This window comes from Roseateles sp. GW835-FHT13E02, from assembly GCF_058794035.1.
In genome coordinates this window covers 88,185-142,781 of record NZ_JBXAGJ010000013.1, presented here as the reverse complement: position 1 = coordinate 142,781, position 54,597 = coordinate 88,185, and the positions used below count along the sequence as shown (strand labels likewise).

The 54,597-nt window shown below is 66.4% G+C and carries 53 protein-coding genes, 1 tRNA gene and 1 pseudogene (1 of these 55 cut by a window edge); 38 read left to right on the top strand and 17 right to left on the bottom strand.

The features are described 5' to 3' along the window. A protein-coding gene (locus tag AC1Q6P_RS14430) for a SlyX family protein (protein WP_102767014.1) crosses the window boundary here: on the bottom strand, positions 1–107 show its 5' portion. It extends 118 nt beyond the left edge of the window; 107 of the gene's 225 nt are visible here — the first part of the coding sequence; it begins with the start codon at positions 105–107; the stop codon falls past the left edge of the window. A 67-nt stretch (positions 108–174) separates the two neighbouring features. Here AC1Q6P_RS14430 and AC1Q6P_RS14425 point away from each other — a divergent pair, with 67 nt between their 5' ends. From AC1Q6P_RS14425 to AC1Q6P_RS14395, 7 genes are all read left to right on the top strand, one after another. Continuing rightward, positions 175–978: a sulfurtransferase gene (locus AC1Q6P_RS14425; RefSeq protein WP_492664563.1), complete on the top strand. Its 804-nt coding sequence runs from the start codon at positions 175–177 to the stop codon at positions 976–978. 6 nt (positions 979–984) lie between these two features. Beyond that, a complete protein-coding gene (locus tag AC1Q6P_RS14420; protein WP_492664564.1) occupies positions 985–1,992 on the top strand; it encodes an alpha/beta fold hydrolase in 1,008 nt (335 codons plus the stop codon). Between the two features lie 64 nt (positions 1,993–2,056). Continuing rightward, a complete protein-coding gene (locus AC1Q6P_RS14415; protein ID WP_102767016.1) occupies positions 2,057–2,851 on the top strand; it encodes an ABC transporter substrate-binding protein in 795 nt (264 codons plus the stop codon). A 26-nt stretch (positions 2,852–2,877) separates the two neighbouring features. After that, a complete protein-coding gene (locus tag AC1Q6P_RS14410; RefSeq protein WP_492664565.1) occupies positions 2,878–3,570 on the top strand; it encodes an ABC transporter permease in 693 nt (230 codons plus the stop codon). After that, a complete protein-coding gene (locus AC1Q6P_RS14405) occupies positions 3,567–4,253 on the top strand; it encodes an ABC transporter permease (protein ID WP_102767018.1) in 687 nt (228 codons plus the stop codon). Before AC1Q6P_RS14410 ends, AC1Q6P_RS14405 begins: the two co-directional genes overlap by 4 nt. 25 nt (positions 4,254–4,278) lie before the next feature. Continuing rightward, positions 4,279–5,406, top strand: coding sequence for a succinylglutamate desuccinylase/aspartoacylase family protein (locus AC1Q6P_RS14400; RefSeq protein WP_492664566.1), 1,128 nt, complete (start codon positions 4,279–4,281; stop codon positions 5,404–5,406). A 20-nt stretch (positions 5,407–5,426) separates the two neighbouring features. Then, complete coding sequence (locus tag AC1Q6P_RS14395; protein ID WP_492664567.1) at positions 5,427–6,215, top strand: ABC transporter ATP-binding protein; 789 nt, start codon at positions 5,427–5,429, stop codon at positions 6,213–6,215. Between the two features lie 15 nt (positions 6,216–6,230). Here AC1Q6P_RS14395 and AC1Q6P_RS14390 read toward each other — a convergent pair whose 3' ends face one another. Together AC1Q6P_RS14390 and AC1Q6P_RS14385 are read right to left on the bottom strand one after the other, a co-directional pair. Beyond that, positions 6,231–6,953 (bottom strand): DUF599 domain-containing protein, encoded by a 723-nt coding sequence (locus tag AC1Q6P_RS14390; protein ID WP_102767021.1) that lies wholly within the window; start codon positions 6,951–6,953, stop codon positions 6,231–6,233. 75 nt (positions 6,954–7,028) lie between these two features. Further along, positions 7,029–7,754, bottom strand: a complete 726-nt coding sequence (locus AC1Q6P_RS14385; RefSeq protein ID WP_102767022.1) for a pirin family protein — start codon at positions 7,752–7,754, stop codon at positions 7,029–7,031. A gap of 111 nt (positions 7,755–7,865) precedes the next feature. On the opposite strand from AC1Q6P_RS14385, the gene AC1Q6P_RS14380 reads away from it, so the two are divergent. The 6 genes and pseudogenes from AC1Q6P_RS14380 to AC1Q6P_RS14355 all read left to right on the top strand — a co-directional run bounded on the left by AC1Q6P_RS14380 (position 7,866) and on the right by AC1Q6P_RS14355 (position 12,816). Next, positions 7,866–8,834, top strand: a complete 969-nt coding sequence (locus AC1Q6P_RS14380) for a LysR substrate-binding domain-containing protein (RefSeq protein WP_102767023.1) — start codon at positions 7,866–7,868, stop codon at positions 8,832–8,834. Continuing rightward, positions 8,834–9,835 (top strand): tRNA glutamyl-Q(34) synthetase GluQRS, encoded by a 1,002-nt coding sequence (gluQRS, locus tag AC1Q6P_RS14375; protein WP_492664568.1) that lies wholly within the window; start codon positions 8,834–8,836, stop codon positions 9,833–9,835. The genes AC1Q6P_RS14380 and gluQRS overlap by 1 nt, the downstream gene beginning before the upstream one ends. 11 nt (positions 9,836–9,846) lie before the next feature. After that, positions 9,847–10,206: pseudogene (locus tag AC1Q6P_RS14370) on the top strand (FKBP-type peptidyl-prolyl cis-trans isomerase); the annotation flags it as partial. Positions 10,207–10,236: 30 nt separating this feature from the next. Next, positions 10,237–10,584, top strand: coding sequence for an FKBP-type peptidyl-prolyl cis-trans isomerase (locus AC1Q6P_RS14365; RefSeq protein WP_223696805.1), 348 nt, complete (start codon positions 10,237–10,239; stop codon positions 10,582–10,584). 125 nt (positions 10,585–10,709) lie between these two features. Continuing rightward, positions 10,710–11,468 carry an MgtC/SapB family protein gene (locus tag AC1Q6P_RS14360; RefSeq protein WP_492664569.1) on the top strand — a complete coding sequence of 253 codons (759 nt, stop codon included), beginning with the start codon at positions 10,710–10,712 and terminating at the stop codon, positions 11,466–11,468. Positions 11,469–11,496: 28 nt separating this feature from the next. Beyond that, the gene (locus AC1Q6P_RS14355) at positions 11,497–12,816 is read left to right on the top strand and encodes a M1 family aminopeptidase (protein ID WP_492664570.1); all 1,320 of its coding nucleotides are present in this window, start codon (positions 11,497–11,499) and stop codon (positions 12,814–12,816) included. Positions 12,817–12,831: 15 nt separating this feature from the next. Here the strand turns inward: AC1Q6P_RS14355 and AC1Q6P_RS14350 are convergent, their stop codons facing one another. The 3 genes from AC1Q6P_RS14350 to cysM form a co-directional block, all read right to left on the bottom strand. Continuing rightward, entirely contained in the window at positions 12,832–13,059 is a 228-nt protein-coding gene (locus AC1Q6P_RS14350) for a sulfurtransferase TusA family protein (RefSeq protein ID WP_102767028.1), read from the bottom strand. 89 nt (positions 13,060–13,148) lie between these two features. Next, entirely contained in the window at positions 13,149–13,685 is a 537-nt protein-coding gene (locus AC1Q6P_RS14345) for an NUDIX domain-containing protein (RefSeq protein ID WP_492664571.1), read from the bottom strand. Next, entirely contained in the window at positions 13,682–14,602 is a 921-nt protein-coding gene (gene cysM, locus AC1Q6P_RS14340; protein WP_102769487.1) for a cysteine synthase CysM, read from the bottom strand. The genes AC1Q6P_RS14345 and cysM overlap by 4 nt, the downstream gene beginning before the upstream one ends. Before the next feature lie 99 nt (positions 14,603–14,701). Between cysM and AC1Q6P_RS14335 the strand changes: the two genes are divergently transcribed. Next, positions 14,702–14,786: transfer RNA gene (locus tag AC1Q6P_RS14335), tRNA-Leu, on the top strand. 318 nt (positions 14,787–15,104) lie between these two features. Beyond that, positions 15,105–15,683 (top strand): rhomboid family intramembrane serine protease, encoded by a 579-nt coding sequence (locus AC1Q6P_RS14330; protein WP_171828000.1) that lies wholly within the window; start codon positions 15,105–15,107, stop codon positions 15,681–15,683. Positions 15,684–15,694: 11 nt separating this feature from the next. On the opposite strand, the gene AC1Q6P_RS14325 is transcribed toward AC1Q6P_RS14330, so the two are convergent. After that, entirely contained in the window at positions 15,695–16,642 is a 948-nt protein-coding gene (locus tag AC1Q6P_RS14325) for an SDR family oxidoreductase (protein ID WP_492664572.1), read from the bottom strand. A 122-nt stretch (positions 16,643–16,764) separates the two neighbouring features. Between AC1Q6P_RS14325 and AC1Q6P_RS14320 the strand changes: the two genes are divergently transcribed. From AC1Q6P_RS14320 to AC1Q6P_RS14290, 7 genes are all read left to right on the top strand, one after another. Continuing rightward, on the top strand, positions 16,765–17,799 hold the full coding sequence (locus tag AC1Q6P_RS14320; RefSeq protein WP_492664573.1) for a CDP-6-deoxy-delta-3,4-glucoseen reductase: 1,035 nt from the start codon (positions 16,765–16,767) through the stop codon (positions 17,797–17,799). Between the two features lie 35 nt (positions 17,800–17,834). Next, entirely contained in the window at positions 17,835–18,563 is a 729-nt protein-coding gene (locus tag AC1Q6P_RS14315) for a 2OG-Fe dioxygenase family protein (protein ID WP_492664574.1), read from the top strand. Between the two features lie 191 nt (positions 18,564–18,754). Next, the gene (locus AC1Q6P_RS14310) at positions 18,755–19,852 is read left to right on the top strand and encodes a Leu/Phe/Val dehydrogenase (protein WP_102767034.1); all 1,098 of its coding nucleotides are present in this window, start codon (positions 18,755–18,757) and stop codon (positions 19,850–19,852) included. A 196-nt stretch (positions 19,853–20,048) separates the two neighbouring features. After that, on the top strand, positions 20,049–20,294 hold the full coding sequence (locus tag AC1Q6P_RS14305; RefSeq protein ID WP_102767035.1) for an AbrB/MazE/SpoVT family DNA-binding domain-containing protein: 246 nt from the start codon (positions 20,049–20,051) through the stop codon (positions 20,292–20,294). 42 nt (positions 20,295–20,336) lie between these two features. Further along, positions 20,337–20,741 (top strand): type II toxin-antitoxin system VapC family toxin, encoded by a 405-nt coding sequence (locus tag AC1Q6P_RS14300; RefSeq protein ID WP_102767036.1) that lies wholly within the window; start codon positions 20,337–20,339, stop codon positions 20,739–20,741. A 45-nt stretch (positions 20,742–20,786) separates the two neighbouring features. Then, on the top strand, positions 20,787–23,390 hold the full coding sequence (gene acnB / locus AC1Q6P_RS14295) for a bifunctional aconitate hydratase 2/2-methylisocitrate dehydratase (protein WP_492664575.1): 2,604 nt from the start codon (positions 20,787–20,789) through the stop codon (positions 23,388–23,390). 167 nt (positions 23,391–23,557) lie between these two features. Continuing rightward, positions 23,558–24,694: a DUF5694 domain-containing protein gene (locus AC1Q6P_RS14290; RefSeq protein ID WP_492664576.1), complete on the top strand. Its 1,137-nt coding sequence runs from the start codon at positions 23,558–23,560 to the stop codon at positions 24,692–24,694. Between the two features lie 16 nt (positions 24,695–24,710). Here AC1Q6P_RS14290 and pdxR read toward each other — a convergent pair whose 3' ends face one another. Then, the gene (gene pdxR, locus AC1Q6P_RS14285) at positions 24,711–26,249 is read right to left on the bottom strand and encodes a MocR-like pyridoxine biosynthesis transcription factor PdxR (RefSeq protein WP_492664577.1); all 1,539 of its coding nucleotides are present in this window, start codon (positions 26,247–26,249) and stop codon (positions 24,711–24,713) included. A 144-nt stretch (positions 26,250–26,393) separates the two neighbouring features. On the opposite strand from pdxR, the gene AC1Q6P_RS14280 reads away from it, so the two are divergent. From AC1Q6P_RS14280 to AC1Q6P_RS14255, 6 genes are all read left to right on the top strand, one after another. After that, on the top strand, positions 26,394–27,065 hold the full coding sequence (locus tag AC1Q6P_RS14280) for a pyridoxamine 5'-phosphate oxidase family protein (RefSeq protein WP_492664647.1): 672 nt from the start codon (positions 26,394–26,396) through the stop codon (positions 27,063–27,065). A 76-nt stretch (positions 27,066–27,141) separates the two neighbouring features. Beyond that, positions 27,142–27,678 carry a GbsR/MarR family transcriptional regulator gene (locus tag AC1Q6P_RS14275; protein ID WP_263520420.1) on the top strand — a complete coding sequence of 179 codons (537 nt, stop codon included), beginning with the start codon at positions 27,142–27,144 and terminating at the stop codon, positions 27,676–27,678. An 83-nt stretch (positions 27,679–27,761) separates the two neighbouring features. Continuing rightward, positions 27,762–28,226, top strand: a complete 465-nt coding sequence (locus AC1Q6P_RS14270; protein ID WP_492664578.1) for a thiol-disulfide oxidoreductase DCC family protein — start codon at positions 27,762–27,764, stop codon at positions 28,224–28,226. 31 nt (positions 28,227–28,257) lie between these two features. Continuing rightward, on the top strand, positions 28,258–29,154 hold the full coding sequence (locus AC1Q6P_RS14265) for an NAD-dependent epimerase/dehydratase family protein (protein ID WP_492664579.1): 897 nt from the start codon (positions 28,258–28,260) through the stop codon (positions 29,152–29,154). Further along, positions 29,151–29,543, top strand: a complete 393-nt coding sequence (locus AC1Q6P_RS14260) for a DoxX-like family protein (RefSeq protein WP_492664580.1) — start codon at positions 29,151–29,153, stop codon at positions 29,541–29,543. Before AC1Q6P_RS14265 ends, AC1Q6P_RS14260 begins: the two co-directional genes overlap by 4 nt. Continuing rightward, positions 29,540–30,052 (top strand): DUF2269 family protein, encoded by a 513-nt coding sequence (locus AC1Q6P_RS14255; RefSeq protein WP_492664581.1) that lies wholly within the window; start codon positions 29,540–29,542, stop codon positions 30,050–30,052. Before AC1Q6P_RS14260 ends, AC1Q6P_RS14255 begins: the two co-directional genes overlap by 4 nt. Here AC1Q6P_RS14255 and AC1Q6P_RS14250 read toward each other — a convergent pair. Genes AC1Q6P_RS14250 through AC1Q6P_RS14240 form a run of 3 tightly spaced genes read right to left on the bottom strand, consistent with a single transcriptional unit; the run spans position 30,042 to position 33,795 of the window. Continuing rightward, entirely contained in the window at positions 30,042–31,382 is a 1,341-nt protein-coding gene (locus tag AC1Q6P_RS14250) for a dihydrolipoamide acetyltransferase family protein (RefSeq protein ID WP_492664582.1), read from the bottom strand. The genes AC1Q6P_RS14255 and AC1Q6P_RS14250 overlap by 11 nt on opposite strands. A gap of 2 nt (positions 31,383–31,384) precedes the next feature. Further along, on the bottom strand, positions 31,385–32,449 hold the full coding sequence (locus AC1Q6P_RS14245; RefSeq protein WP_223696807.1) for an alpha-ketoacid dehydrogenase subunit beta: 1,065 nt from the start codon (positions 32,447–32,449) through the stop codon (positions 31,385–31,387). 20 nt (positions 32,450–32,469) lie between these two features. Next, a complete protein-coding gene (locus AC1Q6P_RS14240) occupies positions 32,470–33,795 on the bottom strand; it encodes a 3-methyl-2-oxobutanoate dehydrogenase (2-methylpropanoyl-transferring) subunit alpha (RefSeq protein WP_492664583.1) in 1,326 nt (441 codons plus the stop codon). Positions 33,796–34,067: 272 nt separating this feature from the next. Here AC1Q6P_RS14240 and AC1Q6P_RS14235 point away from each other — a divergent pair, with 272 nt between their 5' ends. The 4 genes from AC1Q6P_RS14235 to AC1Q6P_RS14220 all read left to right on the top strand — a co-directional run bounded on the left by AC1Q6P_RS14235 (position 34,068) and on the right by AC1Q6P_RS14220 (position 39,735). Continuing rightward, entirely contained in the window at positions 34,068–36,020 is a 1,953-nt protein-coding gene (locus AC1Q6P_RS14235) for a bifunctional 2',3'-cyclic-nucleotide 2'-phosphodiesterase/3'-nucleotidase (RefSeq protein ID WP_492664584.1), read from the top strand. 115 nt (positions 36,021–36,135) lie between these two features. Continuing rightward, on the top strand, positions 36,136–36,714 hold the full coding sequence (locus AC1Q6P_RS14230) for a TetR/AcrR family transcriptional regulator (protein ID WP_492664585.1): 579 nt from the start codon (positions 36,136–36,138) through the stop codon (positions 36,712–36,714). A gap of 234 nt (positions 36,715–36,948) precedes the next feature. Beyond that, the gene (locus tag AC1Q6P_RS14225; protein WP_492664586.1) at positions 36,949–37,377 is read left to right on the top strand and encodes a cupin domain-containing protein; all 429 of its coding nucleotides are present in this window, start codon (positions 36,949–36,951) and stop codon (positions 37,375–37,377) included. Between the two features lie 366 nt (positions 37,378–37,743). Beyond that, the gene (locus AC1Q6P_RS14220; RefSeq protein ID WP_492664587.1) at positions 37,744–39,735 is read left to right on the top strand and encodes a sensor histidine kinase; all 1,992 of its coding nucleotides are present in this window, start codon (positions 37,744–37,746) and stop codon (positions 39,733–39,735) included. 62 nt (positions 39,736–39,797) lie between these two features. Here AC1Q6P_RS14220 and AC1Q6P_RS14215 read toward each other — a convergent pair whose 3' ends face one another. Beyond that, complete coding sequence (locus tag AC1Q6P_RS14215; RefSeq protein ID WP_492664588.1) at positions 39,798–40,106, bottom strand: hypothetical protein; 309 nt, start codon at positions 40,104–40,106, stop codon at positions 39,798–39,800. Between the two features lie 272 nt (positions 40,107–40,378). Here AC1Q6P_RS14215 and AC1Q6P_RS14210 point away from each other — a divergent pair, with 272 nt between their 5' ends. From AC1Q6P_RS14210 to AC1Q6P_RS14185, 6 genes are all read left to right on the top strand, one after another. Beyond that, positions 40,379–41,011, top strand: a complete 633-nt coding sequence (locus tag AC1Q6P_RS14210; protein WP_492664589.1) for a PEP-CTERM sorting domain-containing protein — start codon at positions 40,379–40,381, stop codon at positions 41,009–41,011. Between the two features lie 76 nt (positions 41,012–41,087). Next, positions 41,088–42,230 (top strand): diguanylate cyclase domain-containing protein, encoded by a 1,143-nt coding sequence (locus tag AC1Q6P_RS14205; RefSeq protein ID WP_492664590.1) that lies wholly within the window; start codon positions 41,088–41,090, stop codon positions 42,228–42,230. A gap of 73 nt (positions 42,231–42,303) precedes the next feature. Continuing rightward, a complete protein-coding gene (locus tag AC1Q6P_RS14200; RefSeq protein WP_492664591.1) occupies positions 42,304–42,534 on the top strand; it encodes a hypothetical protein in 231 nt (76 codons plus the stop codon). Positions 42,535–42,605: 71 nt separating this feature from the next. Then, a complete protein-coding gene (locus AC1Q6P_RS14195; RefSeq protein ID WP_492664592.1) occupies positions 42,606–45,482 on the top strand; it encodes an ATP-binding protein in 2,877 nt (958 codons plus the stop codon). 107 nt (positions 45,483–45,589) lie between these two features. Beyond that, positions 45,590–46,423 (top strand): hypothetical protein, encoded by an 834-nt coding sequence (locus AC1Q6P_RS14190; protein WP_492664593.1) that lies wholly within the window; start codon positions 45,590–45,592, stop codon positions 46,421–46,423. 29 nt (positions 46,424–46,452) lie between these two features. Beyond that, positions 46,453–46,647 (top strand): hypothetical protein, encoded by a 195-nt coding sequence (locus AC1Q6P_RS14185; protein WP_492664594.1) that lies wholly within the window; start codon positions 46,453–46,455, stop codon positions 46,645–46,647. 19 nt (positions 46,648–46,666) lie between these two features. Here AC1Q6P_RS14185 and AC1Q6P_RS14180 read toward each other — a convergent pair whose 3' ends face one another. From AC1Q6P_RS14180 to AC1Q6P_RS14160, 5 genes are all read right to left on the bottom strand, one after another. Next, positions 46,667–48,922: a CHASE2 domain-containing protein gene (locus tag AC1Q6P_RS14180; RefSeq protein WP_492664595.1), complete on the bottom strand. Its 2,256-nt coding sequence runs from the start codon at positions 48,920–48,922 to the stop codon at positions 46,667–46,669. Beyond that, positions 48,919–50,241: a FecR family protein gene (locus AC1Q6P_RS14175; RefSeq protein WP_492664596.1), complete on the bottom strand. Its 1,323-nt coding sequence runs from the start codon at positions 50,239–50,241 to the stop codon at positions 48,919–48,921. The genes AC1Q6P_RS14180 and AC1Q6P_RS14175 overlap by 4 nt, the downstream gene beginning before the upstream one ends. Next, on the bottom strand, positions 50,238–50,942 hold the full coding sequence (locus AC1Q6P_RS14170; protein ID WP_492664597.1) for a response regulator transcription factor: 705 nt from the start codon (positions 50,940–50,942) through the stop codon (positions 50,238–50,240). The genes AC1Q6P_RS14175 and AC1Q6P_RS14170 overlap by 4 nt, the downstream gene beginning before the upstream one ends. A 35-nt stretch (positions 50,943–50,977) precedes the next feature. Further along, complete coding sequence (locus AC1Q6P_RS14165; RefSeq protein ID WP_492664598.1) at positions 50,978–52,633, bottom strand: ShlB/FhaC/HecB family hemolysin secretion/activation protein; 1,656 nt, start codon at positions 52,631–52,633, stop codon at positions 50,978–50,980. Beyond that, a partial coding sequence (locus AC1Q6P_RS14160; RefSeq protein ID WP_492703227.1) for an MBG domain-containing protein occupies positions 52,630–54,597 on the bottom strand: 1,968 nt, incomplete at its 5' end. The genes AC1Q6P_RS14160 and AC1Q6P_RS14165, both read right to left, overlap by 4 nt.

Sequence of the window (54,597 nt, the reverse complement as noted above, 5' to 3'; positions counted from 1 at the left end):
TGCCGCACGATCACCTGGTTGAGTTGCTCGACCAGGTCTTCGGTGAACGAAGCCTTGATCTCCAGATCGACCAGGCGGTTCTCGAAATTCTGCAAAGAGGTGTCCATGCCGTGATTGGAACACCGACACCTCGACTCTGAGGCCGCTTCGACCCCTGCCTACAATCTCACGACCATGTCGATCTCCAGCCACCCGCCCATCCTCAACATCTCGGCCTACAAGTTCGTGCCCCTGCCGGACTGCGCCGAGCTGCGCGAGCAACTGCTGGCCCATGCGCAAGACCTGGCCCTCAAGGGCACGGTGCTGCTGGCGGAAGAAGGCATCAATCTCTTTCTGGCCGGCCCGGGCGAAGCCGTTCACGCCTGGGTGAATGCCCTGCGCCAGGACGCGCGCTTTGCCGACCTGGCCCCCAAGGAAAGCTGGAGCGAAGCGGTGCCCTTCAAGAAGCTGCTGGTCAAGGTGAAGCCGGAGATCATCCGCATGAACCACCCGACTATCCGCCCGGATCAGCAAGCGCGTGCGCCGGCCCTGCCCGCCGCCACCCTGGCCCGCTGGCTGGACCAGGGCCATGACGACGAAGGCCGGCCGGTGGTGCCCCTGGACACGCGCAATGCTTTCGAGGTGGATTACGGCACCTTCGAGGGCGCGATCGACTGGCGCATCAGCAAGTTCAGCGAGTTCCCCGAGGCCGTGCAGGCGCACCGCGAGGAGCTGATGGGCAAGACCGTGGTCAGCTTTTGCACCGGCGGCATCCGCTGCGAGAAGGCCGCCATCTATCTGCAGCAGCAAGACCTGGACGGCCCGGTCTATCAGCTCGAAGGCGGCATCCTCAAGTACTTTGAGGAAACCGGCGGCCCGCATTACCAGGGCAGCTGCTTTGTCTTCGACCAGCGCGAGGCCCTGGGCGCCGCGCTGGAGCCGGCCACCGAGATCCAGCGCCCGGCCAGCGAGGCCCACCGCGCACCGGCCAGCCGCTGAAAAGGCATGAGCCTGCGAACACCTGGCCCGGCCGAGCTGGCACCGACCCCAAGCGCTGCACAGCGCCTGGCGGCCTGGGGCCTGCGCGTGTTCGGCGCCCTGCTGTTCATCGCCGCCCTGCTCTTTGGCGCCAGCAAGGCGCCTGACCGCAGCCTGGAAAGCCTGGTGCCGCAATGGGCGCCACCACCCTCGGATTTCATCGAGCTGGGCGGCCAGCCCATCCACCTCCGCGACCAGGGCCCGGCCGCCGACCCGACACCCATCCTGCTGCTGCATGGCACCAGCAGCAGCCTGCACACCTGGGAGGGCTGGGTGAAGGCGCTCAGCCGCGAGCGCCGCGTCATCAGCGTGGACCTGCCTGGCTTCGGCCTCAGCGGCCCCAGCCCCAGCGGCGACTACCGCGACGCGGCCTATCAGAAGTTCCTCGCGGCCCTGCTCGACCACCTGAAGCTCGAGCGCGTCATCCTCGGCGGCAATTCCCTGGGCGGGCAGATCGCCTGGCAGTTCGCGGCCGCACAGCCGCAACGGGTGGCTGCCCTGATCCTGGTGGATGCCGCCGGCTACCCCTTGGCACCGCGCGATGTGCCGCTGGCCTGGCGGGTCAGCGCCCTGCCCCTGATCGGGCCGCTGAGCGACCACCTGCTGCCGCGCAAGCTGGTCGAGTTCAGCCTGCGCCAGGTCTACGGCCAGCCCGAGCGGGTCAACGCTCCGCTGGTGGACCGTTACTTTGAGCTGACGCTGCGGGCCGGCAATCGCACCGCCCTGCGCCAGCGCCTGGCCCAGTGGGGCGGTGGCGAGCAAGCCGGCCTGATCCCGAAGCTGCGCCTGCCCACCTTGATTCTGTGGGGCGAACGCGACCGCCTGCTGCCCCCCAGCGACGGCCAAGCCTTCGCCCGCGACATCGCCGGCAGCCGCCTGGTGCTGCTGCCGGGCCTGGGCCATGTGCCCCAGGAAGAAGACCCCGCCGCCTCGCTAAAGCCGGTGCTCGAGTTCTTGCATACGCTCAAACCCTAGGTAGCAAGCGATGCGAAGCAATGCAAGATCAACCCTTCCCTTTTTGAACCCTCTAGGAGAGGCCATGCAAAAACGCCAACTGATTGCCCTGAGCACCTTCATCGCCCTGGCTTGTGGCTCGTTCGCCGCCCAAGCCCAAGCCCCGGACTGGAAAAAGATCCGCATCGGTGTGGAAGGCGCCTACCCCCCCTTCTCTGAAGTGGGTGCCGACGGCAAGCTCAAAGGCTTCGAGATCGACCTGGCCCTGGCCTACTGCGCCGAAATCAAGGCCGAGTGCACCCTGGTGCAGCAAGACTTCGACGGCCTGATCCCGGCCCTGCAAGCGCGCAAGGTCGACGCCATCATCGCCTCGGTCTCCATCACCGACGAGCGCAAGAAGACCATTGCCTTCTCCAACGCCTACTACAACACCCCGGCCCGCTTCGCCGCCAAGGCCGACGCCAAGCTGGACGTCTCGCCCGCCGGCCTCAAGGGCAAGAAGATCGGTGTGCAGCGCGCCACCATCCATGAAAAGTTCGTGGACGCCACCTTCAAGCAAAGCCAGATCGTGCGCTACGCCTCGCAAGACCAGGCCTTCCTGGACCTGAAGTCGGGCCGCATCGACCTGACCCTGGCCGACCTGGTCGCCATCGACCAAGGTTTCCTGGCCAAGCCCGAAGGCAAGGGTTTCGCCTTCGTTGGCCCCAGCTATGACGATGTAAAGTACTTCGGCGTGGGCTCGGGCGTGGGCATGCGCAAGGCCGATGCCGCCACCCTGGGCAAGAAGTTCAACGACGCGATTGCCGCCGTGGCCGCCAACGGCACCTTCAAGAAGCTCAACGACAAGTACTTCTCGTACGACATCGCCCCCAAGAAGTAAGCCCGAAGTAAAAGGCGACGTTTTCGATGTTCCTGCATGGCTTTCTGAACAGCCTGCTGGAGGGAGCCGGGGTCACGCTGAGCGTGGCCCTGGCCTCTTTGGCGATGGCCATGGCCCTGGGTTTGCTGGGCGCCATCGCCAAGCTCTCCAAATTCCGCTTCGCACGCGGTCTGGCCTACCTCTACACCACGCTGATCCGCGGCGTTCCCGATCTGGTGCTGATGCTGCTGATCTTCTATGGCGGCCAGGTGGCCGTGAACGAGATCGCCCTCAGGCTGGGCCATGAGGAGTACATCGACATCAACCCCTATGTCGCCGGGGTGCTGACCATCGGCTTCATCTTCGGCGCCTACCTGACCGAGGCCTTCCGCGGCGCCTTCCTGGCCGTGCCGCCGGGGCAGCGCGAGGCCGGCCTGGCCTACGGCCTGAGCGGCTGGCAGATCGCCTGGCGCATCACCCTGCCGCAGATGTTTCGCCATGCCCTGCCCGGCCTGTCCAACAACTGGCTGGTGCTGATCAAGAGCACTGCCATCGTCTCGGTGATCGGCCTGTCCGACCTGATGACGCGCGGCCAGCAAGCGGCCGGCTCGACCCGCGAGCCCTTTGTCTTTTACCTGGCCGTGGCCCTGATCTACCTGAGTTTCACCAGCGTGTCGGAGCTGATCTTCAACTGGCTGGAAAAGCGCTTCTCCATCGGTGTGCGCAAGGGGACGCTGTGAACCTGGAAGCGATTCAAGAAAACCTGCCGCTCTACTTCAGCGGAGCCCTGGCCACCTTCGAGCTGCTGGTGATTTCACTGCTGCTGGGCCTGCTGATCGCCGTGCCCCTGGGTGTGCTGCGCAGCTTGCAGAACAGCTGGATCTCGCGCGTGATCTGGCTCTACACCTATGTGTTCCGCGGCACGCCCATGCTGGTGCAGCTGTTTTTGATCTATTACGGCCTGGCCCAGTTCGAGGCGGTGCGCGAGAGCTTTGCCTGGCCCTGGCTGAGCTCGGCCTGGTTCTGCGCCTGCCTGAGCTTTGTGCTCAACACCGGCGCCTACACCACCGAGATCATCGCCGGCAGCATCCGTGCCCTGCCCGCCGGTGAGATCGAAGCAGCCAAGTCGCTGGGCATGAGCCGCTGGGTGATGTTCCGCCGCATCGTCCTGCCCTCGGCCCTGCGCCGCTCACTGCCGGCCTACAGCAATGAGGCGATCTTCATGCTGCACGGCACCTCGCTGGCCAGCATCGTCACCATCATGGACCTGACCGGCGCGGCGCGCCAGGTCAACTCGACCTACTACATCCCTTTCGAGGCTTTCATCACCGCCGCGGTCTTCTACTTCCTGATGACCCTGAGCCTGGTGGCCTTGTTCCACAAGGCCGAGGCGCGCTGGCTCAAGCCCTTGATGCCGCGCTGACCCCCGAACCCGACGACGCCTTCCCATGCAGATCCAGACCCATCCCCTGATTTCCCCGGCCCCGGGCACGCAGCGCGAGCTGATCTCCATCCACTACGGCCAGCCGGCCGGCGAGCGCATCGGCCAGAAGGCCTACATCCAGGCCTCGCTCCATGCCGATGAGCTGCCCGGCATGCTGGTCGCCCACCACCTGCGCAAGAAGCTCGATGTGCTGCAGGCCGCCGGCCGCATCACCGGCGAGGTGATCCTGGTGCCCATGGCCAACCCCATCGGCCTGTCGCAGCAGATGCTGTACATGCACATGGGTCGCTTCGAGACCACCACGGGCGAGAACTTCAACCGCCACTACCCCGACCAGATCGAAGCCACGGCCCAGGCGGCGGAAAGCCAGCTGAGCCAGGACGCCGACCACAACACCCGCGTGCTGCGCCGCGAACTGAAAAAAGCCGTGGCCGCCGCGCCGGTGGACACCGAGTTGCAGTCCCTGCGCCGCACCCTGATGAGCCTGAGCTGCGACGCCGACATCGTGCTCGACCTGCACTGCGACGCCCAGGCCGTGATGCACCTCTACACCGAGACGCCTTGCTGGCCCGAGTGCGAGGTGCTGGCCCGTTTCATACGCTCGCGCGTGACCCTGCTGGCCCAGGAGAGCGGCGATTCACCCTTCGACGAGGCCTGCTCGCAGACCTGGTGGAAATGGGCGAAGCGCTTCGAGGGCCAATTCCCGATCAAGCAAGCCTGCCTGTCGGTCACCGTCGAGCTGCGTGGCGCGGCCGACGTCGAGCACGCCCTGGCCGAGGCCGATGCGCAGAACATCATCGATTTCCTGATCTACCGCGGCCTGATCAGCGGCGATAAGCCCGCCCTGCCCGAGGCCGTGGGCGACGCCCGCCCGCTGGCCGGCAGCATGCCGATCAAGGCCCCGGTGGCGGGCGTCCTGACCTTTATGCGCGAGCCTGGCGAAACCGTGGCCGCTGGAGATGTGCTGGCCCATGTGATCGACCCGATCAGCAATGCCGTGACCGAGCTCAAGAGCCCGGTGGACGGCCTGTTCTTCGCACGCGATTTCGTGCGCTTCGCGCCTGCCGGCATGCGCGTGGCCAAGGTGGCCGGCCTGCAGGCCCTGCGCACCGGCAAGCTGCTGGGCGCCTGAGAACCAAGAAACTCCCCGAGATGTCCACCGTGCCCGATACCCAGACCGCCAGCCTCATCGTCGACAACCTGCACAAGCGCTACGGCGAACGTGAGGTGCTGAAAGGCGTGTCCCTGTCCGCCAAAAAGGGCGATGTGATCACCCTGATCGGCTCCTCCGGTTCCGGCAAGAGCACCTTTCTGCGCTGCCTGAACCTGCTGGAGCAGCCCTACGAGGGCCGCCTGTCCCTGCGCGGCGAAGAGCTCAAACTGGTGCGCGACCGCGACGGCAGCCTCAAGGCGGCCGATGCCAAGCAGCTGCAGCTCTGGCGCGCGCGCCTGGCCATGGTGTTCCAGAACTTCAACCTCTGGGCCCATCGCACGGTGCTGGAGAACGTGATCGAAGCGCCGGTCCATGTGTTGGGCGTGCCCAAGGCCGAGGCCATCGCCAAGGCCGAGGCCTTGCTGGCCCGCGTGGGCGTCTCGCACCGCAAGGATGTCTACCCGGCCCAGCTCTCGGGCGGCGAGCAACAACGCGTGGCCATCGCCCGCGCCCTGGCGGTCGAGCCCGAGGTGATGCTGTTCGACGAGCCGACCTCGGCCCTCGACCCCGAGCTGGTCGGCGAGGTGCTCAAGGTCATGCGCGATCTGGCCGCCGAAGGCCGCACCATGATCGTGGTCACTCACGAGATGGGTTTTGCGCGCGAGGTGTCCAACTACACCTTGTTCCTGCACCAGGGCAAGGTCGAGGAAGAAGGCAAGCCGCGCGAGGTGCTGAGCAAGCCCAACAGCCAACGCCTGCAGCAGTTCCTCAGCGGCGGTTTGAAGTAAGACAGCCCGGGGCGCTCAGGCGCCCGAGGCTTCATCGCGCAGCACCTCCAGCACGTCCGAGTGGAACTCGCGCTGGTAGAGCACATAGATCACGCCCACCGTCGCGCCCATCAGGGCCAGAGGTGAGAAGAACCAGGCGATGGCCGCGAAGCTCAGGTAGTAGGCGCGCAGGCCGTCGTTGAAGGTCTCGGCCGCCAGGCCCATGACCCGTCCGGCGCGCTGGGCGAAGGCCTCGCGCGACAGCCCACCTTTTTCGAACTGCTCGGCCTCGGGCGCCGCACCCACCAGCAGGGCGCCAAAGGTGTACTGGCGCATGCTCCAGGTGAAGCGGAAAAAGGCGTAGACGAAGATGGCCGTCAGCAGCACCAGCTTCATCTCGAACACCAGGTCCGAGGTGCGGGCCGCAAACGGCAGCTCGCGCACCAGCTCGGTGGCCTTGTCGCCCGCACCCAGCACGGCCAGCAGGCCGCCGATGATCAGGATGGTGGTCGAGGCAAAGAAGGACGGGCTGGTGGACAGGTTCTGCACCACCACCCCGTCGATCACCCGCACCTCGCGGTAGGTGACCTGCATCATCCAGCGCGTGCGCTCGCGGTTGGTGGCGGCCAGCAGCGAGCCATGGAACTGCGACTGGCGCTTGGCAAACACGGCATAGCCGATCCAGCCGGCAAAGAACACGAACAGCGCCAACCAATCGATCAGCGGCAGCAGGGACAGGGCGGAAAACAAGGTCTTCATGGCCTCGACTGTAGAGGCATTGGCGGGCGCGCATCGCCAAAAAAACGCATGAGCACGCGCGCCGCCAACGCTAGGTCAGGGCGCCAGATCGAAGACCAGCACCTCGGCGTCCTGCCCTTGCGCCAGGCGCACGGCATCTTCACCGCGCAGCTGCAGCGCATCACCGCCCTGCAGGCTCTGGCCATTGACGTTCAAGCTGCCGCGGATTAGGTGCACATAGGCGATGCGCCCCGGCTGCAGCGGCAGCTCGGCCTGCTCAGGCCCATCAAACAAGCCGGCATAGAGTTGGGCATTGGCGTGGATGAAAACCGCATCCGCACCGGCCTCGCCCGAGGCCACCAGGCGCAGGCGGCCGCGCTTCTCCTCGGTCGCGAAATGCCGCTGCTCGTAGCTGGGCGCCACACCGCGCTGGTTGGGCTCGATCCAGATCTGCAGAAAATGCGTGCTCTGGCCCTCGGCATGGTTGAACTCGCTGTGGCGCACGCCGCTGCCGGCGCTCATGCGCTGCACATCGCCGGGGCGGATCACGCCGTCGTGGCCGCTACCACCAGGGGCGCCATTGCCCATGCTGTCCTGGTGGGCCAGCTCGCCCGAGAGCACATAACTGATGATTTCCATGTCGCGATGGCCATGGGTGCCGAAGCCGGTGCCGGCGGCGATGCGGTCTTCGTTGATCACGCGCAGATCGCCAAAACCCATGCGGCTGGGGTCGTAGTAATCGGCGAAAGAAAAGCTGTGAAACGACTTCAGCCAGCCATGGTCGGCAAAGCCGCGTTCAGACGATTTGATCAGTTCAAGCATGTCTTTCTCCTGTTGGGGCGCGCCATCGGCGCGGCATGGACACACTGTAGAAGCCTTGCTCCTGCGCTGGGCGCTGGGCACTTGAAGCCATCATTCAAATAAGATGAAGGCATGCCCAACCCCCTCGACAAACGCCGCGCCCTGACCCCCGAAGCCCTGGCCATGATGGACACCATCGCCCGCACCGGCAGCTTTGCCGCCGCAGCCCGAGAGATGGGGCGTGTGCCCTCGGCCCTGACCTACAGCGTGCGCCAGCTCGAAGAAGCACTCGATGTGCTGCTCTTCGACCGCCGCAGCCGCCAGGCCGAGTTGACCGCCGCCGGCCAGGAGCTGCTGTTCGAAGGCCGGCGCCTCCTGCAGGAGATGGACGCCGTGGCCAACCGCGTGCGCCGCATCGCCACCGGCTGGGAAAGCGAGCTGACGATTGCCATCGACGACGCCATCGCCCGCCGCGCCATCTTTGACCTGATGGAGGCCTTCTACCAGCTGCGCGACGAAGCCGGCCAGGCCCCGCCAACCCGGCTCAAGCTGCGCGTGGAGGTGATGGTGGGCACCTGGGAGGCGCTGATGTCGGGCCAGGCCGATCTGGCCATCGGCACCTCGACCCAGCCGCCCAGCGCCGGCTTCAAATGCGAGCTGCTCGGCGATATGGAGATGATCCTCTGCGTCGCACCGCACCACGCGCTGGCCAGCGCGCCGACGCCGCTGAGCGCCGCGCAGATCGCCCAGCACCGCATCATCGCCGTGGCCGACACGGCCCGCAGCCTGGCCCCGCGCACCGTGGGCGTGCTGCCGGGCCAGGAGGTGCTGACCATGCCCTCGATGGCGGCCAAGCTGGAGGCGCTGATGCGCGGCCTCGGCTGCGGCTCACTGCCCACGCCCATGGTGCGCCGTCAGATCGAGGCCGGCCGCCTGGTGCACAAACCAAGCGATCAGGAGCCGCGCGTCGTGCCCATGCACTACGCCTGGCGTGACAACGGCCAGCCGCCGGCCCGCGCCCTGGCCTGGTGGCTGAGCCAGCTGCAAAGCAGCGCCACCCGCCGCGCCCTGCTGGAGCAGCATGAGGGGCTGTTGCTCTGATGCCGAGCACCAAGGTATCCGGCGGCTATGTCGGCCGCTTCGCCCCCTCACCCACCGGCCCGCTGCATGCCGGCTCCCTGGTCGCGGCCCTGGCCAGCTGGCTCGATGCCCGGGCCCAGGGCGGCCGCTGGCTGCTGCGCATCGAAGATGTGGACGGCCCGCGCTGCCCGCCTGGCGCCGACCGCTTCATCCTCGATCAGCTGGCCCGTTGCGGCCTGCACCCCGACGAGCCGCCCGTGTGGCAATCGCAGCGCAGCGCGCTCTACCAGGCGGCGCTCTCGCGCCTGCAGGCCCAAGGCTGGGCTTACGGCTGCGCCTGCTCACGCAAGGAGATTGCCGCGGCCCAGCTGGCCCGCGGCGCCACGCTTGAGCGCCACGGCGAGCTGGTCTACCCCGGCAGCTGCCGCGCCGGCACCCAGGGCCGCCCCCCACGCGCCTGGCGCCTGCGCAGCACGACCGGCCTGCAGAACGAGGCCTCGCTGCAGATCGACTGGCAGGACCGCCGCCTGGGCGCACAGACGCAAGACCTGACCCTGGCCGTGGGCGACTTCGTGCTGCGCCGCGCCGATGGGCTCTGGGCCTACCAGCTGGCCGTGGTGGTGGACGATGCCGAGCAAGGCATCAGCGATGTGGTGCGCGGCGAAGACCTGGCCGACAACACACCGCGCCAGATCCGCCTGCAGCAGCTGCTCGGCCTGCCCACGCCGCGCTATCTGCACACGCCCCTGGTGCTGGGCGCCCATGGCGAAAAGCTGTCCAAACAGAATGGCGCGGCCGCCCTGGTGCTGGACACGCCGGCTGATGCATTGCGGGCTTTGCGTCAAGCCGGCGCGGCCCTGGGCCTGCCGGCCGAGCTGGCCGGCGCTTCGGTCAGCGAGTTCCTGGCCAGCGCCGTGCAGGGCTGGCGCGCTTTTGATGGCATGATGCCCGCCTCTTCGTCGCCATCCCCTCTTGCACCGGCACTCCCGCTTGCGCAGCCGGGCGACGAATCCGCTTTTTGAAGGACCCATTCATGAACACCACCCCCAGCGGCCTGCAGTTTGAAGACACCGTGGTCGGCGAAGGCGCCGTGGCCAAGTCCGGCCACGATGTCACCGTCCACTACACCGGCTGGCTCTACAGCAAGGACGCCGACGGCAACTGGGTCAAGGGCGCCAAGTTCGACTCCAGCAAGGACCGCCGCGATCCCTTCAAGTTCGAGCTCGACGGCGGCATGGTGATCCGCGGCTGGGACGAAGGCGTGCAAGGCATGAAGATCGGCGGCACCCGCGTGCTGGTGATCCCACCCGAGCTGGGCTACGGCGCGCGCGGCGCCGGCGGCGTGATCCCGCCCAATGCCACCCTGATGTTCGAGGTCGAGCTGCTGGCCCTGGCCGGCGGTGAAGAGGCGATCTCGCTCAACCTGACCGCCCTGCCCAGCGGTCTGCAATTCGAAGACACCGTGGTCGGCGACGGCGCCGAAGCCAAGGCCGGCCAGCGCGTCACCGTGCATTACACCGGCTGGCTGTACAAGAACGGCAACAAGGGCAAGAAGTTCGACTCCAGCAAGGACCGCGGCGACCCGTTCCGCTTCCACCTGGCCGGCGGCGAAGTGATCCGCGGCTGGGACGAAGGCGTGCAAGGCATGAAGATCGGCGGCACCCGCATGCTGGTGATCCCGGCCGAGCTGGGCTATGGCGCCCGCGGCGCCGGCGGCGTGATCCCGCCCAATGCCACCCTGCTGTTCCAGGTGGAATTGCTGGCTGTCTGAGCCGCACCACGGCGCATGGAAAAAGGTCCTTCGGGACCTTTTTTCTTGGCTGAGGCCCGCACGCGCGGGGCTAGCATCGCGCCAGGGAGCCTGGCCTTTTCAGAGACAAATCGCGGAGATTGCTGATGAGCTTGCTCGACCTCGACCACCTGCTGCGCTATTGGACCGCCACCCAGTGGCAGGCCAATGTGCTGATGCTGCTGCACCTGCTGGGCGCCATGATTCTGGGCCTGGTGTTGGGCTATGAGCGGGCCTACCACGGCCGCGCCGCCGGCATGCGCACCTATGCCCTGGTCTGCATGGCCTCGGCCGCCGTCATCATCCTGCTGGCCTATCCGCAGCAGTGGTTCGGCGGCTTGCAGGCCGGCGGCGTGCTGCCGCCCTCGGCCGACCCGACGCGCGTGATCCAGGGCGTGGTCACCGGCATCGGCTTCCTGTGCGCCGGCGTGATCATGAAGGAAGGCATGAACATCAGCGGCCTGACCACGGCCGCATCGCTGTGGGCGGCTTCCTCGATCGGCATCCTGGTGGGCATGGGCTTCTATTTCGCTGCCATCATGCTGACCCTGCTCTGCGCCAGCCTGATGATGTGGGGCGCCAAGCTGGAAAACACCCTGCCCTCGCATCCGGCGATTGCCGTGATGTTGCGCGGTGAGCCGGGGCGGCTGTTCCGCCAGGACGAGTTGGCGGCCTTTGCCGACCAGCTGGGCTTTCGCTTCGCGCCGGGTTCGCTGAGCATCGAATCCAGCAGCGGGCGAGAGGAATGGCGCTTCGTCTGCACGGCGCGCCGCAATTTCCGCGGCGAGACCCTGACCCGCTTCGCCAACCATGTGATGGAGATTCCCGGTGTCAGCGAATACCGGGTCACGCATGCGCGCAACTGAGCAGGGCCGCATATGGCGCCGGTGCGGGATGGCTTGCCTGCTTGCCCTGCTTGCAAGCGCCGGGCATGCGGACTGGCTGGGCCAGCACTACGCCCTGAGCTTGCGACCTGATTTCGCGCGTCAAACCCTGGAGGGCGAGGCGCAAATCGAGCTGACGCAGCAAAGCCCAGCCCAGGCGCAGAACAGCGTGCAGCTGCGCTCGCCCCGACTGGACATCACGGCCGCACGCCTCGCGGGTCAGGTCTTGCGCTTGAGGCGACTGGATGGGCCGGAAGACGGGTGGCAGATCGACCTGCCCGCCCATGCGGCCAAGCAGTCGCAGCTGAGCTTGAGCATCCGCTACCGCGCCCAAGCCGGCGAGGGGCTGGTGTTCGGCCCGGAGCATGTCTACACCGCCTTCCACAGCTGCCAGTGGCTGCCTTGTGCCGGGACAGACCTCAGCCGCGCGAGTATCCAGATCAACCTCGAGCTGCCCGGGGGCTACGACAGCCTGGCCAGTGGCCGCCGCATGCCCAGCTTGGGGCACGCGCAGCGTTGGCAGCAAGACCTGCCCTACCCGCTCTACACCCTGGGTTTTGCCGCTGGCCGGTTCAGCCGCGTGCAAATGGACTCAGGTGTCACGGGGCAACCCGAGCTGGCCTTTCTGGGTGTCAGCGATGACACAGAGACCTTGCGAGCCAAGTTCGCACCGAGCGCCGCCATGCTGGCCTTCTTCAGCGAGAAAGCGGGCGTCGCCCTGCCCCAGCCGGTGTACAGCCAGCTCTTGCTGCCGGGCGGCGTGGCACAGGAAGCCAGCAGCTATGCCTTGATTGGGCGTCGCATGCTGGACCCGATTCTGGAAACACCGCAAGAAGACTGGGTGATTGCGCACGAGATGGCCCACCAGTGGTGGGGCAATCTGCTCAGTTGCGCGGAGTGGCGTGATTTCTGGCTCAACGAAGGCATCACCACCTTCATGACCGCCGCCTGGAAGCGACACCGCTGGGGTGAGGCTGCCTACCAGCGCGAACTGGGCCTGATGCACAGAGGCGTGCAACGCGCGCGCGACGCCGGCTTCGACAGACCTCTGAGCTGGCCGGGTGACTACCCCAGCCTGAGCCTCAAACGCGCCATCCACTACAGCAAAGGTGCGCTCTTCATGGTCGCGCTGCTCGAACACATGGGAGAGCAGGAATTCTGGGCTGGTCTGCGCCACTACACACAAGTCCATGCGGGTCGCAGCGTGCGAGCGGCCGATTTCCAGCAGGCCATGCAGGCTCAAAGCCGACGCGACCTGGCGCCTTTGTTTCAGCACTGGGTGTACGAAAACGCGGCAGGCAGCGCGCCGCAGGGCAAGGTCGAGCGCTGAATCAACGGCGCTTGATCAGCGGCGCTTGAGCACGTGGATGTATTCCTCGCCCTGGCTGCTTTGCTGCACCAATTCGTTGCCGGTCTGCCGAGCAAAGGCCTGGAAGTCGCGCATGGAACCGGGGTCGGTGGCCACCACCTTGAGCAGCTGGCCGCTCTCCATCTCGGCCAGGGCTTTCTTGGCCTTGAGGATGGGCAGGGGGCAGTTCAGGCCGCGGGTGTCGATTTCTTTGTGGGCGTCCATGGAGATCCTCGTTTGCGCTGCATTTTAGGTGGCGAGTGCCCCGCGCAGGGCCCGATCAGCACCCGGGCTTGCCCCCTGTTGCCGCAGGTTCAATCCATCCACTGTGGCTCCAGCCCCTTGCTGCGCAGCCAGGTCGCCAGGGCCTGACCGGTACCGCCGTGCCAGCAGCGCAGGCGCTCGGGCGCGATCAGCTTGTATTCGGCCAGCTCGGGCGAGAGCCGGATCTCGCCGCGAGCCCGCACGTGGTAAGCCACGAGCAGCTGGTTCTTGCGCTGGAAGTCCCAAACGCCCAGCAGGTTCAGGCCCTCGACCTGCAGGCCGGTTTCCTCCAGCACCTCGCGGCTGACACCGGCCTCGGGTGATTCGCCCGCTTCCATAAAGCCGGTGATCAGGCCGAAAAAGCGCTCGGTCCAGGCGGCATTGCGGGCCAGCAAGACCTGACCCTCGCGGTCCACACATTCGACCACCGCAGCCAGCACCGGCGTCGGGTTGTTCCAGTGCGTGAAGCTGCAGGCACTGCAGCGCAAGCGCGTGGTCGGGCCGCTGTCTTCCGGCTCGCTGCGCATCTCCAGCCCGGCCGCACACAGCGGGCAGAAGCGAAAGGTCTGCGCAGCATCCTGGCTCATGCCGGGAACACGCCCGTGGAGAGATAGCGGTCGCCGCGATCGCAGACGATGAAAACGATGGTGGCGTTCTCCACCGTGCGCGCCAGCTGCAGCGCCACCCAGCAGGCGCCGGCCGCCGAGATGCCGGCGAACAGGCCTTCCTGGCTGGCCAGGCGGCGCGCCATGTCCTCGGCATCGGCCTGGCTGACCAGCATCAGCTCGTCCACCGCCTCGGGGCGGTAGATCTTGGGCAGGTAGGCCTCGGGCCATTTGCGGATGCCGGGGATGCGCGAGCCCTCGGAGGGCTGGGCGCCGATGATGCGCACCGCCGGGTTCTGCTCTTTCAGGTAGCGCGAGGTGCCGGTGATGGTGCCGGTCGTGCCCATGGCGCTGACGAAATGGGTGATCTGGCCTTCGGTGTCGCGCCAGATCTCCGGGCCCGTGGTTTCGTAGTGCACGCGCGGGTTGTCGCCGTTGGCGAACTGGTCGAGCACCCGGCCCTTGCCATCGCGCTGCATCTGCTCGGCCAGATCACGGGCGTATTCCATGCCGCCGGAACGCGGCGTCAGAATCAGCTCGGCACCAAAAGCCTTCATGGTCTGGGCCCGCTCGATGGACAGGTCCTCCGGCATGATCAGCACCATGCGATAGCCGCGAATGGCCGCAGCCATGGCCAGGGCAATGCCGGTGTTGCCCGAGGTGGCCTCGATCAAGGTGTCGCCGGGCTTGACCTCGCCGCGCTCTTCGGCGCGCCGGATCATGCTGATGGCGGGCCGATCCTTGACCGAGCCGGCCGGGTTGTTGCCCTCCAGCTTGCCGAGGATGACGTTGCCGCGCGCGGCCAGCTCCGGCGCCAGCAGGCGCTGCAGACGGACCAGGGGCGTGTTGCCGATCAGCTCTTCAAGGCTGGCGTAATGTTTGCGGTTGGGGCTGCTCATATCGAACATTCTCGCAGCCAAAGTTGAAGGACGTTTCGGAGGCCGAAATTTTCATGGCATAATGACGGGCTTCAGCAGCGACACTACCGTGCGATGCATGCCCAGGTGGCGAAATCGGTAGACGCAGGGGACTCAAAATCCCCCGCCGCAAGGTGTGCCGGTTCGAGTCCGGCCCTGGGCACCATTCAAGGTGATCCTCCATGCCCCGCAAGGTGCAGCCGCTGAAAAAACAAAAGGCACTCCGTGCCAGCCTGCATCAAGCCACCCTCGAGGTGGCTTTTTGCGTCTAGGCCCTTCATCAAGGCTCTTCACATCGACGTGACGGCCAGCCAGCGTGGTGCGAACTCCTGCGCACTTCCACCCCACTTGCACAGGCCGATGAACGTAACGCCGAGATCCCCGACTCCAGTGGCCCGCTGCAGTCATCGGCAGCGCTTACACTGAGCCGAAAGGCAGGGGCGGTGAACAGCCCTGCGCGCCCACCCACCAACTTCGCGAACTCATGCCCCCGATTCCTCCGGTGACCAAAGCCTTCATGCTGGCCTGCGTGGGCCTGTACTGCCTGTTCTATCTGGTTCCCGGCCTCAAGGAACCTTTCGAGCTCTGGCCCCTGATGACGGGCAACTTCCTGCCCTGGCAACCGCTGACCTACGCCTTTTTGCACGGCGGCGAGTTCCACCTGTTCTTCAATATGCTGGGTCTGTGGATGTTCGGCTCCGAGCTGGAGCGCGTCTGGGGCACCAAGCGCTACACCCAGATCCTGGTGGCCAGCACCATCAGCGCCGCTGCGGTGCAGCTGATCGTCACCTTCTTGCTCGGCTCCTTCGCGCCGACCGTGGGCGCCTCGGGCGCGCTGTTCGGCCTGCTGCTGTCCTTCGGCATGCTGTTCCCGGACCGCATCATCGTGCCCCTGTTCCCGCCGATTCCGATGAAGGCCAAGTACTTCGTCGCCATCTTCGGCACACTGGAGCTGATCCTGGGCCTGAACAACAACAGCGGCGTGGCCCACTTCGCCCACCTCGGCGGCATGCTGGGCGCCTACCTCCTGATCCGCTACTGGCGCACGGCGCGCCGTCGCTGACTGAATCAGCTTCAGGCCAGCAGGCCTTCTTCGGGCCGCGGATAGCGCAGCTTCAAGCCCAGCTCGGTTTTCAGGCGGCGGTTGCTCAAGCGCCGCGATTCGCTCATGAAGCTCAGCTGCATGAGCGACATCTGGTTTTGCGCCTCCTCGCGGCTGATGCGCGGCGGCCGGCTCAGGCCGCAGAGATCGGCGGCCAGGTCGAAGTAGTCGCCCATCAAGAGCTCGCTGTCGTCGCAGACATGAAGCACCCGCTGCGGCGCACCACGCCAGAGCGCGCGCAGGCAGGCACGTGCCAGATCGTCGGCATGGATGTGGTTGGTGTAGACATCGTCCTCGCGGCGCAGCACCGGCGAGCCCCGCTGCAGCCGTTCGCGCGGATGGCCGCCGACCCGGTTGCCGGCATAGATGCCCGGCACCCGCAGAATCGTCACCCGGCAGCCAAAGGTCGGGCCGAAGCCGCGCAGCAGGCGCTCGGCATCGACCCGCCGACGCGCCCGATCGCTGCGCGGCGCCACCGGGCGCGACTCATCGAAACGCGCCCCGCCGCAATCGCCGTACACCCCGGTCGTGCTGGCATAGACCAGATGAGCTGGCGTGGAACGACGCGCCAGCGCGCGCAAGAGGTTCAGCGTGCGCAGATCCCGCTCACCCTGACCCGGCGGCGGCGCCAGATGCAGCACGGCATCGGCCCAGCCGGCCAGGCCGGCCAGCGAAGCCACATCATCCAGATTGCCCAGCACCGGCTGGGCGCCGGCCGCACGCAGCTCGGCAAAGCGGCCCGGGCTGGAACTCAAGGCCCGCACCTGCCAACGCCCGGCCAGCAGGCCCAGCACCCGCATGCCGACATCGCCACAGCCCACGATCAAGAGCCGCGGCCGGCCCAGGCGGCGAGCAGGGCGCGCAGGGCGATCAGAGCAAGCAGACTGAGCAGAGGGACATGAAGCGGGGCTGAAGGGCATGGAATCCGGCTCAGGCAAAATGGCGGCACAGTGTACGGCCCGGCATTCCCGGGCCGAATTCGCTTTCTGGCCGCGCCGGCCACTCTCGATTGATCCTTCTGCCCTCGCCTTCAGCATCCAACATGAACTTCCAGGTCATCGTCCAGCCCAGCGGCCGCGTCTTTTCCGTGGAACGCGATGAAACCATGCTCAGCGCCGCCATCCGTGCCGGTGTCGGCCTGCCCTATGGCTGCAAGGATGGCGCTTGCGGCTCGTGCAAGAGCAAGCTACTGGAAGGCCGCGTGATCCACGGCGCCCACCAGCCCAAGACCCTGACGCCCGAGGAAGAAGCCGCGGGCATGGTGCTGACCTGCTGCGCCACGCCGCAAACCGACTGCACGCTGGAAGCACGCGCCGTGCCGGGCGCCGGCCAGTTCCCCGTGCTCAAGCTGCCCAGCCGCGTGATGAGCCTGAGCAAGCCCAGCAGCTATGTGGCCGTGATCCGCCTGCAGCTGCCGGCCACGCAGAACTTCCAGTTCCACGCCGGCCAGTATGTCGAGTTCATCCTGCGCGACGGCGCGCGCCGCAGCTACTCCATGGCCAACGCGCCTCACAACCTGGGCACGCCGGCCGCGGTGGAACTGCACATCCGCCACATGCCCGGCGGCAAGTTCACCGACCATGTCTTCAGCGAGATGAAGGAAAAAGACATCCTGCGTATGGAAGGCCCCTTCGGCAGCTTCTTCCTGCGCGAGGACAGCGACAAACCCATCGTGCTGCTGGCCAGCGGCACCGGCTTTGCGCCCATCAAGGCCATCATCGAGCGCATGCAGCACCTGGGCAGCACCCGCCCGGCCGTCTTGTACTGGGGCTGCCGCAGCAAGGCCGATCTCTATCTGCACGATTGGGCGCTGCAGGCCGCGGCCCAGATGCCCAACCTGACTTATGTGCCCGTGCTGTCCGAGCCCAAGGCCGAAGACGGATGGACCGGCCGCTGCGGCTTCGTCCACCAGGCGGTGCTGGCCGACCTGCCCGATCTGTCCGGCCATCAGGTGTACGCCTGCGGAGCGCCCATCATGGTGGACTCGGCACGCGCCGATTTCACGGCCAAGGCAGGCCTACCCGCTGAAGAGTTTTACGCCGACTCCTTCACCTCCGAAGCCGACAAGCAAGCTTGAAGTCCAACTCCCGCATCGATTGAGACCCCGCCGCGATGTTCACGCCCCCCTACGTTCCCGCCGCTGACTTCGAAGCGCAGCTGCGCAGCCAGGGGGCAGCCGTGCTCGCCCCCGCCAGTCTGCCGGACTGCCTGCAGCTCTCGGCCCAGGACCTGGCCGCGCTCAGCCCCTTCTGGAACGACCTGCCGCCCGACGCCTACCTGCGCGACGGCGGCCGCTACCGCTACCGCCGCCACGGCTGCTTCGTCGCGGAGGGTGATCGGCTGAGCCAGGCGCCGCACCGCGCGCATTGGCAGCCGCTGGACTACAACGCCTTGCATGGCGGCATCGAACGCTGGTTCGAGCCCATGGCCGAGGCAGCTGTGGCCCTGCCCGCCTGGCGCCAGCTGCTGCTGGGCCTGGCCGGCATCGCATCGCGGCTCAAGGGTGAGCAGACCTGGTACATCGAAGCGCACCAGTTCCGCATCGACACCACCGACGGCATCGGCCGCCCCACGCCCGAGGGCGCGCACCGCGACGGTGTCGATTTCGTGGCCGTATTCCTGATCGACCGGCAAGGCATCAAGGGCGGCGAGTCGCGCGTGTTTGAAGCCCATGGCCCGCAAGGCCAGCGTTTCACCATGAACGAGCCCTGGACCCTGCTGCTGCTGGACGACGAACGCGTGATCCACGAAACCACGCCCATCCAGCCCACGGCCGATCATGGCCACCGTGACACCTTGGTGCTGACCTTGCGCCGCGAGGGCTTCCAAGCTTCCGCTTGAGTCTGGCCGGCCAGAACACTCTCTCGACAAAGCGCGAAGTCTGAGCACTGCACCTCGGGATCGGCGAGGGGCAGAATCGCAGCAGCACGTACACTGTGCGGCTGCGTTCGCCACAAGCGAGCGCTTCTTTTTGGGGCCTGCTTGTCCGGTGGGCCCTGCGAACTTTGTCTGCATCACGAGTGCCTACCACCATGAACGATCTCGCCCGCGCGATTGCCGCTGCTCCGGCCGCATCCATCCCCTCTTCGCTGTTCGGCCTGCCCGATCAAAAGCCGCATGAGCGCGTGCTGCTGGCCGCAGACGCCGAAACCGGCCTGAAGGCCATCCTGGCCGTGCACAGCACCGCCCGCGGCCCGGCCTTCGGTGGCTGCCGTTTCTGGACCTATGACAACGAGCTGGCCGCGCTGAACGACGCGCTGCGCCTCTCGCAAGGCATGAGCCTGAAGAACGCCCTGGCCGACCTGCCCTTCGGCGGCGGTAAGGCCGTGATCATCAAGCCGGCCGGCGATTTCGACCGCCCCGCCCTGTTCGCTGCCTTCGGCCGCGCCGTGCAATCGCTGCAAGGCGCCTACATCACCGCCGAAGACGTGGGCACCACCACGGCTGACATGCTTGGCATGCAGGCCCACACGCAATTCGTCAGCGGCATCCCGCGCGCCGGTGCCTTCGGTGGCGACCCGAGCCCCAAGACCGCCTGGGGCGTGTTCGTCTCGATCGAAGCCGGCGTGCGCCTGCACCTGAAGCGCAGCTCGCTGGACGGCGTGCGCGTGGCCCTGCAAGGCCTGGGCGCTGTGGGCTGGCACCTGGCCGAGTTCCTGCACAAGGCCGGCGCCAAGCTGGTGGTGGCCGATGTGGACGCCGCCAAGGTGGCCCGCGCGCAAGAACAGCTGGGCGCCACCGCCGTGGGCATCCATGAGATCCTGTCGGCCGATGTCGACGTGCTGGCGCCTTGCGCCCTGGGCGCATCGCTGAACGCCAGCAGCATCCCCACCATCCGCGCCCAGCTGATCGCCGGCGCCGCCAACAACCAGCTGGCCACCGTGGAAGACGGCGACACCCTGCAACAGCGCGGCATCTGCTACCTGCCCGACTACCTGGTCAATGCCGGCGGCATCATCAGCGTGGCGCGCGAGTACCGCAATGAAGGCGAAGAGTCCGCCGTGATGGCCGAAGTCAGCCGCATCGGCGAGCGCGTCGCCGAGCTGCTGGAACGCGTCAAGGCCGAGGGCACGACCCCGGGCCGCGCGGCCGACGCCTGGGCCCGCTCCAAGCTGGTCAAGCCAGTCTGATTCAAGGTTCACCGCGCAAGAGGAAAGGCAGCTTCGGCTGCCTTTTTTTCGCCCCTGCCGGACCGCATCATGTGCGGGTATGGCCTTGATTTCTTGCCATACTCCATGCCGTCGCGGCCGGCGCTTTGCTTGCCGGCCGGCTCAGCAAGTACGTATAATCGATACATACTTTCAAACGCATACTGCGGAGCAGCCCATGGAAGCCACCGTCGCTGAGCGCGGGCAGATCACCCTGCCCAAGGCTGTGCGTGATGCACTGGGCCTGACCAAGGGCACCATCCTCAAGGTTGAGCTTGAAGGCGGCCGCATCATCCTGCGCAAAAACGTCGACGACGCCATCTCACGCGCCCGCGGCAAGTTCAAGCTCGACGGTTTTGCTTCGGTCGACGAAGCCATGCGCGCCGTGCGCGGCCGCGCCCCCGGCGACCCGCTCGATCAATAAGCCCCGCGATCTTCCCGCCGCCCAGCCAAGCGCCAGCACCCCATGATCGCAATCGACTCCTCCGTCCTCGTCGACCTGCTCAGCGACAGCGAGCGCGCCGACCTGGCCGAGGCTGCGCTGCGCGACGCCCTGTCCCTGGGCCCGGTGGTGGTCTGCGATGTGGTGGTGTCGGAAATCTGCTCCTCGCTGCAAGACGGCGACCAGGCCATGCAGGCCCTGGAAGACATGGGCATCAGCTTCCATGCCGTCGAGCAAAAAGCCGCCATCCGCGCCGGCGAGATGCAGCGCCGCTACCGCAGCCGCGGCGGCCTGCGCCAACGCACCGTTCCCGATTTCATCGTGGGCGCTCATGCCTTGCTGCAATGCAATGCCTTGATCACCCACGACGAGACCTTCTTCCGTGACTACTTCAAAGGCCTCAAGGTCATCACGCCCAAGGCCACCTGACGCGGTCGCACCCTCACACCCCTCGCAACACCTGGAGAGCTCATCATGCTGCAAGCCTATCGCCAACACACCGCCGAGCGCGCCGCGCTGGGCATCCCGCCCCTGCCCCTGGATGCCAAGCAGACGGCCGAGCTGATCGAGCTGATCAAGAACCCACCCGCCGGCGAAGGCGAGTTCCTGCTGGACCTGCTGACCCACCGCGTGCCCCCGGGCGTGGACGATGCCGCCAAGGTCAAGGCCAGCTTCCTGGCCGCCGTGGCGCACGGTGACCTGGCAGTCGACCTGATCTCCAAGACCAAGGCCACCGAGCTGCTGGGCACCATGGTCGGCGGCTACAACGTCAAGCCCCTGATCGACCTGCTGGACGACGCCAGCGTGGCCGCCACCGCCGCCGCCGCGCTGAAGAAGACGCTTTTGATGTTCGACTTCTTCCACGACGTGGCCGAAAAGGCCAAGGCCGGCAATGCCCAGGCCAAAGACGTGATCCAGAGCTGGGCCGAGGGCGAGTGGTTCACCAGCCGCCCCGAAGTCGAGAAGAAGATCACCGTCACCGTCTTCAAGGTGCCCGGCGAGACCAACACCGACGACCTGTCGCCCGCCCCCGACGCCTGGAGTCGCCCGGACATCCCGCTGCACTACCTGGCCATGCTGAAGAACACCCGCCCCGATGCGGCCTTCAAGCCCGAGGAAGACGGCAAGCGCGGCCCGATGCAATTCATCGAGGACCTGAAGAAGAAGGGCCATCTGGTCGCCTACGTGGGCGATGTGGTCGGCACCGGTTCCAGCCGCAAGTCCGCCACCAACAGCGTGATCTGGGCCACCGGCCAGGACATCCCCTTCGTGCCGAACAAGCGCTTCGGCGGCGTGACCCTGGGCGGCAAGATCGCCCCCATCTTCTTCAACACCCAGGAAGACTCGGGCTCCCTGCCGATTGAAGTGGACGTGTCCAAGCTGGAGATGGGCGATGTCATCGACATCCTCCCGTACGAAGGCAAGATCGTGAAGGACGGCGCCACCGTCGCCGAGTTCAAGCTCAAGAGCGATGTGCTGTTCGACGAAGTGCGCGCCGGCGGCCGCATCAACCTGATCATCGGCCGCTCGCTGACCGCCAAGGCGCGTGAGTTCCTGGGCCTGCCCGCCGCCACCCTGTTCCGCCTGCCGGCCGCACCGGCTGCCACGAACGCCGGCTTCACCCTGGCGCAGAAGATGGTGGGCCGCGCGGTCGGCCTGCCTGAAGGCCAGGGCGTGCGCCCCGGTACCTACTGCGAGCCCAAGATGACCACCGTCGGTTCGCAAGACACCACCGGCCCGATGACTCGTGACGAGCTGAAGGACCTGGCCTGCCTGGGCTTCAGCGCCGACCTGGTGATGCAATCGTTCTGCCACACCGCGGCCTATCCGAAGCCGGTGGACGTGAAGACCCACCGCGAGCTGCCCGCCTTCATCTCCAACCGCGGCGGCGTGGCCCTGCGTCCGGGTGACGGCGTGATCCACAGCTGGCTGAACCGCCTGCTGCTGCCCGACACCGTCGGCACCGGCGGCGACTCGCACACCCGCTTCCCCATCGGCATCTCCTTCCCGGCCGGCTCGGGCCTGGTGGCCTTCGGCGCCGCCACCGGCGTGATGCCGCTGGACATGCCCGAATCGGTGCTGGTGCGCTTCAAGGGCCAGATGCAACCCGGCATCACCCTGCGCGATCTGGTGCACGCCATCCCGCTGTACGCCATCAAGGCCGGTCTGCTGACCGTGGCCAAGGCCGGCAAGAAGAACGTGTTCTCGGGCCGCATCCTGGAAATCGAAGGCCTGCCCGATCTGAAGGTCGAACAAGCCTTTGAGCTGAGCGACGCCTCGGCCGAGCGCAGCGCCGCCGGTTGCACGGTCAAGCTGAACCCCGAGCCGATCAAGGAATACCTCACCAGCAATATCGTGCTGATGAAGAACATGATCAACGATGGCTATGCCGACGCCCGCACCCTGCAGCGCCGCATCGAGAAGGTCGAAGCCTGGCTGGCCAACCCCAACCTGCTGGAAGCCGACAAGGACGCCGAATATGCGGCCGTCATCGAGATCGATCTGGCCGACATCAAGGAACCCATCCTCTGCTGCCCCAACGATCCGGACGATGCCAAGACCCTGTCCGACGTGGCCGGCACCAAGATCGATGAAGCCTTCATCGGCTCCTGCATGACCAATATCGGCCACTTCCGCGCTGCGGCCAAGCTGCTGGGCGGCCAGCGCGACATCCCGGTCAAGCTGTGGGTCGCACCGCCGACCAAGATGGACCAGAGCGAGTTGATCAAGGAAGGCCATTACGCGGCCTTCGGCACCGCCGGTGCGCGCACCGAGATGCCGGGCTGCTCGCTGTGCATGGGCAACCAGGCGCAGGTGCGTGAAGGCGCGACCGTGGTCTCCACCTCGACCCGCAACTTCCCCAACCGCCTGGGCAAGAACACCAATGTGTTCCTGGCCTCGGCCGAGCTGGCGGCGATTGCCTCCAAGCTGGGCAAGATCCCGACGGTGGCCGAGTACCACGAAGCCATGGGCGTGGTGAACAAGGACGGCGCCTCGATCTACAAGTACATGAACTTCGACCAGATCGAGGAGTACGCAGACGCAGCCAAGGCCGTCAGCAGCACCAGCTGCGCCTAAGCCAGGGCACAGCCCTGCCATGAAAGGCCCGCTTCGGCGGGCCTTTTTTCATGTTGCGGTGCCGTTGGGACCACCGCTCGCGCACTCCGTCGGATGGTGCTGGCATGCCAGAGGACGAGTCCAAAGAATGGCTCCACGTTCACTGCCTGCCTTGCTGCAATCTGCCCATGCGACCCCCCACCCTTTCTGCCTGGACCTCGGGACTCTCGACGATCCTCCTAAGCACCATGCTCAGCGTCAGCCCGCCGCTGCAGGCTGGTACCCCGCTTGCCTTGCTCAAGGATCTGGATCAAGGCATGGCAGGGCCGCGATCGCAGGTTCTGGTGCTGGGCACCGTCCATCTGCAGGAGATGGGCCAGGACTTCAAACCCGGCTCGCTCGACAGCCTGCTGGAACGTCTGGCCGAGTTCAAGCCCGAGATCATCACCGTCGAGGACGAGTCGGGCGAAGCGTGCGATCTGGCTTTGCGCCACCCGGCCAAGTACGGCGAGGACTACTGCAAGCGCCCGGCCGAAGCGCAGGCGGCCACCGGCCTGGACATTCCGGCCGCACTGGCCGAAGTCGAACGCACACTCAAGAACTGGCCCGCCACGCCCAGCGCCGCGCAGCGACGCCGCCTCGCCGCTTTGTTCCTGGCCGCGAAAGAAAGCGCTTCGGCCGCGGCCCAATGGCTGCAGCTGCCACAAGCGCAACAGCATGCAGGAGAGGGCTTGAACGAAGCCCTGGTCGGGCAATTGCAGCGCCTCGTCCAGCGGCCCAATGAGTCGATACAGATCGCCGCGCGGCTGGCGGCACGCCTGGGCCTGCAGCGCGTCCACCCCACCGACGATCACACCGGCGACAGGCTCAAGCTCGACGACACGAAAGCCTTTGTGACCGAGCTGGAAGCCGCCTGGAAATCAGAGGGCGACCTTTTGAAGCGCGAGGAGGAGCGCAGCCTGGCGCCACTCAAACGCGGCAACGACCTGTTGCCGCTCTACCGTTTCATCAACCGCCCCGAGTACCTGCGCGCACTGGCGCGCGCGAATATCGTCGGCCCCATGACTGCCGCTTCACCGCGACGCTATCCACAGATGTGGGTGGGGGGCTGGGAAGTACGCAATCTGCGCATGGTCGCCAACATCCGCGAGACCTTTCGCGAGCGGCCCGGCGCCAGAGTGCTGAGCATCGTCGGCGCCTCGCACAAGCCATGGTTTGAGCAATGGCTGAGCCAGATGCAAGGCCTGGACCTCGTCGACGCCATACAAACGCTCGATCAACAAGCGCCACGCCCGCTGGCCACCAGCACGCCGCTTCCGCCTTGAGCTCGCTCTGCGCAGTTCAGCGCAGTTCAGTGCGAATCACGGCGGCGAGACGCGCCGCCTTGCCGACCATCTGCTCCGCTGGCACCTGGGCATAACCGAGCATCAAGCCGGACCAGGCACTGCTGCGCCGGCCGCACAGGTGCTGACTCAAAGCCGGCGCGACGATGCCGGCGCGCAGTGCCGCCGCGCTGATGGCCTGGTCGTCCAGGGCCAAAGCGGGATCGAAACACAGCGCCAGATGCATGCCGGCCGAAGCACCCTGCACGGTCGCCAGGTCTGAGAGCTGATGCTGCAAGACAGCAATCAGAGCGTCGCGCCGCTGCTGGTAGAGGCGGCGCATGCGCCGCAGATGCAGGCCGAAGTGGCCTTCGCGCAGAAACTCGGCCAGGGCCAATTGCTCGGCAGCCCGACCGCGCGGCGCCGAACGGGCCAGGAGCTCATGCAGCGACCTGACCAGGGCCGAGGGCACCACCATGAAGCCGATGCGCAAGCCCGGAAACAAAGTCTTGCTGAAGGTACCGAGGTAAAGCACGGGCGCATCGCTGAGTGAAACCTCCGGGGCGCCGACCTCAGGACTCAATCCCTGCAGGGCCGCCAAAGGCGGGCCGTCATAGCGGAACTCACTGTCGTAGTCATCTTCGATGATGAGGGCACCGCATCGACGCGCTTGATCCAGCAAGGCCAGACGCCGCTCCAGGCTCATCACCGCACCGCAAGGGTATTGGTGCGAGGGCGTGACATAAATGAGCTTGGGGCGATGCTGCCGCCAATCCTGAGGTCGGGGCGCCAACCCTTGGGCATCGACCCCGATGCCGATGGCGTGCAGCTGGGCGGCGCGGAACGCGGTGAGCGCGCCGCCATAGCCAGGACTTTCGATCCATACCTTGTCGCCGGCATCGGCAAAGGCGCGCGCACACAGGTCCAGGCTGGCCTGCGTGCCATCGGTGATGAAGACCTGTTCGGCGCTGCAACGCACCGCCCGCGAGGCACGCAGATGCGCGGCAATCGCTTCGCGCAAGGCCAGTTCGCCGGCCGGCGGTCCGTAGTTGAGCTGGCTGCCGGCCAGCGAACGCCAAGCCCGCATCATCAGGCGCCGCCACAGATCAAGCGGAAACGCATCCAGCGCCGGCACACCAGGTGCAAAGGCCGCGGCCAGGTCCGCAGCGACAGGCAAGCAAGCCAGGCCCGCGCTGCGCCGGGACAAAGCAGCGCGCTCAGGCACCGACGGAGAAATTTCTCGCGCGGCCATCGCCCCAGACCCCGCGGCCCTGCTCACCCCCGCCAGCACCGAAGCCGGCCGCGCATTCACCACCGTGCCGCGCCGGCCGGCGCTGATCCAACCCTCGCTGGCCAGTTGCTCGTAGGCATAAATCACCGTGTTGCGCGCCCAGCCGAGCTCGGCCGCCAAGGCGCGGCTGGCCAGCAAGCGGCTGCCGGGCGGCAGGCTGCCGCTGCGAATTGCGTGGCGCAAGGCCTCGTGCAGCAGGCGCTGGCGCGACCAGCCGGGCTGGCCTTGCTCGGCCGCAAAGCGGTTGATCAGGAGCGCGTGATCCATGGCAGATCTGTGGTTCCAAAGAATTGATAACTTGTGGATCTTCTCCTGGAACCACTGCATCACTACATTGCGCACTGAAATTTCTGCGCGCGCCGGCTTTCCCTCATCCTTAAAACCTCATTTCTTGAAGCATCCATGAACCCCATTCCTGCCAGCCCCGCCACCGCCCCCAGCGAGCGCACGCGCGTGCGCCGCGTGGCCGAGAACGCCCGCTACGAGCGCGAGACTGTGCACGCCATCGTTGACGCCGCTTACCTCTGTCACATCGCCTTCGCCGATGAACGCGGCAGCCATTGCATCCCTATGGCCTGCTGGCGCGAGGACGATCACCTCTACATCCACGGCTCCAACGGCGGCCGCATGGTCAGGACCCTGCTGCGCCCCGAGACGCAAGCCTGCGTCACCCTCACCCTGCTGGATGGCCTGGTGCTGGCCCGCTCGGCCTTCAACCATTCGATGAACTACCGCGCCTGCATGATCTACGGTCAGTTCGAAGCGGTTCGCGATGAGGCCCAGAAGCGGGCGAGCCTGGACCACTTCATGCACAAGATCGCCCCCGGCCGCGAGCACGAGGCCCGGCGCGGCAATGACAAGGAATTCGCCGCCACCACCGTGCTGCGCATCCCACTGGATGAAGCCGCCTGCAAGGTCCGCAGCGGCCCGCCGCAGGACGACGAGGAGGACTTGCATCTGCCCGTGTGGACCGGCGTGCTGCCCTTGCGCCTGGTGCAAGCGGCGCCCCAGGCAGCGGCGGACAACCGGGAGCCGGCACCCACCTACGTGAGGCAATGGGGAGAGAAGTCTGTGGCGTCCTGACCGCCGAACTGCAGGGCGTTCATTCAGTACGAGTTTCTGACTTGACAGAAATTACAGACAAACTAGACTCCGCTTCATGGAACTCAGCGAAGTCGCACGCAAATTTGTCGTCCACTGGGGCGAGATGGGCAATGCCTGGGGCGTGAACCGCACCGTGGCCCAGATCCACGCCCTGCTCTTCTTTCACGGCCGGCCGCTGCATGCGGAAGAGATTGCCGACACCCTGACGGTGGCGCGCTCCAATGTCAGCACCAGCTTGAAAGAGTTGCAGAACTGGAACCTGATCCGGGTGGCCCATGTGCTGGGCGACCGACGCGATTACTTCGAGACCTCGGTCGACGTCTGGGAGTTGTTCCGCACCATTGTGCGCGAGCGCAAGGAGCGGGAATTCGATCCGACCGTTCGCGTGCTGGGATCCTTGGTCGCTGACCCTGGCTTTGCCAGTGAAAGCGCCGACACCCAGGACCGCGTGCGCGAAGCCCTGCGCTTCATGGACACCCTCGGTGCCTGGTCTGAGGAAATGCTCAGGCTCTCGCCTACCACCCTGGAGAAGGTCTTGAAGCTCGGCGCCAGCGTGCAGAAGTTTGTGCGCGGCTCGGACGGCAAGGACTGAAGCGCAAGGCAGCGCCTGTCGTCAAAGTCAGGCGCCTTTTTTTGGCATTTAATTTCTGTCATTACTGAAATATCGGACTAATCATGAATATCACCCTCATGCATCCCGGCGCCTTCCCCCTGACCCTGTTCTACGAATCGGCCTGCCCCTTGTGCGACAGCGAGATGCGCAATCTGATGCTTCGCAATCGCGAAGGCCTGCTGCGCTTTGTGGACGTCTCGGCCCCTGACTTCGCTGGCCCGCCGCCGGGCTGCAGCCGCGAAGACCTGCTGAGACTGATGCATGGCCTGCGGGCCGATGGCCAGGTGATCCGCAGCGTCGAGGTCTTCCGCCTGGCTTACGCGGCGGTGGGCCTGCCCGGTGTCAGCCGCGCCCTGTCTTTGCCCGTGCTGCGGCCGCTGGCCGAGACGCTCTATCCCTGGATTGCCCGCCACCGCCACCATGTGCCGGCCTGGATCAGCGGTCTGGTCTTCGGCCGCGCCCTGCGGCGCGCCGCCGAACACGCCGCCCGCCAGCCGCGCTGCACAGCCGAGCGCTGCGCGCGCTGAGAAGCTGACGACAACTGCATCGCGCATCAACATGAACATCCTGCTCTGCGGCGCCCAAGGCTTCATCGGCCGCCATGTGTTGGAACGGTTGCTCAGCCAGGGTCACTCGGTTCGGGCCACAAGCCGAACAGCGCGCCCCCGCTCTGACAGGCCGGGTGTGGAATGGATCCAGGCCGATTTCAGCCGCGAGCTCGCGGCCCAGGACTGGCTTCCACGGCTGCAAGGTGTCGACGCCGTGATCAACGCGGTGGGCGTCCTGCGCGACCGACCAGGGCAGCCCATGGACGCCATCCATCACCGGGGCCCGGTGGCTTTATTCGAGGCCTGCGCCGCAGCGGGCGTGCGCCGTGTGCTGCAGATCTCGGCCTTGGGCATTGCCGAGAGCGACACGCAGTACGCGCGCAGCAAGCAGGCTGCGGAAACGAAGTTGCTGGCGCTGCAGCAAGCCGGGCGCCTGGACGCCACAGTCTTGCAGCCCAGCATTGTCTTCGGCCCGGGCGGCGCCAGCAGCGAGTTGTTCCTGAATCTGGCGCGGCTGCCCTTGCTGATCCTGCCCGGCGCGGCCCTGAACACCCGCGTCCAACCAGTGGCCGTGCAAGACCTGGCCGAAGCCTGCCTGCGCCTGCTGCCACGGACTGGACCGCCGCAGCTCGCCGTGGTGGGGCCCCAAGCCTTGCGCCTCAGCGATTTCATCGCCAGCCTGCGCCTGCAACAAGGCCGGCCGCCGGCTCGAGTGCTACGCCTGCCCGATGCGCTGAGCCGGCTCAGTGCCCGCATCGGCGACCAGCTGCCCTTCCAACCCTGGGGTCGAGAAACGCTGGCTCTGCTGCAGCAAGACAACACGGCCGACCCGGCGCCGTTGCGCCAACTGCTGGATCGAGACGCACGCTCACCGAACGAGTTCTTGAGCACCTGGGAGCACGCATGAGCTACACACTCCATCCCGCCGGACGGCGCGCCGCGCGCCTCAGTCTGATCGGCCTCTGGCTCTGGACCGGCGTGGTCAGCCTCTGGGAGCTGCATGGCCAATCGGCGGCCCTGCTGCACGCAGCCGGCCTGGATGCAGCGCTGGCCCAAACCCTGATCCTCAGCGGCGCCGGCCTGGACCTGCTGATCGGTGCGGCGCTGTGGCGCTGGCATGCGCCGCGGCTCTATTTGGCGGCAGGCCTGGCCATGCTGGTGATGACCGTGCTGGGCAGCCTGCTGCTGCCCTCGCTCTGGCTCCACCCCTTGGGCCCGCTGAGCAAAAACCTGCCCATTGCCGCCCTGCTCTATCTGCTCTTTCTCGACGCCCGCGAGGGCGGCAGCTCATCATGAACACCTATCTGCTCATCAAGACCGTGCATGTGGTCTCCAGCGTGCTGCTGGCAGGCACCGGCTTTGGCTCGGCCTTCTATCTCTTCTTTGCCAACCGCAGTGGCTCGCTGGCCGCGCAAGTGGTCGTCTGCCGCCTGGTCAAGCGGGCCGACCTTTGGTTCACCACGCCGGCGGTGATCGTCCAGCCGCTCAGCGGTCTGTGGCTGGCGCAACAGGCCGGCTGGCCGGTGCTGGGCACGCCCTGGCTGACCCTGGGGCTGGCGCTCTACCTGTTTGCCGGTGCCTGCTGGCTGCCGGTGGTCTGGCTGCAGCTGCGCATGTCCGACATGGCCGAGGCAGCGCTGAAGAGCGAACAAGCCCTACCCGCACGCTACTGGCGTTATGCCCGCTGGTGGGAGGGGCTGGGCTACGCCGCCTTCGTGGCCATGCCCATCATCTTCTACCTGATGGTGGCCAAGCCCGACTTGCCTGCGGACCTGGCCAACCTACTCCTGCCGCTCAGTCAATGAAAAGCAAGGCGGGCGATTCCATCAGGCCACGCAGGGCCTGGATGAACTCAGCGGCGTCCTGACCGTCGACCACGCGGTGGTCGAAGGAGGAGGACAGGTTCATCATCTGCCGCGCCACCACCTGGCCGTTGCGGATCATGGGACGCTCGACGATGCGGTTGACGCCGACGATGGCGACCTCGGGGCTGTTGATCACCGGGGTGGTGACGATGCCGCCGAGGGCGCCCAGGCTGGAGATGGTGATGGTGGAGCCGCTGAGCTCGTCACGGGTGGCGCGGCCGCTGCGGGCGGCCTCGGCCAAACGCCGAATCTCGGCGGCACAGCTCCACAAATCATGGCTCTCGGCATGGCGCAGCACCGGCACCATCAGCCCGGCCGGCGTTTGCGCGGCCACGCCCAGATGCACCGCGTCGAAGCGATTGATCACGCCCGCCTCGTCGTCCAGGCGCGCATTGATCTGCGGGAAATCCGGCAGCGTGCGCACGATGGCCCGGGCCAGCAGGGGCAACAAGGTCAGCTTGCCGCGGCTGGCGCCGTACTGGGTATTGAGCTTGAGGCGCAGCGCTTCCAGCTCGGTGACATCGACCTCTTCGACATAGCTGAAATGCGGGATGCGGCGTTTCGCGTCCTGCATCTTCTCGGCGATCTTGCGGCGCAGGCCGACGATGCGGATGGCTTCGACGCCGTCGCCGCGCGAACCAGAGCGAGGCAGGCGCGGCGCGCTGGCCGGAGATGCGGTGGCCGGCACCGCTGCAACAACAGCAGGCGCAGGCGGACGCAGCTGGCTGCCATGGCTGGCGACAAACGCATCCAGGTCGGCCTGCATGATGCGGCCACCGAGACCGGTGCCGCGCACCTGGGCCAGATCCACGCCCAGCTCCCAGGCGCGGCGGCGCAGCGAGGGCGAGGCGATGGGCTTGTCGGCCAGGCTCAGGCCCAGGTCCTGCGGGGCATGGGCGGCCACGGTGGGTGGCGCGACGGGAGTTGGCGCGGGTGCCGGGGCTGGCACGGGAGCCGGCGCCGCCGCGACAGAAACGGGTGCCGGTGCAGCAACAGGAGCCGCAGGTGCGGAAACACCGGCCTCGCCCTCCACCTCGATGCGGATCAGGGCCGAGCCCACACGCATCAACTCACCCACCTCGCCGCCCAGCGCCAGCACACGGCCTTTCACCGGCGAGGGAATCTCCACCGTGGCTTTGTCGGTCATCACGTCGGCCAGAATCTGGTCTTCGCTGACCTGATCACCGGCCTGCACGCGCCAGGCCACCACTTCCACTTCGACGATGCCTTCGCCGATATCGGGCATCTTGATCACATGTTCGCTACTCATCTTCATTTCTCCATGGCGCGCTGCAGGGCCGCAGCGACGCGGGCCGGGCCCGGAAAGTAATCCCATTCCTGGGCATGCGGATAGGGCGTGTCCCAGCCGCTGACGCGCTCCACCGGCACCTCGAGGTGGTAGAAGCAATGCTCTTGCACCAGGGCCACCAGCTCGGCACCAAAGCCGCTGGTGCGTGTGGCCTCATGCAGGACCACGCAGCGGCCGGTCTTCTTGACCGAGGCGATGATGGTGTCCAGATCCAGCGGCCAGATGCAGCGCAGGTCGATGATCTCGGCATCGATGCCGGTCTCGCGCGCCGCCGCTTCGGCCACCCAGACCATGGTGCCGTAGGTCAGCACCGTGATGTCGGCCCCGGGGCGGAACACCGCGGCCTGGTCCAGCGGCAGGCTGTAGTGGCCTTGCGGCACCAGGCCCAGCGGGTGGGCCGACCAAGGGGTCGAGGGCCGATCATGGTGGCCATCGAAGGGGCCGTTGTAGAGGCGCTTGGGCTCCAGAAAGATCACCGGGTCATCGCACTCGATGGCGGCGATCAGCAAGCCCTTGGCGTCATACGGGTTGGACGGCATGACGGTGCGCAGGCCGCAGACATGGGTGAACAGCGCCTCGGGGCTCTGGCTGTGCGTCTGGCCGCCGTAGATGCCGCCGCCGCAGGGCATGCGGATGGTCAGCGGCGCGGTGAAGTCACCAGCCGAGCGGTAGCGCAGGCGCGCCGCTTCCGAGACGATCTGGTCCGAGGCCGGGTAGAAGTAGTCGGCGAACTGGATCTCGGCCACGGGGCGCAGGCCATAAGCCCCCATGCCCACCGCCACGCCGACGATGCCGCCTTCAGAGATCGGCGCATCAAAGACTCGCTGCTTGCCGTACTTGGCCTGCAGGCCGTCGGTGCAGCGGAACACGCCGCCAAAATAGCCCACGTCCTGGCCGAAGATGACCACATCGGGGTCGCGCTCCAGCATCACGTCCATGGCCGAGCGCAGGGCCTGGATCATGGTCATGGGCAGGCGGGCCTGGCTGGCCTCGGCGGATTCGGCTGCCAGCGCCAGCTGCGCTTCCATCTGTGCTTCCGGTTTGCCGCTCATGGCCGACCTCCGTAGTGGCGCGCCTGCGTCAGTTGATCTTTCAAATGCGCGGGCATGTCTTTGTAGACATCGGTGAACATGGACTCGATGCTGGGGATGTGGCCATCGGCCAGGGTGCCGTAACGCTCGGCCTCTTTCTGCGCGGCAATGACCTCGGCCTCAAGTTCCTTCTGCAAGGCTTCGTGCTGTGCCTCGCTCCAGAGGCCGCGGTCGACCAGATGGCGCTTCAGGCGCGCGATCGGGTCGCCCAGGGGGAAGCGCTGCCATTCGTCGGCGGGGCGGTATTTGCTCGGGTCGTCCGAGGTCGAGTGCGGGCCGGCGCGGTAGGTGACCCATTCGATCAGGGTCGGGCCCAGATTGCGCCGCGCACGCTCGGCTGCCCACTGCGAAACCGCATAGACCGCCAGGAAGTCATTGCCGTCCACCCGCAGCGAGGCGATGCCGCAACCGCTGCCGCGCGCGGCAAAGGTCGTGCCCTCGCCGCCGGCAATGGCCTGGAAGGTCGAAATCGCCCACTGGTTGTTGACCACATTGAGGATCACCGGCGCGCGGTAGACATGGGCGAAGGTCAGCGCGGTGTGGAAATCAGACTCGGCCGTGGCGCCATCGCCGATCCAGCCCGAGGCGATCTTGGTGTCGCCCTTGATGGCCGAAGCCATGCCCCAACCCACGGCCTGGATGAACTGCGTGGCCAGATTGCCGCTGATGGTGAAGAAGCCGGCCTTCTTGATCGAATACATCACCGGCAGCTGGCGGCCCTTGAGCGGGTCGCGCTCGTTGGACAGGAGCTGGCAGATCAGCTCCACCATAGGCACATCGTCGCGCCCCAGCAGCAGGCTTTGCTGGCGGTAGGTGGGGAAGCACATATCGCCATCACGCAGCGCCATGGCGTGCGCGCTGCCGATGGCCTCTTCGCCCAGGCTTTGCATGTAGAAGCTGAGTTTTTTCTGGCGCTGGGCGATCAGCATGCGGCTGTCGAACACCCGGGTCTTGAGCATGGTGCGCAGGCCGCGCCGCAGTTGCTCGGGGCTCAGCTCGGGCGCCCAGGGGCCGCGGGCCACGCTGTCTTCGTCGAGCACGCGGATCAGGCTGTAGGCCAAGTCTGCCGTGTCCACCGCCGCCACATCGAGCTCGGGCTTGCGCACGGCGCCGGCCGGCGAGAGGTGGAGGTAGGAGAAATCGGTGTGGCAACCGGGGCGACCGGTGGGCTCGGGCACATGCAGGCGCAGGCCCTCGTAGGCGGGGGTTGGCGCAGCAACAACTGCTGCGTCAGACGCGGGCGGCAGCGGATCCAGCTGGCCCGGCGGGGGGATAGGACTCATACGGCACTCCTGCGCGGATCACGCGCCAAGGCTTTGTTGTCGACAGGGTCAGGCGCTCTGGCCCTGCCAAGGGTGGCGGCAGGTCTCAAGCTCCTCTCAAGAGCCGCACCGTTCAGGCAGCAGCTCCGGGCTCCAGCGTAGCGGATTGCCGGGTCGGCCCCGGGCAGTTAACCCTAGAACTAACCCTGGATCGCGGTCCGGAGGGGCTAGCATGCGCCCTGCCCTCTCGCCGTCTTGCCCTCCAGCCCTCCCGCAGCCTCCCCCTCTTGCCCATGCGCCGCATCGCCTCCCTCGCCCTGTCCTCCTTCTTTGCCCTCGGCCTGGCCTGGAGTGGCCCTCTGCAAGCCGCGCCAGCCACGCCATCCAAGCCAGCCACGCTCAAGCTGCGCTTGCTGCAGACCAGCGATCTGCACATGAATCTGCTGAACTATGACTACTACCAGGACCGCGAGACCGACGACTACGGCCTGGCCAAGACCATCACCCTGATTCAGCGCGCCCGGGCCGAAGCGCCCAACCACCTGCTGTTTGACAACGGCGATCTGCTGCAGGGCAACCCGCTCGGCGATCTGGTGGCCCGCATCCAGCCCCTGCGCGCGGGCGACACCCACCCGGCCTACAAGGTGCTGAACCTGCTGGGCGTGGACGCCGCCAATGTCGGCAACCACGAGTTCAACTACGGCCTGCCCTTCTTGCGCCAGGCCCTGGCCGGCGCCAGCTTCCCCTACGTCAGCGCCAATGTCATGGAGCGCAGTGCGCAAGGCCGTTTGCAACATGCCTTCACGCCCTATGTGCTGCTGCAGCGCCAGTTCAAGGACGAGGCCGGCCGGATGCAGACGCTGAAGATCGGCGTGATCGGCTTTGTGCCGCCGCAGATCATGCAATGGGATCGCAGGCATCTGCAGGGCCGGGTCGAGGCGCGCGACATCGTCGAGACCGCCCGCGCCCTGGTGCCGCGCATGCGCGCCCAAGGCGCCGATCTGGTGGTCGCCCTGGCCCACTCGGGCTTCGAGAAAACCGAGCAAGGGCATCTGGCCGAGAACACCGTGGCCGAGCTGGCGCGCGTGCCCGGCATCGACGCCCTGCTCTTCGGCCATGCCCATGCCGAGTTCCCCAGCGCACAGTTCGCTGGCTACCCCGGCGTCGATATGGTCCAGGGCCGCATCCACGGCGTGCCGGCCGCCATGCCCGGCCGCTGGGGCGACCACCTGGCCGTGGTGGACCTGGAACTGCAACGCCAGGGCCGCCGCTGGATGGTGCGGCACAGCCGGGCCGAGCTGCGGCCCATCATGGACCGCGCCAGCCGCCGCGCCCTGGTGAAGGCCGATCCCATGGTGGCCCATGTGATTGCCCGCGAACATGCCGACACGCTGCAGGCCCTGCGTGCGCCGGTGGCCCACAGCGAGGTCGCCATCCACAGCTACTTCTCGCAGGTGCAGCCCAGCCTGGCCGTGGACCTGGTGGCCCGCGCCCAGCTGGCCTATCTGGAGCGTGCGGTGCAGGGCACGGCGCTGGAAGGCCTGCCCCTGCTCTCGGCGGCAGCGCCCTTCAAAGCCGGCGGCCGCCAGGGCTGGAACTTTTACACCGACATCCCGCCCGGCCCGCTCGCCGCCAAGCATGTGGCCGACCTCTACCTCTATCCCAACCAGATCAAGGTGCTCAAGCTCACCGGCGCCGAGCTGCGCGAATGGCTGGAGATGTCGGCCGGCCAGTTCCGCCGCATCGACCCGGCTGGCCCGGCCGAGCAGGAGTTGCTGGACGACGACTTCCGCGCCCACAACTTCGACATGATCGCGGGCCTGAGCTATGAGATCGATGTGAGCCAGCCGGCTCGATACACCACCGAAGGACGGCGAACCCCGGCGCAGGGGCACCGGATCGTTCAGCTGCGTTACCAGGACCAAGCCGTGGATGCACGAACCGAATTCCTGGTGGTGACCAACAGCTACCGCGCCAACGGTGGAGGCAATTTCCCTGGCCTTGGACCCGCCCGCATCGTCGTCGACGCACCGGACGAGAACCGCCAGAGCGTCGCTCAGTACTTGGCAAGCACCGCGGAATTCAAGCCCAGCCGCAGCAGCGATTGGCGCATCCGGCCGGTGCCGGGGGTGAAGCTGCGCTTTGTCTCGGGTGCCGGTGGCATCGCGCACCTGGCGCAAACACCGTCCATCAAACTGATTGAGACCCGCCCCGACGGATCGGCTCTGTATGAGCTGGTGGAATGAGTCACCTGCGAGCCGCCGAGCCTGTGAGCAGCCCTGCTCGCGGTTTCACTCAGGCGAGCTCAGATCCACACCCGCTTGCACATCTATCTAGTGATAGATACAATCTTCGACCATCATGCCCCCGCCAACAAGCGATCGCCGTTCAGAGATCCTGGAGCACTCCAAGGCGCTGCTGCGCACACGAGGCTTCAATGCCTTCAGCCACCGCGACCTGGCCACGCTGGTGGGCGTGAAGTCTTCGTCGGTTCACTACTACTTTCCCTCGAAAGAGGACATCGGCCTGGCACTGGTGGTCGCCTACCGGCAGGAGATACTGAGCTTGCTGGCGTCGCTGGAACACCTCCCGGTGCCGGAGCGGCTGGAGCAGTTCGCTTCCGTATTCGCCAGCGCCGCTTCCAGCGGTGATCAATGGTGTGTGGCGGGCATGTTGGCCAGCGACTACGCCACCCTGGGCGAAGACTTGCAGGCCGAATTGCGGCGCTTCTTTGATGCGGTCGAAGCTTGGTTGGCCACGCAGGCCCAGCTGATCAGACCCGGTTTGAGCGCGCCGGCTGCCCTGCAGTTGGGCAAGGCCAGCATGGCTTTGCTTGAAGGTTCTTTGCTGCTGGCGCGCTGCCAGCAGGAGCCGCAACGCGTGAGCCATGCGGCCGAAGCGCTCAAGGCCTTGATGGGTGTGAGCCCTTTCCGCGGCTGAGCCCGATGGAGCTCAGCCTTTATTTGCCTATTCAATCTATCTATCGATAGATACCCATACAAAAGAAAGGACCGATTGCCCCCCTCACTCCAAACACAAAGCCCGCCCCGTCGCGATCAGGCCCAAACGCCGGCCACGGGCGCCCAGCCAATACCCAGTTCACATCCAAACAGGCAGCCCGCTCGGGCGCCGATTTCAACCCGTTCCAACTTCAATCAAGCAAGAGCCACCCTCATGATCAAGAAACTCATCTCGACGACCGCCTTCGCCGCCCTTTCCAGCCTCGCACAAGCCGGCGATGGCCATGTGTTCAAGCTGGACCAGGTGCAATGGCAACCCGCAGGGCTGAAGGGCGCAGAAATGGCCGTGCTCTGGGGCAAAGAGTCCGAAGGCACAGCCGTCTGGGCGTTCCGCTTGCAGCCCGGAGTCGCAATCCCTGCGCACACGCATTCCAAGGCCTACTGGGGCTTTGCTGTTCAAGGCAAGTGGGCCCATATCGATGCTGAAGGCAAGACAGAGGTGACCGGCCAGGATGCCTATGTGCGGATTCGAGGCGGTGACCTGCATGCCGACCGCTGCCTGGGCCCCGAGGTCTGCATCAACGTGATTCGCTTTGACGGCGAGCGAGACATCTTTTTTCCAGCGGCGAAAGAGCAGCATTGAGCGCAATGGCGAAAGCGAAGCCAGCTAGGGAGGAATCGGATTGGGGTGCCAGAAGCCCCTCAAAAGGAACGGACCTTGAGGGCGAACACAACAACTCGGTTACGGGGCTGACAAAGCCCGCGCGGCGGCCCCACAATCCACTCCAACCTGTCTCCGCCTGACGGACGAGAGGCCTCCAGCCTGGCACAGACCAGCGGATTCAGCTGACCCCGGTCGGGAGGCCGGTCCCCGCCGGAGTTCGCCCTCGTGCAGTCAAAGTCGCCGTCGCCGTCAAGACCTGACCCTGAAACCTCTGAATCCTCCGCGGCGGCGAAGGGTTCGCTACCAAGCCCGGTCCGGGAGCAGCTGCTGCAAGCCCAGACCTGGATGAGCGAGATGGATCTGGACCGGGCCGCCCCGCTGCTGGAGTCCTTGTGGCCCCAGATCAGCGAGCCAGGCGACCAGCTGCTGGCCCGCGCCCTGCATCTGAGCCTGCATCTGCAATCCGAAGCCAGCCGCGGTGACGCACTCTTGCTGCAGGAGGCCTACGAGCTGTGCCAGCAGGCCGCCGCGCTTGTGGACGATCCGCTGGTCGAAGTGCTGGCCCTCTTTCCCCTGGCCGAGCTGCAAACCCGGCTGCGCTTGCACCATGCGGCCCTGTCGAGCCTGGAACGCGCCCTGCAGCTGAGTCAACGCGCACAGTCGCAAAACCTCAGCGATCAGCTGCAGGCGGTGCGAGGCCGCATCATGGCCCAGGCGGGCATGTATGAGGAGCTGATCAAGAACAGCGACGCCCTGCTGGCCCGCCGCGCGCAGATGCGGCCGGGCACGGTGCATCGCATCCTCAACTACTGCGCCACCGCCTGCTTTGTGCTGGCCGATGAGCAGCTCGCGCCGCCAGGGCACCCGCTCTGGCTGCGCTGCCGCGCCCATCACCTGGATGCACTGCAACTGGCCCAGCAGCATGGCCTGCAGGAGGATGTTCATCTGTCCTCGCTCAATCTGGCCTACATCGAGCTGCTGGCGGGCGACACCGCCGATGCGCGGCCCCATATCGAGCGCCTGCTGCGCACAGGCGCCGGCAGCGTCTGGCGCCAGATCGCCGGAGCGCGCCAGGCCCTGCAGCTGAGCCAGACCCTGCTGGCCTGGCGCGAGCATCCGGATGCGCCCCGCTGGCAGGCCTTGCTGGACCTCGAGGCCGAGCTGGCCGAGGCCGGCGATGGGCTGCGCTTTGTTCACGAATACCTGCTGCGCACCGTCGTTCGCTTCGGCGAAGCAGCCGGTGACAGCAGCTCCGCCCTGCGCTGCAGCCAGCGCCTGCTGAGCTTTCAACGCCTGCGTCTGCAAGCCGTGGCCGGCACCCTGTCGCGTGCGGTCGACGATGTGTTCCAGCTGCAGCGCGTGCGCCTGGAAAACGAGCAGCTGGCGCGCCACGGCGGCCAGCTGGAACAGTCGCTGGCCGCACGCAATGCCGAGCTGCAGCAGACCCTGAGCCGGCTGCAAGCCGAGGCCAGCATCCGCCGTGCGGCCGAAGCCGCCCTGCAGCAGGCCAATGAAGAGCTGGAGGCGCGCGTGCTGGCCCGCACCGCCTCGCTGGAGGAGGCCTTGCGCACCGTCATGCAGCAGGAAAAACAGCTGGCCCTGGGCCGCATGGTGGTGGGCATGGCGCATGAGCTGAACACGCCGCTGGGCAATGCGCGCATGGGCGCCTCGGTGATCCGCGACCGTGCGCAGGAGCTGGAGCAGTGGCTGCAGGCGGGCCAGCTGCGCCGTCAGGCGCTCAGCGAGACCGCCAGCTCGCTGCAGCAATGCTCCTCCCTGGTAGACCGATCGCTGGAAAGCGCCAGCCAGCTGATCCAGCGCCTGAAAGCCCTGTCACTGGACAGCGAGCAGGAGATGGCACAGGACTTCGACGCCAGCGCCCTGATGCATCGCCTGATCGAGCTGAACCAGGCACGTTGCCAGGCGGCGGGCATTGATCTGGCGGCCGACCTGCCCGCGGCCATGCCCATGTTCGGGCCCATGCAGTCTTTGCACAATGTGGTGCAGGAGCTGCTGGACAACGCCGTCGACCATGGGCTGAAGGACCGCCGCGCTGCTGCGGCACCCGCTCAGATTCAGCTGCGGCTGCGTCGGGACGACGGCGCCGACGGGGAGGCGCTGAGCCTCAGCCTGGAGGACAACGGCTGCGGCATCCCGGCCGAAGCCTTGCCGCGCATCTTTGACCCGTTCTTCAGCGGCCGCCTGGGCAGCGAGGGCGCAGGGCTCGGCTTGAGCGTGGTGCGCACCGTGGTCGAAGAGTTGATGCAAGGCCAGATCCGCATCGACAGCGAGCCTGGCCGCGGCACCCGGGTGAGCCTGAAGCTGCCGCTGCGCTGAGTGCAGCCATGTGGCACGGGCGCCTGGATTCAGGCGTGAACCTGGCGTGAACCAGGTGTGAATCAGGCGTGGATGTCCAGCATCGTGCCGCTGGCATGCAGCTGGGTCTGCAACACGCGCAGATTGGCAACAAAGGCGTAGGTCGCCGATTTCTGCGTGATCAGGTCGGCCTCCGCCGAGGCGCCGGCGGCCGGCACCTGGCGCAGCGCCTGATTGCCCTGCTGGGCCTGCTGCGCATCCGCCTGCTGAGCCTGCAGCTGCTGTCGCCGGAAATCGGCCGCCGCATTGCTGACCGTGCTCTGGGCCGACGCGCGCAAGCGCTCGTTGGCGGCCGAGATGCCGGACAAGGCGGTGGACAGACCGATGGACATGGCAGCAACGCTCCGAAACTACTGGTGCAGGCCAGGATTGTCCTGACGAGATCGGCAGCCGCGCGCTGAACTTTAGAAAAGAATGCGTTTTTCCGGTTAATTCCTCACGCCGACCGCATCTGCACCCTTAACAAAGCTTAAGACCCCGCACTGAGCTCGCTTCCTACGATGCTCCCAGAGCTGCTCCCGGGACCTCAAGTCGTGCAAGCGACTCCAGCGCGGACAGCGCGAGCAGCTCAATTTCTGAACATTGAAGCGAAAGCGAGCAAGGGATGAACAAGAAGACATGGACCACATGGATGGTCGCAGCAACCATGGCCACACTGGGTCAACAGGCCCAAGCCAACCTGGTACAGGACGGCAGCTTTGAAAGCGTCAGCCTGGCCAGCGGCACCTACACCCAACTCTGGAATGGTCAGAGCGCCGCCTGGGCGCTCGGGGCTTCGGGTCTGGAGGTGCGCAACAACATCGTGGGCGCTGCGTACGAGGGCAACAACTATGCAGAGCTGGACGCCTACGGTGCCAACAGCTTCATCTCGCAAGAGCTGAGCACGGTCGCGGGCCAGTGGTACGAGCTGAGTTTTGCCTATGCCAACCGCCTTGGCTGGCCCGTGGCCAGCAATGGCTTGACCTGGGAGGTGGGGGGCCACCAAGGCACAGCCCCAGCGCTGGCCTTCAACAACACCGGCACCCACGACTGGCACCTCTTTTCGGTGGTCTGGCAGGCCACCAGTGACACCACGGTGCTGAAGATCTCGGCTGCGGGCTTGAGCGACGGCGCCGGCAGCTCCCTGGACGCCATCAGTGTGACGCCGGTCCCCGAGCCGCAAAGCGCCTGGTTGATGCTGGCCGGTTTGCTGGGCATGGGTGCCTGGGTGTCGCGACGCAAACAGGCGCAACGCTGATGCAGCCAGGCTGCCAACACCCTCTGCGTGGGCAGCATCAGACGGAACAACAGGCCCCAATGTGGCGGGTGCCGTCATGAAGCCACCACCGCTGATGCCTGCGCCGGCCGTGGAGTCGGCCCAGGGGCGTACCGCGCAGCTGGCCACCGACCTGCTGCAGCTGCGCTTCACGCTGCTGGATCAGCTGTGGCGGGGCGGTACCTACCTGGTGCTGATGTGCATGCCCTTGTGGCTGCTGCTTCTACGGGAGCAGGGCTGGCACGCGCCACTGGCCTTGAGCCTGCCGGGAGCCCTGCTCCTGCTGCCGCTGGCCTTTTATCGGCGCCATTTGTCCTACGCCATGCTCAGCGGTCTGTTGACCGGTTTGCTGTGGCTGATCGGCCTGCCCTGGGTGATGCATTACGGCCCTGGCTCGCACGGCCTGTGGTGGATGTTGATGGCCTGCGTCTACGCAGGGGTGCTCTGGGGCCGCAAGCAGATCTTCGTGTCGCTGCTGACCCTGGTGTTGTGGTTCGGGCTGTCCCTGAACGTCACGCCCCACCCCGCGGACAGCCCGCTGCTGGCCGGGCTGAACCTGCTGTGCGGCGCGGCCTTTCTGACCATGCTGATGCACACCAGCTCGCAAGGATATGGCGCCATGATGCGATTGCTGATGGGCTTGAAGTCCCAAGCCGACGATCTCGAAATTCACGGCCTGCACGACCAGCTGACTGGCTTGCCAACGCCGCGCCTGATTGCCGACCGCCTGCTGGTCGCGCAGCAATCGGCACGGCGCAACGGCCACAAGGTGGGGGTGCTCTTCGTCGACCTGGACGGCTTCAAGGGCGTCAATGACAACCACGGCCACGAAGCCGGTGACCACCTGTTGCAGCAAGTGGCCCAGCGCCTGCGCCTGGCCGCGCGTGAAGAAGACACCGTGGCTCGGATCGGCGGCGATGAGTTCCTGGTGCTGCTGCCGCGCCTGGACTTGTCCGCCAACGCAGCCGAGGTGGCTCGGCGCATGGTGCAGAGCCTGTCCCAGCCCTTCCCCTACCAAGGCAGTGAGCTGCGCATCGGCGCCAGCATCGGCATTGCCATCTATCCGGACCATGCCCAGGATTCTGAAAGCCTGCGCCGGGCGGCCGACGAAGCGATGTACCAGGTCAAGCGCAGCACCAAGAGCGGCTATGCATTTGCTCACGATTCGCAGGAGGCGCCGACGCAGAACCAGCTGCATTAACACTCCTTAAGACCGCGTGGGGCGGCGAAGAAACATCATGCGAACCATGTCAACGCAACCCCAGGTCCCAGCCATGAACACCACCGCATCGACATCGACTTCGTCCACCGCTGCCCAGGCCGACACCCTCGCCCTGACCGAGAGCCTGGAGCTCCCGCAAGCCGCCTCCGCAGCACCGCTGGAAGCGGGCTTGGGCTGGCTCTTGCGCCAAGTTCGCCGCAGCACCGGCTTGACCGATGCGGGCCTGTTCTGGGTGGGCTATCTGTGCCTGATCGGCTTGGTGGTCTTCGCCGCACGGGGTTGACACCACGCCAGTCGGTCGCTGACTTGTGACATGCCGCGCACGCCGCGGCACGGCCTCCCGACTCCCCATTCATGTTGCCCCTGTTCCCCGATCGCGCCCAACTCGCCCCGCTGAAACAGGCCTGGACGAAAGGCGCCACGCTCTCACCGAAGCAACAACTTCTGCTCGCCTGGGGCTTGCGCCAGGCCGAACCTGAGCTGGCCCTGCAACTGAGCCAGCAACTGGAAGCCCAGTTGCCGAGCGAAGCCGATGCAGCCCCAGCGCGGAGCCATGATTCGAGGCTGCGAGCACGGCTGCTGCTCTTGCGGGCGGAATCGCAGCTGCTGCATGGCGAACTCGACGCGGTGGAGCCCATGCTTGCCGCCGCGATGGAGCAGTTCTCGAGGCAGCAGGACGCCCTGGGTGTTGCCGACACCCATTGGCTGCGCTACTACCTGGCCGCCGATCAAGGGCGCGCGGCCGAAGTGCACAGCGCGCTGGAGCTGGCAGCCGCCACGGCCCAGACCGCAGGCGATGCCTCACGCGCCCTGCTCTTCCGAGCCAGTCTGGCCCGCGCGGCGGTGTTTGTCAGACCGGCGCAGACCCCGGGCGGCGCCGAACTCGAACTGCCCCAGCACAGCGAGGCGCTCCCGGCCATGGAGGCGGCTGCGCTGGAGGACTTTCACGGCCTGCTGGCCGGCATGAACGGGCACTTTGCCGAGGCCTTGACCGCCCTGACACGGGCCCATGAGCTCTCGCTGCAGACCGGCCAGTTGCGACGCGCCATCACCGTGGCCACCAACATCGGCCACACCTACAGCCGCATGGGCGAGTTCCAGACCGCCATGGCCTGGCTCGAGCGCGCCCTGGACCTGGCTCGGCAATCCCACTGGCCCAGCCTGGTCAGCCTGTGCCTGGCGCATGCCGGTGAAGCCACGCGCCGCCTGGGGCGGCCGCAAGATGCCCGTTCACTGCTGAACGAGTGCCTGGAGCTCAACGCCGAACAAGCGCAGAGCCGAACTGCCGCCCTGGCCCTGAGCTATCTCGGCCACACCGAGCTGGACAGCGGTGACGGCCTGGCCGCCCGGCGGGCTTTCACCACCTTGCTGCAAGCCGCGGAGCCCGCGCCAGACCTCAAGGCGCAGGCGCACCTGGGCCTGGCTCGCGCCGAACTCCTGCTGAAACACTTCGCCCGGGCGCGGGAGTATGCCCAGCAAGGTTTGCTTCTGGCGCAGGAGCAAACCGACCCCGCAGCCGAGGTGGACTTCTTGTGGGTGCTGGCCGACATTGCCAAGGCCGAGCCGAGAGATTCACCGCAAGGCCGCAGCGACTTGCAGGTGCTGAGCCTCTACATGGAGGCCCTGCTCCGCGCCGAGGCCGTCGAACCCCATGTGCCCGACCCCCATCTGCTGGAAGCCACGGCGCAAGCCTTTGCCGCCTGCGGGGGCTATGAGCGGGCTTATCACATGCTTTACCGTGCCTCCCTGCTGCGCCAGCGCCGGGCGCAGCAGGACGCGATGCTGAACATGACGGCCTTGCGCACCCACCACCAGCTGGAAAAGGAGCGCGAAGCACGCAGCCATCTGCAGGCGCTGGCCCGGGCCGAATCCAGCCGGGCGCAGGAGCTCGACAGCTCCAACCAACTGCTGCAGCGACTGAGCCAGGTCGGTCAGGCCATCACCCACGAGCTGCGACATGAGCGCATCTTTGAGGTCCTGGCCAGCCACTGCCAGGATCTCTTGGGAGCGCCCTGCCAGGCCATCTGGCTGCTGGAGGACGAGGGCCGTCTGCAATGCGCTTACGCGGCGCCGGGCCTCTGGGCAGACCCGGTTTCCGGTGATTTCCCCTGGAACCAATCCACACCCGAGCCGGATGCCTGGCGCTGTGCGCGCACCCGCAAGGATGTGATGCACGATCTCGAGGGCCGCCCCCTCGCCAGTGCGGGCGACGCGGCCATCGGGCACATCCACTCGCCGCTGGTCTGTGGCGACCGCGTGCTGGGCGTGGTGACGTTCCACGCTCCCGAGGGCCGTGGCCTGAATGCCCAGCAGCTGCTGGCCTGGCGCAGCCTGCAAGCCTTCACCGCCATCGCTCTGGACAACGCCAACATCCATCGCCGCGTGGCCGAACTTCGCCAGCAACTGATGGCGCGCGAAAAGATGCTGGCCCTGGCCACCCTGGTGGCCGGCATGGCCCATGAGCTGAACACGCCGGTCGGCAACAGCCGTTTGGTGGCCAGCACATTGCTGGATCAGCTGCGGCAGATTGAACAAGGCCTGGCGCAACAGTCGCTGCGGCGCTCCACCTGGCGGGAGTTTGCCAGCCAGGCCCATGAAGGACTGCAACTGATCAATCGCAATATGGAGCGGGCCGATGGTCTGGTCAGCAGCTTCAAACAATTTGCCGAGCACCGGGACAGCGAGGTGCCCCAGCATTTCGAGCTGCGCAGCTTGTGCGAGCGTTGCGCGCAAGCCGTGACCCACCGTCTGGATACGGCAGGCCTGCGCTGGCGCAATGAAGTGCCGGAGGGTCTGCGGGTGTTCGGCCATCCCGCCGCCCTGAGTCAGGTCTTGTCCATCCTCATCGCCAACGCCCTCGACCATGCCTTCGAGGGCCACCGCCACGGCAACCTGGTGCTGGGCTGTGCGCGGCTGGAAACCCAGGGCTGCATCTCCCTCTGGCTGCAAGACGACGGCTGCGGCATCGAGGCCGAGTTGCTGGATCGCATCTTTGACCCCTTTTTCACCACCCGCATTGGCCAAGGCGGCCAAGGACTGGGGCTCAGCGTGGCCTTGAATCTGGTGAACGGACTGATGGGCGGCAGCTTGCGCGCGCGCAGCAGCATCGGGCGAGGCAGCCGCTTTCAGATCGATCTGCCACTGCTGGGCACGCCGCCAAGCACCGCGCCCAGCGCCCACTTCGAGGCCTCTGTGTCCCAGTTGGAGGCACCGCCGTTTATCAATATTTAAAAGTCAAAAAAAACGCGGCGCCTTAACCTGAGAACACTGATTCATCAGCAGGACGCCGCCACCGAGCTTCATGCAGGGCGTCATTGCGACCGCCAAGGAACGCGACCATGAACTTGCCCATGAACTTGCTCTACCAGACCACTGTCTCCGGTGTCCACAGCCTGCTCCCGCAGGAGGACACGGCAGGCCTTGAACGGCAGCCTTCGGCCGCCGAGATCGGCATCGCGATCGAGATGTCGCGCGTGCTGGCACGTGCCGGACTCACCGCGCCTGAAAGCTCGCAGTCGCAGGAAAGCCAGTTGCTCGACTGGGCCATGGACTACCAACGCCAGGATCAAGCGGCACCGACTTTCAACGAAGAGCGTGGCGGCATGAACGCACAGCGCCTGGACGAACTCCATCGCTACACCTTCAAACGCGCCCGTACTGCCCGCTGGAACAGCTACGGCACCATCGTCTCGCCCGGCGGCACGACGCTGGAGCGGCGTGTGGCCCGCGTCGTCGAAGGCCAGCGCTACTACCGGCTGGGCGCCGGCTTCGGCATGCCCGCGCCTGTGGATCTGGAGCTGCTGGAGATCGAAGTCTCGCGCCACCTGTGCTGTGAGGTGCTGAAGAAGCTTTCACAAACCCAGGACCTGCAAGGCGCCGGTGTCAGCTTGCGCATCACAGGCAGCAACTATGCCGAGGTGGTGTACGAAGGCATCCCCCTGCTCTTCGTCTGCATCACCGCCGAAGAGCGCGCCTTGAACCGCGTGGCGCTCAAGGTGGTGATGGATGCGCTGACCCGCGAAGTCAGCAGCTATCTGTGCGACGACACCTTGATCGTCAAAGCCATCGACGCCCTGCAAGTGCAGCAAGAAAGCGAGCAGAGCCGCAACCGGCGACGCCCGCTGCGTCACAGCAGCACTTTGACCGCCCCCCACCAAGCCTTCAACCTCTGACCGCCATGACTCCGTTTGAACCAAGCCCCATGCTCCAGATCCTCCAGGACATCGACCGTGGCGAGGAACCCGCGCGCGCGGTGATCCATCGGCACGGCATGTCGCCCAAGAGCTTTCTTGCGGCCTGCAACGCGCAGGGCGGCATCCAGGTGATCGCCGCCAAAGGCCAGCTCTACCAGGCCTTTCAAGAGCGCCAGGCTGGCCGCGCGAACTCGCGCGACTGACGCCGGCGCCACAGGCGGCTCAAGCGGACGCGCTCGGCTCCGAGGGCAAGGGCAGGCGCAGGCACACCTCGGCCAGCTCGCCCGGCGCCTGGGGCAGCGAAAAATCAACCTGCCCACCATGGCGCCGCACCACATTGCTCACAAACTCACGGCCCAGGCCAAAGCCCCGGGATGCCGGGTCGCTGCTGCTGTGGGTGCCTTGGGTGGCCACATGGTTGCGAATCCAGCACACCACCTCGCGCTCGCCCTCGGCCTCGCTCGACACCTGCTGGCTCACCGAAACCACGCTGCCCATCTGCCCGTGGCGAACCGCATTGACCAACAGATTGACCAAGACCCGCACCATCAGCCGCTGATCGCAGCTGACGAACACCGGCTCGGCACTGGGTTCGATGTCGATGCGAATCTGACGGCTGTGCGCCAGGTCCTGGACCTGGTCCATGGCCTCGTCGAGCAGGAACTCGAACACCGCCTCGCTCATCTGGTAACGCGACGATTCGGCGGCAATCGACAAGATGAAGTCATCCATCAAGCGCAGCAGCTTGTTGGCATGGCGCTGCACGCCGAGAATGCTTTCTGCTGCACTACCGGTACCCGCGGGCTCGGTGCGCCGACACAGGGCGATGATGGATGCCACCGGAGTGCGCATGTCATGCGACAAGAGCTGCAAGGTCATGTCACGCTGCAGCTGCAAGCTGCGCATCTCCGTCACATCGGCCAGTGCCACCAGCCACAGCGGATCAGGGCCGACCGACAAGGCCGCCACCCGCAAGATGTAGTGCCGCTCCGCACCCTGGGCATGGTGGACGCCCACATAGTGAGGCCCGCCGACCAGCTCGCGGGGCCCCGACTGAGACAAGCCCAGATGCGCAAGCACCGGCCCCACCGGCGCGCGCAAGGCGGCCAGATCGGAGGGGAAATCGGCCAGCATGCGCGCATTGACCATGGCCACGCGGCCGGCCTCATCCACCACCATCATGGGATTGGGCGCACCGTCGAGAACCGCCCGGAGAAAGTCCATGCGGGCTCGGGCGCTTTCAATCGCCTGATCCAGCAGCTGCGAGGTCTGAAGCACGGTGTCCGACTGCAGGCTGCGCAAGAGCGGCGCGGCATCGCGCCTGGGCGAAGGCAGGATCAGGCTGGCACGACCGCGCATGAACATCACGATCATCTCGATGCGGCGCCAGGCCCAGGCGGGCTTGAGCAGCAGGACGACGATGAGCAGCGGGCTGGGGTCGATCCACAGGCTGAACTGGCGCAGCACGAAGACGCTGAGCAAGGGGGCCGCGATCAACACACCCGCGCTGAGCAGCAACTCGACCAGAGGGCTCAGCATCAGCAGGCCCAGCAACACCAGCGCAATGGCCAGCACCCCGTAGACCAGGCGCAGGCCCAAGCCAGCGCTCTCAATCAACTCCTCATTCAAGATGTCCTGCAGCAAGCTGGCATGCAGCTCCACGCCCGGTGTGCCGGCGCCCTGTCGGCCGGAGTAGATGGTCGGGTAGTGGTCGCCCAGGCTGGGCGCCGTTGAACCGATCAGGACATGGCGATCCTTGAACAGGCCTGGGGGCGCCCGACCCAGCACCACATCGGACAGCCGCACCGTGGGAAAGCCTTGCGCCGGATCCACCAGCTTGAAACGCCGGTAGCTGCTGCCGCCTTTGAGGTCCAGCGCGGCGCCGGACATGGCCAGGGCCAGGTGCGGCACCTCCCCCGCCAGCAGGTGGGCGCCGCGGATGAAGCCATCGCTTTCAAACGCCAGGTTGATGTGCGCCAGGCCGCTGGCGGCCGCGGCCAGCAAGGGGCCGGGTTGACGCACCAGCGCCGGCTGACCGGCAGTGGGCGGGCGGTACTCCATTGCCAGATAGGCCCGGTGCTTGCGCAGCGCCTGCGCCAGCTGAACGTCGGCCGGCCGGGCATCGTGGAACAGGATGTCGATGCCGATCGAGCGGGGCTTGTCTTGCGGATCGGCCAGGCGCTCGAGCAACTGGGCATAGGTCTCGCGACGGATCGGCCAGCCGCCGAGCTCATCGATCGAGGCATCGTCAATGGCGATGATCACCACCTCGGACCCGGCCTGCGCAGGCTGCCAGCGCTGGATGGTGTCGAAGAGCAGATGGCCGATCCCCGCGCCCCAACCTTGCAGGGTCAGGACCACGGTGGCGGCGACCGCGAGCACGCAGAGCGTCAACCACTCGAAAAGAAAACGGCGCTGCTCCCGGCTCATCGCCCGCAGCGCCCCGAGGGCCCGGCTCATGCGCCAGGCCAGGCTCATTCCTTGTCGACTCCGGCCAGCAACTCGAAGCTGCCTTCCCAGGTCAGCGGCGCCCCATCCGCCTGCTTGGCGCTCAGCCGCCACTGGTAGCGTCCGGGCAGGAGTCCTCGCACCACCGCCTGGCGGCTCTGCACCGGCGCATCAATCACCGGCTGCACCGTCTCTCCCTCGCTGCGAGTCAGCCGCAGATGCGGCTCTTGCAAGGATTCCAGATCAAAACGGATGTGGCAGCGCAGGCGACCCGGCTCATCCGCGCGCTTGATGCCCTTGCACAGCGCAACATCCACCCGCTCGCTGAACAAGCCTCCGGCGGTGAAGGACTGCAGCTTCAAGAACGTGGCGTAGCTGCCCAGTTCGGTCAGCACCCAGGGCTGATCCGCCGGCACATCTTCCGCGGCCCATTGCCGCTCGTTGGCCTGGGGCGCGCGCTCAACATGCAGTCGCTGGACGCTGTCGGCCCGCTGCCACTGAAGCTGCCACCCCGAGGGCACGGCCTGCAGGGCCAGGATGCGCGGCTCCGGTGGCAAGGTCTCCACCGCCTGGCTGCGCCCCTCGGCATTGATGGACACGCCCTGCCCGGCGCCGACCCGGACTTCCGCACTCTCACCCAGACCACGCGCGCCGACCACGCCGGCCTGCACCTCGACCCGAGTTTGACGGCCCTTCTCATCGAAGCCGACACGGAAACTGGTGCCACGCACACCGGCCACCGAGGTCGGCGTGCGCACCAGGAACGGCGCATCCTTGCTGCCCCGACGCTCCACGTCGAGATCGATGCGGCCGTTGAGTAGCTCGATCTGCACCTCGGGCGAGGCCTCCAGGGCATTGCGCCGCAACACCTTCAATCGCACGGTCGCCCCGGAAGGCAGGCCGATGGACCCGCCCCCCTGGATGTTGAGAGACGCATGACAACCCGCCGGCATGCGCAGCACGCTGTCCTGGTCGAGCTTGTCGTCGAGCTGCAGCACGCGCGTGCTTTCGCCGCGCAGCACCTGGGCTTGATTGCAGCTGAGGCTGGCGACGCGTGCCGACACCGGCTCGTGACGCATGCGCTCGCGCGGCAGCCACAGCTGGCGCCCCACCTCCAGCCGCGAGGCGTTGCGAAGCTGGTTGAGCTTGGCCACCTGGTCCAGCGCATCGGCACCGTCCATGTAGCGGGCCACCAGCAGTTCGAGCTTGTCGCCACGCTTGACCTCGTAGGCCACATGCGTGTCGCCCATGGGCGGCGTGACGGTGGCAGCCGAGGCCACGGCCGTCGCTGCAAAAGCGGCCAGGAGGACCCAAGGTCCCCACAGCAAATGTGTTCGTTTCTTCTTCATACGGATTCTTCTCCCTTGACGAGGCGATAGCCGTAGCCGCGCACCACCAGCAAACGCCATTCGCCGCCACCTGCGCCAAGCTTGAGCTTGCGGCGCAACCACGAGACATGAACATCGAGGGTGCGGGACAGATCGTCCTCCTCGCGACCCCAGACATGGGCCATGATTCGTGTGCGGGAAATGGGGCGGTCGATGTTCTGGAACAGCAACTTCGCCAGCTCAAATTCCTTCTCTCCCAGCGTCACGCTTTCGTCGCCCATCTCGACTCGGCGCTCAGCAGCGTGGAAGCGATAACCGCCTTCGATCTCGGCTTCGAGTGAGGGCGGCGTGGGTGCTGGGCCCATGCGTCGCTCGACCGCACGCAAGCGGGCTGTGAACTCCGGCGCCCGCAAGGGCTTGCCGCAGTAGTCATCGGCGCCGGCATTCAGGGCTTGCACGATCTGCTCTTCTGCCAGATTGCTGGTCAGGAAAATGACCGGCACCCGCAGCTGCAGCTGCTGCCGCGTGTGGATCAGTACATCCAGGCCATTCGGGCCGGGTACGTTCCAGTCCAGCACCAGCAGATCAAACGGGTCGTGCGTCAAGGCGCGGATGATGTGGTTGCCGCTGCGAAAGGTGATGACGCTGTGGCCCTCACGCTCCAGCAGGCTGCGGACTTCAGCGGCGAGATCCGGTTCGTCCTCTAGCAAAGCGATGTGCACGAGATGCCCTCCTCTGAGCAAAAGCGAACCATGGCTCAGAAATAGTAGGTGGCCGAAACAAACACACGGGTCTCGTTCGAGCGCGACTCGGTGGGTTCGTTCCTCTCGGCCTTTTTGTAGCCGCCAAAACCCTGGGCCAGCGAGCTGTTGAACAGCCAGCTGCCAGCGCTGCCGCTCCAGGACACGCCGACGGCGTTCAAGGTGTAGCTGCTGTTCAGCGAACCCGTGACCGGCTTGCGATTCGGCCGGATCACGCCACCGTCATAAAACACGCCGACCGATTGAGTGCCCGAGATCTTGCGCACCAGCTCGACGCTCCATTGCGCGCCGGAATCACCCACGCCATCGGCGCTTGTGTAGGCCCGCACCCCATTCACGCCGCCGAGTGACATGCGGTTGTAGGAGTCCAGATTGCGCGAAGCCCACTGACCGCGCAGCCGGTACTCGGCATGCCAGCGTTCATCGTCGGTCACGGGGTGCTCGTAGCGCAGCGAGCCCTGCACAAAACCATAGCCGCCTTCCGGCGTCAGATCACCCACCACCGTGGTGTATTCGCCCAGGGCCAGGCTCAGTTCGGCACGAAATGGGGTCCAGGCGCCGGCCAGGCTTTCGCTGCTGAGTGTCCAGCGGAACTGGCTGTCACGAATCTCCGAAATCCCCAGGCCCGAACTGGCCAGCTCGCTGGCAGTCAGGCGCCGGCTGAGGCTGTACTGGGACTTCAGCGGATGCCGCCAGGACACCGGCAAGTAATGGCTGAAACCGACGCCAAACTCGTGCGAGTCTCCAGCCACAGCGGCCACGCCGCCCTTGATGGTCTTGGTCCGGGAGGTGTTGCCCCACACCCGTGCACGCCCCTGCAAGCTGGGTGTCAGCGCCTCGTACTCGGCACGGGCATAGGCGACCCCCATGGAGCCCAGTCCCAGCAGATTGATCTCATCGCCCGGCTCCACGCCGGCCAAGGTGACCGAGCCCATCACCTGGGGCTCGCCGTACTGCCGCAAACCGTAGTTGTTGGCCTGCCAGGCCGACACCTTGACGTCTCCCGGCTTGACACGGCGCGGTGCGATCTCCACCAGCACATCCACCAGCTCCGGCCCGGCTGGGCGCAAGACCATGCCCAGATCCACCGGCAGGTCGTAACCCGCGGCGGAGAGCTGCTCCTCCAAGGCCTGCATGTCGATCAGCTCGCCGTTGCGCAGGACCGAGGCCAGACGTTGCTGGACCCGGGCTTGGTAGCTTTCACCCAGGGGCGCTTGCGCCAACTGCGTGCTCACCGATTGCACCCGGGGTGCGACCACCTGCACTTTCAGGCGCTGCCCACCGCCCGGGGCGGCTTCGATCAGGGTCATCGCGTAGGCGAGAAAGCTGCCCCGTCGGCCTTGATCTGCGACCCAGTTCTCGAAAGCCAGCAATTCCTCGGCGCTGACCGGGCTGCCAATCTTGGGCTGCCAGTAGGCCTTCACCGGCGCGACCAGGGTGCTGCCTTCGACCACCACCTCGACCAGCTTCTGCAGCGGCTTGCGCTCACCGACCAGGGCCGCAGGCGGCGGCGCTGCTGGGCGCCTGGGCAGGCTTTGATCTTCGATCGCACGCTGCACATTGCCGGGGTCTGCAGTTTGCGCCTGAGCACTTGAAACACAGGCACCGACACAAGCGGTGACCAGGGCGCGAACCAGAACCTGTCGCTTCATGAACGCTTCTCCTTCTTGGCCGACTCTTCGGCACGCGGCGTGTAGCAGAGGTAGACCCCATTCACTTCGGTGAGGTCACAGCTGCACTGTTTGATTTTGTCTTCTGTCAGGCCGATCTGCGTTGTATCTGCGTCATCCAAATGATCCTCAGTGCACAGATTCGGCACACCTGCACCGGTCGGGCGGACATCGATGATGCGAGACGGGTCTCGATCATTGGGCCGGATCGGCTTCGGATCGTCCGGGCGGCGGCTGCCGGCCGTGATGGAGGCACTGTGGTTGGTGCCCGCCACCCGGTAGTTGCTCGCCAGCCCACCGTTCAGACCATTGCCCAGGCCGTAGCTCACTGACACCGGCTTGCCGGTGCCTACAGCGGCGTCCTGGAACTGAGCGTTGAGCGAGGCGAAGACCAGTGTTTCCAGGCCCACCAGACCTTGCAGGTTTCCTGCGGACGCCACCGCCCGGGTGTTGCCGTCAAACACCTTGTCCGCCACCGTGGTGCCCACCACCGTCAGCAGCTTGGGCGTGATCGCGGCCTGGGTGCTGACCGGGCCTGTCGAGACCAGGCGGTAGTTGAGCCAATCGCCGGTGCCATTGCTGCGAGTCAGCGTCGTCGCGTCGGCCACGGTCACGGTCTTGCCCTGACCCGCGTTCTTGTCGTCAAACGCACCCACACCGCTGACAAACAAGGTCTCACCGAGCACCGTGCCCGACACGCTGCCGAAACCGATGCTTGCCGCCGTGCTGCCGTCGTACACCTTGTCGGCCGCCGTGATGCCCGTCACCTGCACTGCCTTGGGATCGATCCGCAGGCTGGCATTGTTCACCGTGATGTTGTAGTTGCCCGCATCGCGACCGCTCACCTGCAGGGCCGAGTCATAGGTCCCTGCATTACGACCGCTGGCCAGGCCCTGAATCACCACCTCATCGCCCGCCACAAAGCCACGGGTGACGGCATCGGCTTGGGTTTGCACCACGCCGTTGTAGACGGCGCTGCTGCCGACGCCCGACACCGAGGCTTGGGCTTTTTCAACAGTCAGGGCGCCATCGACAAACGTCAGCGCGTAATTGCCATCGGCGCCACTCACTTGGTGAACATAACGGCCGGCATTGCGCCCCTGGCCACCGGTGCTGCTCAAGCCACTCAGCACCGCCTCGGTCTCGCCGGCCACCAGGCCGCTGACTGTGAAGCCCGTGACCGATTGCGTCTGGCCGTTGTAGACGGTGCTGGCGCTGTTGGCCGTCACCACCGCCTGGGCCTTGGCTATGTTCAAAGCACCATCGACAAAGGTCAGCGCGTAGTTGCCATCGCTGCCGCTGATGCGGTGGGTGTAGCTGCCGGCGTTCTTGCCCTGGCCACCCACGCTGCTCAGACCGCTCAACACGGACTCGGTCTCGCCCGCCACCAGGCCGCTGGCGGTGAAGCCCGTGACCGACTGCGTCTGGCCGTTGTAGACGGTGCTGGCACTGTTGGCCGTCACCACCGCCTGGGCCTTGGCTATGGTCAGAGCGCCATCGACAAAGGTCAGCGCATAGTTGCCATCGCTGCCGCTGATGCGGTGCGTGTAGCTGCCGGCGTTCTTGCCCTGGCCACCCACGCTGCTCAGACCACCCAGCACGGCTTCAGTCTCGCCCGCCACCAGGCCGCTGGCCGTGAAGCCCGTGACCGATTGCGTCTGGCCGTTGTAGACCGTGTTGGCACTGTTGGCCGTCACCACCGCCTGGGCCTTGGCTATGTTCAAAGCGCCATCGACAAAGGTCAGCGCGTAGTTGCCATCGCTGCCGCTGATGCGGTGCGTGTAGCTGCCGGCGTTCTTGCCCTGGCCACCCACGCTGCTCAGACCACCCAGCACGACTTCAGTCTCGCCCGCCACCAGGCCGCTGGCGGTGAAGCCCGTGACCGATTGCGTCTGGCCGTTGTAGACCGTGTTGGCACTGTTGGCCGTCACCACCGCCTGGGCCTT

What these genes read in the sequence shown, in the direction of transcription:
- gluQRS (WP_492664568.1), top strand. Translation starts at nt 8,834, where the DNA reads ATGCCGAGCACCAAGGTATCCGGCGGCTATGTCGGCCGCTTCGCCCCC.
- AC1Q6P_RS14205 (WP_492664590.1), top strand. Translation starts at nt 41,088, where the DNA reads ATGAAGCCACCACCGCTGATGCCTGCGCCGGCCGTGGAGTCGGCCCAG.
- AC1Q6P_RS14175 (WP_492664596.1), bottom strand. Translation starts at nt 50,241, where the DNA reads ATGAAGAAGAAACGAACACATTTGCTGTGGGGACCTTGGGTCCTCCTG.
- AC1Q6P_RS14360 (WP_492664569.1), top strand. Translation starts at nt 10,710, where the DNA reads ATGAGCTTGCTCGACCTCGACCACCTGCTGCGCTATTGGACCGCCACC.
- AC1Q6P_RS14260 (WP_492664580.1), top strand. Translation starts at nt 29,151, where the DNA reads ATGAGCTACACACTCCATCCCGCCGGACGGCGCGCCGCGCGCCTCAGT.
- AC1Q6P_RS14195 (WP_492664592.1), top strand. Translation starts at nt 42,606, where the DNA reads ATGTTGCCCCTGTTCCCCGATCGCGCCCAACTCGCCCCGCTGAAACAG.
- AC1Q6P_RS14350 (WP_102767028.1), bottom strand. Translation starts at nt 13,059, where the DNA reads ATGGACGCCCACAAAGAAATCGACACCCGCGGCCTGAACTGCCCCCTG.
- AC1Q6P_RS14185 (WP_492664594.1), top strand. Translation starts at nt 46,453, where the DNA reads ATGCTCCAGATCCTCCAGGACATCGACCGTGGCGAGGAACCCGCGCGC.
- AC1Q6P_RS14270 (WP_492664578.1), top strand. Translation starts at nt 27,762, where the DNA reads ATGAATATCACCCTCATGCATCCCGGCGCCTTCCCCCTGACCCTGTTC.
- AC1Q6P_RS14310 (WP_102767034.1), top strand. Translation starts at nt 18,755, where the DNA reads ATGAACGATCTCGCCCGCGCGATTGCCGCTGCTCCGGCCGCATCCATC.
- AC1Q6P_RS14425 (WP_492664563.1), top strand. Translation starts at nt 175, where the DNA reads ATGTCGATCTCCAGCCACCCGCCCATCCTCAACATCTCGGCCTACAAG.
- AC1Q6P_RS14190 (WP_492664593.1), top strand. Translation starts at nt 45,590, where the DNA reads ATGAACTTGCCCATGAACTTGCTCTACCAGACCACTGTCTCCGGTGTC.
- AC1Q6P_RS14265 (WP_492664579.1), top strand. Translation starts at nt 28,258, where the DNA reads ATGAACATCCTGCTCTGCGGCGCCCAAGGCTTCATCGGCCGCCATGTG.
- AC1Q6P_RS14345 (WP_492664571.1), bottom strand. Translation starts at nt 13,685, where the DNA reads ATGAGCCAGGATGCTGCGCAGACCTTTCGCTTCTGCCCGCTGTGTGCG.
- AC1Q6P_RS14330 (WP_171828000.1), top strand. Translation starts at nt 15,105, where the DNA reads ATGCCCCCGATTCCTCCGGTGACCAAAGCCTTCATGCTGGCCTGCGTG.
- AC1Q6P_RS14240 (WP_492664583.1), bottom strand. Translation starts at nt 33,795, where the DNA reads ATGAGTCCTATCCCCCCGCCGGGCCAGCTGGATCCGCTGCCGCCCGCG.
- AC1Q6P_RS14290 (WP_492664576.1), top strand. Translation starts at nt 23,558, where the DNA reads ATGCGACCCCCCACCCTTTCTGCCTGGACCTCGGGACTCTCGACGATC.
- AC1Q6P_RS14275 (WP_263520420.1), top strand. Translation starts at nt 27,142, where the DNA reads ATGGAACTCAGCGAAGTCGCACGCAAATTTGTCGTCCACTGGGGCGAG.
- AC1Q6P_RS14380 (WP_102767023.1), top strand. Translation starts at nt 7,866, where the DNA reads ATGCCCAACCCCCTCGACAAACGCCGCGCCCTGACCCCCGAAGCCCTG.
- AC1Q6P_RS14215 (WP_492664588.1), bottom strand. Translation starts at nt 40,106, where the DNA reads ATGTCCATCGGTCTGTCCACCGCCTTGTCCGGCATCTCGGCCGCCAAC.
- AC1Q6P_RS14385 (WP_102767022.1), bottom strand. Translation starts at nt 7,754, where the DNA reads ATGCTTGAACTGATCAAATCGTCTGAACGCGGCTTTGCCGACCATGGC.
- AC1Q6P_RS14235 (WP_492664584.1), top strand. Translation starts at nt 34,068, where the DNA reads ATGCGCCGCATCGCCTCCCTCGCCCTGTCCTCCTTCTTTGCCCTCGGC.
- AC1Q6P_RS14250 (WP_492664582.1), bottom strand. Translation starts at nt 31,382, where the DNA reads ATGAGTAGCGAACATGTGATCAAGATGCCCGATATCGGCGAAGGCATC.
- AC1Q6P_RS14180 (WP_492664595.1), bottom strand. Translation starts at nt 48,922, where the DNA reads ATGAGCCTGGCCTGGCGCATGAGCCGGGCCCTCGGGGCGCTGCGGGCG.
- AC1Q6P_RS14300 (WP_102767036.1), top strand. Translation starts at nt 20,337, where the DNA reads ATGATCGCAATCGACTCCTCCGTCCTCGTCGACCTGCTCAGCGACAGC.
- AC1Q6P_RS14390 (WP_102767021.1), bottom strand. Translation starts at nt 6,953, where the DNA reads ATGAAGACCTTGTTTTCCGCCCTGTCCCTGCTGCCGCTGATCGATTGG.
- AC1Q6P_RS14355 (WP_492664570.1), top strand. Translation starts at nt 11,497, where the DNA reads ATGGCTTGCCTGCTTGCCCTGCTTGCAAGCGCCGGGCATGCGGACTGG.
- AC1Q6P_RS14165 (WP_492664598.1), bottom strand. Translation starts at nt 52,633, where the DNA reads ATGAAGCGACAGGTTCTGGTTCGCGCCCTGGTCACCGCTTGTGTCGGT.
- AC1Q6P_RS14220 (WP_492664587.1), top strand. Translation starts at nt 37,744, where the DNA reads ATGAGCGAGATGGATCTGGACCGGGCCGCCCCGCTGCTGGAGTCCTTG.
- AC1Q6P_RS14200 (WP_492664591.1), top strand. Translation starts at nt 42,304, where the DNA reads ATGAACACCACCGCATCGACATCGACTTCGTCCACCGCTGCCCAGGCC.
- AC1Q6P_RS14320 (WP_492664573.1), top strand. Translation starts at nt 16,765, where the DNA reads ATGAACTTCCAGGTCATCGTCCAGCCCAGCGGCCGCGTCTTTTCCGTG.
- AC1Q6P_RS14230 (WP_492664585.1), top strand. Translation starts at nt 36,136, where the DNA reads ATGCCCCCGCCAACAAGCGATCGCCGTTCAGAGATCCTGGAGCACTCC.
- pdxR (WP_492664577.1), bottom strand. Translation starts at nt 26,249, where the DNA reads ATGGATCACGCGCTCCTGATCAACCGCTTTGCGGCCGAGCAAGGCCAG.
- AC1Q6P_RS14420 (WP_492664564.1), top strand. Translation starts at nt 985, where the DNA reads ATGAGCCTGCGAACACCTGGCCCGGCCGAGCTGGCACCGACCCCAAGC.
- AC1Q6P_RS14245 (WP_223696807.1), bottom strand. Translation starts at nt 32,449, where the DNA reads ATGGAAGCGCAGCTGGCGCTGGCAGCCGAATCCGCCGAGGCCAGCCAG.
- AC1Q6P_RS14210 (WP_492664589.1), top strand. Translation starts at nt 40,379, where the DNA reads ATGAACAAGAAGACATGGACCACATGGATGGTCGCAGCAACCATGGCC.
- AC1Q6P_RS14305 (WP_102767035.1), top strand. Translation starts at nt 20,049, where the DNA reads ATGGAAGCCACCGTCGCTGAGCGCGGGCAGATCACCCTGCCCAAGGCT.
- AC1Q6P_RS14255 (WP_492664581.1), top strand. Translation starts at nt 29,540, where the DNA reads ATGAACACCTATCTGCTCATCAAGACCGTGCATGTGGTCTCCAGCGTG.
- AC1Q6P_RS14415 (WP_102767016.1), top strand. Translation starts at nt 2,057, where the DNA reads ATGCAAAAACGCCAACTGATTGCCCTGAGCACCTTCATCGCCCTGGCT.
- AC1Q6P_RS14325 (WP_492664572.1), bottom strand. Translation starts at nt 16,642, where the DNA reads ATGCCCTTCAGCCCCGCTTCATGTCCCTCTGCTCAGTCTGCTTGCTCT.
- cysM (WP_102769487.1), bottom strand. Translation starts at nt 14,602, where the DNA reads ATGAGCAGCCCCAACCGCAAACATTACGCCAGCCTTGAAGAGCTGATC.
- AC1Q6P_RS14400 (WP_492664566.1), top strand. Translation starts at nt 4,279, where the DNA reads ATGCAGATCCAGACCCATCCCCTGATTTCCCCGGCCCCGGGCACGCAG.
- AC1Q6P_RS14410 (WP_492664565.1), top strand. Translation starts at nt 2,878, where the DNA reads ATGTTCCTGCATGGCTTTCTGAACAGCCTGCTGGAGGGAGCCGGGGTC.
- AC1Q6P_RS14225 (WP_492664586.1), top strand. Translation starts at nt 36,949, where the DNA reads ATGATCAAGAAACTCATCTCGACGACCGCCTTCGCCGCCCTTTCCAGC.
- acnB (WP_492664575.1), top strand. Translation starts at nt 20,787, where the DNA reads ATGCTGCAAGCCTATCGCCAACACACCGCCGAGCGCGCCGCGCTGGGC.
- AC1Q6P_RS14315 (WP_492664574.1), top strand. Translation starts at nt 17,835, where the DNA reads ATGTTCACGCCCCCCTACGTTCCCGCCGCTGACTTCGAAGCGCAGCTG.
- AC1Q6P_RS14395 (WP_492664567.1), top strand. Translation starts at nt 5,427, where the DNA reads ATGTCCACCGTGCCCGATACCCAGACCGCCAGCCTCATCGTCGACAAC.